General features: G+C 39.5%; 45 protein-coding genes and 3 riboswitches (2 of these 48 cut by a window edge). Of the genes, 17 read left to right on the forward strand and 28 right to left on the reverse strand.

Going from position 1 to position 57671, the window contains the following annotated elements; translation table 11 throughout:
- The 6 genes from thrA to moeA all read right to left on the reverse strand — a co-directional run.
- Positions 1–14, reverse strand: partial view of a bifunctional aspartate kinase/homoserine dehydrogenase I gene (thrA, locus tag H4J65_RS13360; protein ID WP_182198515.1) — the start only. It extends 2443 nt beyond the left edge of the window; only the first 14 of its 2457 coding nucleotides appear in the window; the start codon lies at positions 12–14; its stop codon lies off the left edge, out of view.
- 609 nt (positions 15–623) lie between these two features.
- The gene (locus tag H4J65_RS13365; RefSeq protein WP_182198516.1) at positions 624–1352 is read right to left on the reverse strand and encodes a M48 family metallopeptidase; all 729 of its coding nucleotides are present in this window, start codon (positions 1350–1352) and stop codon (positions 624–626) included.
- A gap of 183 nt (positions 1353–1535) precedes the next feature.
- Positions 1536–1940, reverse strand: coding sequence for a YebG family protein (locus tag H4J65_RS13370; protein WP_182198517.1), 405 nt, complete (start codon positions 1938–1940; stop codon positions 1536–1538).
- A 412-nt stretch (positions 1941–2352) separates the two neighbouring features.
- Positions 2353–3738, reverse strand: a complete 1386-nt coding sequence (gene dbpA / locus H4J65_RS13375; protein WP_182198518.1) for an ATP-dependent RNA helicase DbpA — start codon at positions 3736–3738, stop codon at positions 2353–2355.
- Between the two features lie 113 nt (positions 3739–3851).
- Positions 3852–4577 carry an alpha/beta fold hydrolase gene (locus H4J65_RS13380; protein WP_182198519.1) on the reverse strand — a complete coding sequence of 242 codons (726 nt, stop codon included), beginning with the start codon at positions 4575–4577 and terminating at the stop codon, positions 3852–3854.
- A gap of 42 nt (positions 4578–4619) precedes the next feature.
- Positions 4620–5858, reverse strand: coding sequence for a molybdopterin molybdotransferase MoeA (gene moeA / locus H4J65_RS13385; RefSeq protein WP_182198520.1), 1239 nt, complete (start codon positions 5856–5858; stop codon positions 4620–4622).
- Positions 5859–6111: 253 nt separating this feature from the next.
- Positions 6112–6273: riboswitch (molybdenum cofactor riboswitch) on the forward strand.
- Here moeA and moaA point away from each other — a divergent pair.
- The 7 genes from moaA to H4J65_RS13420 all read left to right on the forward strand — a co-directional run bounded on the left by moaA (position 6260) and on the right by H4J65_RS13420 (position 11920).
- The gene (gene moaA, locus H4J65_RS13390) at positions 6260–7231 is read left to right on the forward strand and encodes a GTP 3',8-cyclase MoaA (protein WP_182198521.1); all 972 of its coding nucleotides are present in this window, start codon (positions 6260–6262) and stop codon (positions 7229–7231) included. (Overlaps the previous riboswitch by 14 nt.)
- Positions 7231–7893: a molybdenum cofactor guanylyltransferase gene (locus H4J65_RS13395; RefSeq protein WP_182198522.1), complete on the forward strand. Its 663-nt coding sequence runs from the start codon at positions 7231–7233 to the stop codon at positions 7891–7893. Before moaA ends, H4J65_RS13395 begins: the two co-directional genes overlap by 1 nt.
- Entirely contained in the window at positions 7886–8416 is a 531-nt protein-coding gene (moaB, locus tag H4J65_RS13400) for a molybdenum cofactor biosynthesis protein B (protein WP_182198523.1), read from the forward strand. The genes H4J65_RS13395 and moaB overlap by 8 nt, the downstream gene beginning before the upstream one ends.
- Positions 8417–8451: 35 nt before the next feature.
- Positions 8452–9279: a molybdate ABC transporter substrate-binding protein gene (gene modA, locus H4J65_RS13405; RefSeq protein WP_182198524.1), complete on the forward strand. Its 828-nt coding sequence runs from the start codon at positions 8452–8454 to the stop codon at positions 9277–9279.
- Entirely contained in the window at positions 9272–9970 is a 699-nt protein-coding gene (gene modB, locus H4J65_RS13410) for a molybdate ABC transporter permease subunit (protein WP_182198525.1), read from the forward strand. Before modA ends, modB begins: the two co-directional genes overlap by 8 nt.
- Positions 9967–11181 carry a molybdenum ABC transporter ATP-binding protein gene (gene modC / locus H4J65_RS13415; protein ID WP_182198526.1) on the forward strand — a complete coding sequence of 405 codons (1215 nt, stop codon included), beginning with the start codon at positions 9967–9969 and terminating at the stop codon, positions 11179–11181. The genes modB and modC overlap by 4 nt, the downstream gene beginning before the upstream one ends.
- Positions 11174–11920, forward strand: a complete 747-nt coding sequence (locus tag H4J65_RS13420) for a HesA/MoeB/ThiF family protein (protein WP_182138230.1) — start codon at positions 11174–11176, stop codon at positions 11918–11920. Before modC ends, H4J65_RS13420 begins: the two co-directional genes overlap by 8 nt.
- Before the next feature lie 174 nt (positions 11921–12094).
- Here H4J65_RS13420 and cgtA read toward each other — a convergent pair whose 3' ends face one another.
- The 3 genes from cgtA to rplU form a co-directional block, all read right to left on the reverse strand.
- The gene (gene cgtA / locus H4J65_RS13425) at positions 12095–13255 is read right to left on the reverse strand and encodes an Obg family GTPase CgtA (protein ID WP_182184542.1); all 1161 of its coding nucleotides are present in this window, start codon (positions 13253–13255) and stop codon (positions 12095–12097) included.
- Positions 13256–13423: 168 nt separating this feature from the next.
- The gene (rpmA, locus tag H4J65_RS13430) at positions 13424–13681 is read right to left on the reverse strand and encodes a 50S ribosomal protein L27 (RefSeq protein ID WP_182130220.1); all 258 of its coding nucleotides are present in this window, start codon (positions 13679–13681) and stop codon (positions 13424–13426) included.
- 16 nt (positions 13682–13697) lie between these two features.
- Positions 13698–14009: a 50S ribosomal protein L21 gene (rplU, locus tag H4J65_RS13435; RefSeq protein WP_077285540.1), complete on the reverse strand. Its 312-nt coding sequence runs from the start codon at positions 14007–14009 to the stop codon at positions 13698–13700.
- A gap of 241 nt (positions 14010–14250) precedes the next feature.
- Between rplU and ispB the strand changes: the two genes are divergently transcribed.
- Entirely contained in the window at positions 14251–15222 is a 972-nt protein-coding gene (gene ispB / locus H4J65_RS13440; RefSeq protein ID WP_182198527.1) for an octaprenyl diphosphate synthase, read from the forward strand.
- Between the two features lie 139 nt (positions 15223–15361).
- Positions 15362–16450, forward strand: a complete 1089-nt coding sequence (locus H4J65_RS13445; protein ID WP_182198528.1) for an aldose epimerase family protein — start codon at positions 15362–15364, stop codon at positions 16448–16450.
- Positions 16451–16980: 530 nt separating this feature from the next.
- On the opposite strand, the gene argR is transcribed toward H4J65_RS13445, so the two are convergent.
- The 3 genes from argR to H4J65_RS13460 form a co-directional block, all read right to left on the reverse strand.
- The gene (gene argR / locus H4J65_RS13450; RefSeq protein ID WP_220460973.1) at positions 16981–17460 is read right to left on the reverse strand and encodes a transcriptional regulator ArgR; all 480 of its coding nucleotides are present in this window, start codon (positions 17458–17460) and stop codon (positions 16981–16983) included.
- 124 nt (positions 17461–17584) lie between these two features.
- Complete coding sequence (locus H4J65_RS13455) at positions 17585–18676, reverse strand: ACP S-malonyltransferase (RefSeq protein WP_259367616.1); 1092 nt, start codon at positions 18674–18676, stop codon at positions 17585–17587.
- Positions 18673–20877 (reverse strand): alpha-ketoacid dehydrogenase subunit alpha/beta, encoded by a 2205-nt coding sequence (locus H4J65_RS13460; protein ID WP_182198529.1) that lies wholly within the window; start codon positions 20875–20877, stop codon positions 18673–18675. Before H4J65_RS13460 ends, H4J65_RS13455 begins: the two co-directional genes overlap by 4 nt.
- Positions 20878–21110: 233 nt before the next feature.
- Here H4J65_RS13460 and H4J65_RS13465 point away from each other — a divergent pair, with 233 nt between their 5' ends.
- Together H4J65_RS13465 and H4J65_RS13470 are read left to right on the forward strand one after the other, a co-directional pair.
- Positions 21111–21941 (forward strand): LysR family transcriptional regulator, encoded by an 831-nt coding sequence (locus H4J65_RS13465; RefSeq protein ID WP_182198530.1) that lies wholly within the window; start codon positions 21111–21113, stop codon positions 21939–21941.
- A gap of 448 nt (positions 21942–22389) precedes the next feature.
- On the forward strand, positions 22390–23508 hold the full coding sequence (locus H4J65_RS13470) for a phosphotransferase enzyme family protein (RefSeq protein WP_182198531.1): 1119 nt from the start codon (positions 22390–22392) through the stop codon (positions 23506–23508).
- 136 nt (positions 23509–23644) lie between these two features.
- Here H4J65_RS13470 and H4J65_RS13475 read toward each other — a convergent pair whose 3' ends face one another.
- The gene (locus tag H4J65_RS13475) at positions 23645–25498 is read right to left on the reverse strand and encodes a TonB-dependent receptor domain-containing protein (protein ID WP_182198532.1); all 1854 of its coding nucleotides are present in this window, start codon (positions 25496–25498) and stop codon (positions 23645–23647) included.
- A 54-nt stretch (positions 25499–25552) separates the two neighbouring features.
- Positions 25553–25727, reverse strand: a riboswitch (cobalamin riboswitch).
- 22 nt (positions 25728–25749) lie between these two features.
- On the reverse strand, positions 25750–26169 hold the full coding sequence (locus H4J65_RS13480) for a hypothetical protein (RefSeq protein ID WP_182198533.1): 420 nt from the start codon (positions 26167–26169) through the stop codon (positions 25750–25752).
- A 162-nt stretch (positions 26170–26331) separates the two neighbouring features.
- Positions 26332–26527: riboswitch (cobalamin riboswitch) on the reverse strand.
- A 481-nt stretch (positions 26528–27008) separates the two neighbouring features.
- Here H4J65_RS13480 and H4J65_RS13485 point away from each other — a divergent pair.
- The 3 genes from H4J65_RS13485 (at position 27009) to H4J65_RS13495 (ending at position 33761) form a co-directional block, all read left to right on the forward strand.
- Positions 27009–27818 (forward strand): cobalamin-binding protein, encoded by an 810-nt coding sequence (locus H4J65_RS13485; RefSeq protein WP_182198534.1) that lies wholly within the window; start codon positions 27009–27011, stop codon positions 27816–27818.
- A gap of 1 nt (position 27819) precedes the next feature.
- Entirely contained in the window at positions 27820–33477 is a 5658-nt protein-coding gene (locus tag H4J65_RS13490) for an ABC transporter substrate-binding protein (protein ID WP_182198535.1), read from the forward strand.
- A gap of 140 nt (positions 33478–33617) precedes the next feature.
- The gene (locus tag H4J65_RS13495) at positions 33618–33761 is read left to right on the forward strand and encodes a helix-turn-helix domain-containing protein (RefSeq protein WP_182198536.1); all 144 of its coding nucleotides are present in this window, start codon (positions 33618–33620) and stop codon (positions 33759–33761) included.
- Here H4J65_RS13495 and H4J65_RS13500 read toward each other — a convergent pair.
- The 3 genes from H4J65_RS13500 to H4J65_RS13510 all read right to left on the reverse strand — a co-directional run bounded on the left by H4J65_RS13500 (position 33751) and on the right by H4J65_RS13510 (position 37511).
- A complete protein-coding gene (locus H4J65_RS13500; protein ID WP_182198537.1) occupies positions 33751–34479 on the reverse strand; it encodes a PEP-CTERM sorting domain-containing protein in 729 nt (242 codons plus the stop codon). The genes H4J65_RS13495 and H4J65_RS13500 overlap by 11 nt on opposite strands.
- A gap of 483 nt (positions 34480–34962) precedes the next feature.
- Positions 34963–36654: an RluA family pseudouridine synthase gene (locus H4J65_RS13505; RefSeq protein ID WP_182198538.1), complete on the reverse strand. Its 1692-nt coding sequence runs from the start codon at positions 36652–36654 to the stop codon at positions 34963–34965.
- Between the two features lie 572 nt (positions 36655–37226).
- The gene (locus H4J65_RS13510; RefSeq protein WP_182138214.1) at positions 37227–37511 is read right to left on the reverse strand and encodes a hypothetical protein; all 285 of its coding nucleotides are present in this window, start codon (positions 37509–37511) and stop codon (positions 37227–37229) included.
- A gap of 1013 nt (positions 37512–38524) precedes the next feature.
- On the opposite strand from H4J65_RS13510, the gene H4J65_RS13515 reads away from it, so the two are divergent.
- Entirely contained in the window at positions 38525–39268 is a 744-nt protein-coding gene (locus tag H4J65_RS13515; protein WP_182198539.1) for a GGDEF domain-containing protein, read from the forward strand.
- Positions 39269–39474: 206 nt separating this feature from the next.
- On the opposite strand, the gene H4J65_RS13520 is transcribed toward H4J65_RS13515, so the two are convergent.
- From H4J65_RS13520 to H4J65_RS13560, 9 genes are all read right to left on the reverse strand, one after another.
- Positions 39475–39726, reverse strand: a complete 252-nt coding sequence (locus H4J65_RS13520) for a TIGR03643 family protein (protein WP_146879395.1) — start codon at positions 39724–39726, stop codon at positions 39475–39477.
- A gap of 853 nt (positions 39727–40579) precedes the next feature.
- On the reverse strand, positions 40580–42130 hold the full coding sequence (locus tag H4J65_RS13525; RefSeq protein WP_182198540.1) for a cryptochrome/photolyase family protein: 1551 nt from the start codon (positions 42128–42130) through the stop codon (positions 40580–40582).
- Positions 42131–42206: 76 nt separating this feature from the next.
- A complete protein-coding gene (locus H4J65_RS13530) occupies positions 42207–42392 on the reverse strand; it encodes a DUF2256 domain-containing protein (protein ID WP_182184559.1) in 186 nt (61 codons plus the stop codon).
- Positions 42393–42398: 6 nt separating this feature from the next.
- Positions 42399–43982 (reverse strand): cryptochrome/deoxyribodipyrimidine photo-lyase family protein, encoded by a 1584-nt coding sequence (locus H4J65_RS13535; protein ID WP_259367617.1) that lies wholly within the window; start codon positions 43980–43982, stop codon positions 42399–42401.
- 6 nt (positions 43983–43988) lie between these two features.
- The gene (locus H4J65_RS13540; RefSeq protein WP_182198541.1) at positions 43989–45335 is read right to left on the reverse strand and encodes a DASH family cryptochrome; all 1347 of its coding nucleotides are present in this window, start codon (positions 45333–45335) and stop codon (positions 43989–43991) included.
- A 235-nt stretch (positions 45336–45570) separates the two neighbouring features.
- A complete protein-coding gene (gene pgi / locus H4J65_RS13545) occupies positions 45571–47241 on the reverse strand; it encodes a glucose-6-phosphate isomerase (RefSeq protein WP_182198542.1) in 1671 nt (556 codons plus the stop codon).
- 31 nt (positions 47242–47272) lie between these two features.
- Complete coding sequence (locus H4J65_RS13550; RefSeq protein ID WP_182198543.1) at positions 47273–48229, reverse strand: carbohydrate kinase; 957 nt, start codon at positions 48227–48229, stop codon at positions 47273–47275.
- A gap of 77 nt (positions 48230–48306) precedes the next feature.
- Positions 48307–50730: a TonB-dependent receptor domain-containing protein gene (locus H4J65_RS13555; protein WP_182198544.1), complete on the reverse strand. Its 2424-nt coding sequence runs from the start codon at positions 50728–50730 to the stop codon at positions 48307–48309.
- A 182-nt stretch (positions 50731–50912) separates the two neighbouring features.
- Positions 50913–52139: a sugar MFS transporter gene (locus tag H4J65_RS13560; protein ID WP_182138206.1), complete on the reverse strand. Its 1227-nt coding sequence runs from the start codon at positions 52137–52139 to the stop codon at positions 50913–50915.
- Positions 52140–52342: 203 nt separating this feature from the next.
- Between H4J65_RS13560 and gtfA the strand changes: the two genes are divergently transcribed.
- Together gtfA and H4J65_RS13570 are read left to right on the forward strand one after the other, a co-directional pair.
- Positions 52343–53812 carry a sucrose phosphorylase gene (gene gtfA, locus H4J65_RS13565; protein WP_182198545.1) on the forward strand — a complete coding sequence of 490 codons (1470 nt, stop codon included), beginning with the start codon at positions 52343–52345 and terminating at the stop codon, positions 53810–53812.
- Between the two features lie 125 nt (positions 53813–53937).
- Positions 53938–54969 (forward strand): LacI family DNA-binding transcriptional regulator, encoded by a 1032-nt coding sequence (locus tag H4J65_RS13570; RefSeq protein ID WP_182138204.1) that lies wholly within the window; start codon positions 53938–53940, stop codon positions 54967–54969.
- 207 nt (positions 54970–55176) lie between these two features.
- Here the strand turns inward: H4J65_RS13570 and H4J65_RS13575 are convergent, their stop codons facing one another.
- Together H4J65_RS13575 and cphA are read right to left on the reverse strand one after the other, a co-directional pair.
- On the reverse strand, positions 55177–56895 hold the full coding sequence (locus H4J65_RS13575; RefSeq protein ID WP_220465152.1) for a Mur ligase family protein: 1719 nt from the start codon (positions 56893–56895) through the stop codon (positions 55177–55179).
- Between the two features lie 40 nt (positions 56896–56935).
- Positions 56936–57671: the end of a cyanophycin synthetase gene (cphA, locus tag H4J65_RS13580; RefSeq protein WP_182138203.1), read on the reverse strand. Its footprint extends 2084 nt past the window's final position; only the last 736 of its 2820 coding nucleotides appear in the window; the start codon falls outside the window, past its right edge; it ends in the stop codon at positions 56936–56938.

Genomic DNA, 57671 nt, shown 5'->3' on the forward strand with positions numbered 1-57671 from the left:
TTTAATACACGCATTTTTACTCCTAAATCCTAAAACAAAAAAAGCCCGTAACCTTATAGGTCACGGGCTTTATAAAATTGACAAATTCTACACGTCAGCCGATGACCACCATTCCGGTGAGGGTGGTAGTAATAATAATAATAATTCGGCTAAGTAGAATATTCATAGGCTATAAAATGCCTGATATGGGTTTTTCTGTCAACTGATTTTTATGAATAAAAAAAACTAATATATGTATAAAAGTAAGGTGGATTGAATATTTTTATACATATATTCATCTAACAGCCCTATTTTTAATTAAGTACCTGTTATTAGTCTGACATTTTTGTACTTAATAAAGGTTATCTTAAGCGACTCATCTAGTCTGCAATACTGCTTTTGTTGGCGACACAAAAACTGACTTTACAATGGGGTAACACGCGATAATTTACACTGAAATAATTTTCCCCTGCTTAGCAATAACAGAAAAACACCCTAAGCAATAATTTGATTTTTGCCACCTTAACTAAAGCAGGTTCCCACAGTAAACAATTAACATCATGATATTGTCCCGCTTGCCTTTAAAATGAAAACTTGTCTCAGTCGAAAAAAAGTATAGTCACTACAGCGCTGTATTTAAACGACTACGACCACTGTAGATAGGCTTGGTGTTGTTGCACCCAACGCTTGGCACTTTGATATTCTGGATAATGCTCGGCCACTAATTGCCAAAATTTTGTCGAGTGATTCATGTGTTCTAAATGAGACAATTCATGAATAATAACGTAGTCAATCACCCAAGTAGGCAGCATTTTCAATAAATAATTAAAACTCAATTCGCCGCGGCTATTACAACTTCCCCAACGTGCTTTATATTTTCTCACTTTAAATGACGAGGCATGCAGCGACATTTGTTGTGAAAAAATCACAAGATTATGCTCAATGTAGTCTTCAACACTGGCTTTAAACCAAGATTCGATTTGCGATTTTATTTTTGTGCTAACAATAGCTGAGTTTAAAGCGTGGGATTTATAGCGAGGGTTAAGCACTACGGTTAAACTTTGTGCTAACTTATTGTGCATAACATTTTTCTGACCAAAATCAATCAGTACGCTATGAGGCAAACCATCAATATATAGGCTTGGATGCTTACCTAGCGTTTCATCAGAAAATTGCAGCGTAAAATGAGGGCTCAGCACTATACTTTCTTTTTGCTCGGCCACCTTTTGCTGCAACCACGGCAATTTAGCTTGTATAAGCTGCTCAACATAAGTTGTTTTAACAAACCTTGGCGCTCTAACAATAACTTTTGCGTTACTGACTTGTAACGCAATAGTCTTTCGGCGCGAACTACGTATCAGCTGATATTCCAAAACGCTACCCTAAGACATCAACTTATATCAAGTTAAGTGGGTGTCTTTATTAGTCAACTTGCGATAAACAATACTGTCATATTATAGTCATATGATGGCCATATGATAACTCAGTAAACTTTAGCTCAGAAGAGTAAAGTTATTCATAAGTTACTTTCACGCCTACCGGTATTGAAACCGTTGCTAAGCGGCGTCAGATTTAGCTTTACTACTCGCTTTAACGCCAGCTGCTTTAGGTTTTTTTACTGACTCAGTTGTAGCTTTAACGCTATCAGCTTCAACAGTGTCATTAGCTAACTCTAATGTGTCTTTCGTCTTTTTTGGACTGCTGCCAGCGGATTTTTTACTGACGACTTTAGCTTTTTTTGCCTGTAACGCAACAAGTACCTCTTCACGGTTTTGCGCTAAATAAACACTCAGTTCTTCACGGATACTTTCTGAAAGCTCGACCGGTGCTTGTTCAAAAATCTCAGATAAACCATCTGCAATATCAAGCATTTTGTCGTATTCATCTGCGGCTCTTTTATCCATGAATGTTTCTACCTCTACAGCTTTTCTTATGACGACATATCGACTTTCAACTGCCATTATTATCCCTTAATTAACTATTATTTAACTATTTACCAAACTCGACTCATTGCTATGATGCAGTAAGATCATGCATATACCAGCACCATAGTAGCAACAACTGTATATATTAACAGCATCATACCCTGATTACTTTAAATTACCAAAGGCTATTATTAACCCACACTATTTCATCTTGGCTATCGTACGATATATGACCTTACTATTATGACCTTACTATGCGTTAATATTTATCACAAGCTCAACAAGTGTAAAGCCCGATATTGAAAAATCAAGGTGAATTTGAAGTGATGACACTTAAGTGATGACAGTAAGAGCTATGCTTTAGAAATGATAGTTTGGTGACTAACCAGGTACTCAAATTTGCCACTGAGTACCTAGTTAGTCACCTGGATATGCTAGGGAAACAGTCTTATTTTAATTCTTTAACCCTAAAAGTACGGCCTTTTAACTTACCATGGGTTAATTTATTTAACGCTTTTTTAATCACCATTTTATCTACAGCGACATAGGCCCAATTTGCGCCTAGTTGGATTTTACCTACTTGCTCAAAGGTTATGCCGTTTTCACCGGTCAATGCACCGACGATATCGCCTGGTCGCACTTTTTGCTTTTTACCGCCGTCGATTTGTATTGTCGTCATTTTTGGCGTAAATATACTGCGCTCTAAAGCATCACTACTGGGCAATTCTTCGCCTTCAATGCTGCGCTCTAAGTAATCTTCTAACAAGCCAATTTTATAGCTGTCTTTTTTATTAAATAAAGAAAAAGCATAACCCGTGCTGCCTGCACGACCAGTGCGGCCAATACGGTGAATATGAACTTCACTGTCGTGGGCAATATGATAATTAAATACCGCATCAAGCGCTTCAATATCTAAGCCACGAGCGGCAACGTCAGTCGCCACCAGTATTGAGGCACTTTTATTCGAAAAACGTACTAAGGTTTGATCTCGGTCTCTTTGCTCTAAATCACCATGTAGGGCGACAACACCAAAACCATAAGCCGCCAATTTATTAGCCACACTCTGGGTTTCTACTTTGGTATTACAAAATATTACGCTCGACTCAGGCTGATGCGTTAACAGCAGTAAACGAATCGCCATTAGGCGATCTTCATCACTTTCTACCTGATAAAAGTGCTGTGAAATAGTGCTACTTTCATGGCTTGATTCTACTTTTATCACGGCTGGTGTTTGCAAATAGCTATTGGCTATTTTTTGAATTTGTTGTGCAAAGGTAGCGCTGAACAATAAGGTTTGTCTTTGCTGAGGCATTTTAGCCACAATGTTATCTAAAGCTGCTTGAAAACCCATATCAAGCATACGGTCGGCTTCATCTAACACTAAGGTGTCAACATGCTCTAATGACAAGGTGCCACGGCCTAAATGATCTTCGATTCGCCCTGGTGTGCCAACAATAATATGTGCGCCATGTTCCAATGAACCCACTTGCGGGCCAAACGGTGTACCACCACATAACGTTAGCACTTTAATGTTATGCACAGCTCTTGCTAGCTTTCTAATTTCTTTCGCTACTTGGTCGGCCAATTCGCGTGTCGGGCAAAGTACTAAGGTTTGAATTCTAAACTTTTTAACTTGTAGTTTATTCAAAAGGCCAAGACCAAATGCGGCTGTTTTACCAGAGCCGGTTTTACCTTGGGCAATAACATCTTGTCCCGCTAAAATAGCTGGTAGGCTTTTCGCTTGTATTTCTGTCATCTCATGGTAACCCATTGATGAAAGGTTTTCTAAAAGTGCCGGTTGCAAGCTAAGTGATGAAAATTTGCTGTCGCTCAACGTAAAGTCCTAAGGTAAAAAATAATTGTCGCTATTTTACACGCTTTCGCTCAGGCAAACACAGCTTTAGACAATTAAATTATTAACCACTGGGCAGCTGACAAAAAGTAGCATTAGTTAGCCAACAAATGCATTAGCATAGTGGCAAAAGCTTGCGGTGATTCTAATGGTAACATGTGGCCAGTATGGGGGATTTCTTTTAACACGATATGACTCGCGCCGTGCAGCGCTTGTTTTAATGAAGCAAGATCAACTAAGTTATCCGCATCGCCCACCAGCAAGGTAATAGGTAAGGATAATCGAGCTAAACCAGGCAATAAGTTGGGCCTATGCATAGAAATTCTGAGTTGATGCAATAAGACATCAACACCCAACGTGCGGTCCATAGCAACGATGATTTGCTTTATATCTTGATAACCTTGTCGATTAAGTTGCTTAATCTCTGGGTGTAATAAGTCATCAACACGCTTATCTGGAATACCACAATAACCGCGCTGGCTTATCAAATCAGTAGTACGTTTACGTTGCTTAATTTCGGCTATGGGTAAATTTTTCGGAAAATTAGACACTATCAGTAAGTGTTTAAGTTTATTCTCGAGCTTTAACGCTATGGCACTCGCAATATAACCGCCTAATGAAAAACCCACTAATATCGCCTTATGTGCAACGATTTTGTCTGACAAAGCATTCACCACTTCGTCCATACAACCGGTATTTGGGATCACCAAAGAGATTAATTGGTGATCTTCATGACATTGCTCTTGTAGCCGCTGCCATACAGGCAACCACAAATGCTCATCGCACATAGTACCGGGAATAAAGTAAATAGTTTGTGACACTTTTATCCCTTGTAGGTTTTTTTGAGTGCTACTTTGTCTAAATTATGACGCAAAGTAGCGCTCAAACAAGCGAACATTGACTACGTCTCCCGCCGGCACTCGACCTTGCTCAGCAGGTAAAACAATATAACAATTGGCCGACGATATACTGGTTAAAATACCGGAGCCTTGACTGCCTGTACTATTGACCATTAACTCACCTGTGTGGTCATAAGAGAGAACACCGCGCTGAAAGTCCATGCGCCCAGGTGACTTTTTTAACTCAGTGATAGTTTTTGCTTTTAAGGTGATTGCCGGTGTTGAATGGCAATTTTGTAATTTAATCAGCGCTGGCATGGCTAAAAGATCCGCGGTTACCATGGCAGAAACTGGGTTCCCCGGTAAACCAAAAAACACACTGTTCGGCAATTTACCAAAGGCAAAGGGCTTACCGGGTTTCATCGCTATTTTCCAAAAGGCAATTTCACCAATTTGTTCAAGCACGAGTTTAGTATAATCTGCCTCACCTACTGACACACCACCAGAGGAAATCACGGCGTCAGCTTGGGCATCCGCTTGAATAAACGCTGATCTTATCGCATCTTCATCATCAGCAATAACGCCAAAATTAATAACATTAACGTTTAAGTTCTTTAGCATAGCCGCTAGCGCGTAACTGTTACTTTCAAAAATATCACCACTGCCTAAAGGCTCGCCTAATGCTTTTAGCTCATCACCTGTGGCAATTAACGCGACATTAAGCTGGCGAAATACGCTTAATTTGTTGATACCAAGAGAAGCTAATACACCAATATCAATAGCAGACAAACGCCGACCTTGGGTAAAAACCAGTTGGTCTTGCTTAATATCTTCACCGGCATAGCGTACATTGTCAGCCAATTTACGCTGCCCTAAAAATTTAACGCTCTGGCCTACTACTTGGCAATTTTCTTGCATTTCTACGCTATCACAACCAGCCGGCATTTTAGCGCCCGTCATAATACGAATACATTCACCTTCACCACAAACCCCTGCAAAAGGCTGCCCAGCCATAGAGCGACCAGCTAAACTTAAGCTCGCTTGCTTGGCCAAACTCGCATGGGCGAAAGCATAACCGTCCATAGCGGAATTATTATGCGGTGGCACATTAATTGGGCTAGTTATATCTGTTGATAAAACTCTACCTAAGCTTGCAGCTAAGCTAATGTTTTCAAGGTCGGTAATCGGGGTAATAGCCGCTAGCATTGTTTCTAATGCTTGTTCAAAGGGCATTAATCCGGGTGCAGAATAACAATCAACCATAATAAACTCTTCCAACTTATATTGTGTTTTATTTCTCTAGCTTTAACTAAACGCATTAAAACAGCGCGATTAAGCAACATTTGACTTTATACCAAGTTGATAAATCAAATGGTATGAGTTATCTACTTCTTAAATAATAATTATATTATTGAATGTCATTTACTATAACAAAGGTCTTTCTCTGTTATAGTGATTGCAATCATACTATGCTTACAAGTAGACAATATAAAATATTTAGATAGATGATATAGATATTATTTTTTTTCGCCGAGCTATCTTAGCTAAATTTGTTGCTGTGCAACTAACATGCTGTTTTAGCCGTAAACCAAATTTGAGTTTTAATTTGAGTTTGCCAGGGTTAACAAGGAAACTTGTTTACCTCCCGACATTGGAAAGGTGACATGTTAACAGACAACTTCGGTCGCAAGTTTTACTACTTGCGCCTATCAATCACTGACGTATGCAATTTTAGCTGCGACTATTGTTTGCCCAATGGCTATCAATGTGACAATGATAGAAAATTTCTTACACTGCCTGAAATAACCCGCTTAGCTTCGGCGTTTTCTGCTATGGGTACGGAAAAAATTCGTATTACCGGTGGTGAGCCCTCTTTACGTAAAGACTTACCTGAAATTATTGCCCGATGTAAGCAAACACCAGGCATTAAAAAGGTTGCTATCACCAGCAATGGTTACAAACTTCCTGAACATTTACCGGCTTGGATAGATGCCGGCATTGATGCCATAAATATCAGTATTGATACTTTAGACCCAAGACAATTCCATGCTATTACTGGCCACGACAAGCTTAAACATATCCTCAAAGGTATTGATATGGCGGTGGCGGCAGGCAATATAGATGTTAAAGTTAATACCGTATTAATGCGTGAATATAATGGCTACGACATCGCCAGTTATTTAGCCTGGTTAAAAGACACCCCCATTACCTTACGCTTTATTGAATTAATGCAAACGGGTGATAATAAAGAATTTTTTGATGCTCAACACGTTCAAGGCTCACGCATAAAACAAAATCTGATTTTAGATGGCTGGTTACCCGTTATTAATGACAAGGCGGCAGGACCCGCACAAGAGTTTTCTCACCCTGACTATGCCGGTAAAATTGGCTTGATCATGCCTTACTCTAAAGATTTTTGTAATACCTGTAATCGCTTACGAATAAGTGCCATAGGTAAGTTACATTTATGTTTATTTACTGAACAAGGCTTATCGTTGAAAGACTACTTGAAAACTGATGATGTTGAGCCTTTAAAAGCGGCTATCACCAGTATGTTGACTGATAAAAAAGAAACGCACTTTTTACATGAGAAGCTGACTGGCGCAACGAAAAACTTAGCTATGTTGGGCGGTTAATGGCGGTGGCAAATACCTTATTTCAACCCTGCTTAGGTGTGGTTTTAGCTGGCGGTAAATCTTCCCGTATGGGACAAGATAAAGCCAGCTTGCAACGGGAAAAACAAGACATGCTCAGTTACAGCATGTCTTTACTCAAAGCTGCCGGCAGTTCACAAGTACTGGTGAGTGGTGGTGAACAAGGTATTGACGATCTCGTTGCCAACCTCGGCCCCCTTGGTGGTATTCAAAGTATTATCAAACAATTTAAACCCCAAGCACTATTAATTTTACCGGTAGATTTACCTTTAATGACCTCGGTAGAACTTGCAAGATTAAAGCAAGTGGGCGAATTGAGTCACCAAGCTTGCTACTTTACTGATAATTACTTGCCCTTGTATTTACCGGTGAATGCCTTTGTTGAACAGTTTTTTCAACAACTTTTAACCAAGCCGCATTCACAACTAAAGTCAAAAACAAGCTTTAGTCATGAACAAATCAGTGCGGATAAAGCAGCCAGTAAGCGAAATTTGACCGGGCCTTCTGTGCGCAGTTTATTAGCACAAATTCCGCATAAGGTGGTTACACCAAAAAACAGCAAATGTTTATTTAACACCAATACGCCTGAGCAATGGCAACAGGCACAACATTTATTATCTTTGCAAAGGAAATCTCATGTCTAGCAAATCTTCTATTCATTGTGGCGATGGCTTCGTACCATTAAATATCGCCGTATTAACTGTTTCAGATACCCGAGAAGAACACAACGACACCTCGGGCCAGGCACTCGTTGAACGATTACAAGCAGCAGGCCATAGCTTAGCCGCTAAAGCAATTTCAAAAGACGATGTTTACCAACTACGCGCTGTAGTTTCTCAATGGATCGCCGACGACGCTATACAGGTAATATTGACCACTGGCGGCACAGGTTTTACTGCAAGAGACAATACACCAGAAGCGTTATTACCTTTATTTGACAAAGACATTGAAGGTTTTGGTGAAGTATTTAGAACAATTTCTTTAGCTGAAATTGGCACTTCAACCATTCAATCTCGCGCCTTTGGTGGTATGGCAAATAGCACAGTCATTCTATCTGTACCCGGTTCGACCAATGCTTGTAAAACGGCTTGGGACAAATTAATTGTTGAGCAACTGGATGCGAGTCATCGCCCCTGTAACTTTGTACCGCACCTAAAGTTTACATAGCATCAGCTATATCGATAGCACTCATGCAGAAGCTAATGCCAAAACTAATACAAAAGTTAAGACAAAAGTTACTCCCGCTATGCATTATTTGGCTGGCCTTACAAGCCAGCTATGCTTGTGCACTCGACAAACCAAAACAAACTAAGCCCTTACGTATCGCGGTAGCAGCAAACTTTGCGCCTGCCCTTAAAATATTGCTGGCTAACCTACCCAACAAAGACGCTATTGACGTTCAAATGATCAGCGCAGCGACCGGTACCTTATATCTGCAAATAAAACACGGTGCACCCTTTGATTTGTTTTTATCTGCCGATTCAACACGAGCTGAATTACTTGAACAAGAAAAGCTAATAATAGCCGACAGTCGCAAAACTTATGCCTACGGGCAAATTGCTTTGTGGTCAGCTACTCGAGCATTATCTGGCTTAAGTGAGCTTAATCATTATTCCGGTAAGTTAGCTATTGCCAATCCAGATACCGCCCCCTATGGCAAGGCGGCTCAACAGGCGTTAACAAAATTATCGCTCTGGCCGCAGGTTAAAAACAATTTAATCACCGGCATGAATATCAACCAAACCTTTCAACAAGTTCGCAGTCAAGCTGTGCCGTTTGGTATTGTGGCGTACAGCCAATTAGCCATGAATAAGTATCAAGGGATCATTATTCCGCCTGAATATTATCAGCCCATTGCCCAGCAATTAGTGATTATTAAATCTAGCCAACAAGTCAAATTAGCACAGCAAATCAGTGATTTTATTTTACAGGAAGATAACCAAGAGAAATTAGTAAAACTCGGTTATTTACCGATAAAATCAATACCATTGATAGAAAAAAATAACCGGGTCAATGCACAATATGACTGATATTTCAGCCGACTTACTCGCGCTTATCACCACCTTGAAAATGGCGGCGGTGACTACGGTTATCTTACTCATAATAGGTACGCCAATGGCGTGGTATTTAGCCAAGTGGCAAAGTCGATTCAAAGTTTTTTTTGAGGCCGTGGTCGCTTTACCCTTAGTATTGCCGCCCACCGTATTAGGCTTTTACTTACTGTTAGCCTTTTCACCAACCTCCTTACCAGGACAGGTGTGGCAAAGTGCAACGGGCAGCCAGCTCGCCTTTAGTTTTAGCGCTATTGTTATAGGCTCAGTACTCTATTCACTACCCTTTGTTGTACAACCCTTACAAAAAGCTTTTGAACAGCTAGGTGATCACCACCTTGAGGCAGCCGCTATGCTGGGTGCTGGTCCGATAGATCGTTTCTTCAGTGTGGTACTACCGTTAACTAAGGCCAGCTTTATTACGGCAACCACATTAGGTTTTGCCCATACCGTGGGTGAATTTGGCGTGGTGCTGATGATTGGCGGTAATATTCCTGGTGAAACCCGGGTACTCTCTATCGCTTTATTCGATCATGTTGAAGCCTTTAATTACGCTAACGCCCACCTGCTCTCGGCCGGGTTATTAATTGCCTCATTAATACTCTTGTCTTTGGTTTATTTATTGGGTAATAACTTCAATAAAAAGCAGCAAGGGACTGTGAAACTATGAGCCGCATAGACAACTCACATAACTCAAGCAATATAAGTGTAAGCGACGAACAGCTAGCCGTTGCACAGCCAAAACGTGCTGCCCCCTCAACATTAGCCTTGGCGTTTAAATTGGCGTTTAGCCATCTTGAAATAAACATTAAACAAAATATTAGCATTTCAGCGATTACCGGTATTTATGGTGATTCTGGCTCAGGAAAATCAAGCCTACTGCGCGTTATTGCTGGCCTTGAACCGCGAGCAAAAGGCCAAATATCATTAAATGGCACAGTGCTACAAGATAGCGACAACAAAGCTTTTATTAAAGCGGAGAAAAGACAGATTGGGCTAGTTTTTCAAGACAGTCGTTTATTTCCACACTTAAGTGTTTACCAAAACTTAGCTTATGGCGCAAAACGCCAAACCAACCGACAACTGACCATTGAAAAGGTACTGGAATTAACGAAATTAAACCAACTTCAGCATCAAAATGTCACGCTACTGTCTGGTGGTGAAAAACAAAGAGTATCGATTGCTAGGGCGCTATTAGCCGAGCCTAAATTATTGTTATTGGACGAGCCTTTTAGTGCCTTAGATAAAAGCACTAAAGCACAAATGTTGACGATATTAAAAGCCATTCAACAACAGCTTCAGTTGCCTATGCTTTATGTCAGTCACAGTTTAAGCGAGTTACAATATATCGCCGATCAATTGGTGGTAGTTTCAGCAGGAAAAATAACCCAAGTAGCCCCTATTCACCAAGCAATTCACCAGCTAAACAGCCGTGGTGAAACTAGCCCTAAAACCAGTTTGTCATTAACTATTACTGAACATTTACCTGATTACGGCCTAACTCGACTGACGCTACCGGCAACAAAAAGCACAAGCAAAAACCATAATATCTACTTACCCATACTAGAACACAGCAATAATCAGCGCTTAATTTCTCAGCAATTACCTTGCATTATTTATGCGCGCGATATTAGCATCAGTAAAACCAAACCCGAGCACAGCTCGATTGTAAATCACCTACCGGCAAGCATTAGCGTAATACAATACAACAAAACCAATGCGTTAGTGACATTGAAAGCTAACGAGCAAGAGTTTTACGCCCAAATAAGTTTATGGTCAGCAAAACGTATGGCGCTAACCACAGAGTCAAAGGTGTATATTCAATTTAAAGCCAATGCCGTACATAGTTATTATTTTACGGAGCCAACAGCCAATGCTTAGCAACCAAGAAAAATTACGTTTTAGTCGTCAAACCATGTTAAAAAACATTGGCGAACAAGGTCAACAAGCCCTTAAAAAGGCCAGTGTATTAATTATCGGTGTCGGTGGTTTAGGTAACCCTGCTAGTCTTTATTTAAATGCCGCCGGTGTCGGTAATATTTACTTAGCCGATGGCGACAATATTGAACTTAGCAACCTGCACCGGCAAATATTGTTTACCGAAACAGATATTGGCCAAAATAAAGCCGATACCAGTGCAGAGAAGTTGCAACAGCTTAATAGCGCTACCAACATTGAAGTGCTCGATGAAATGCTTGATGCAGAACTGGCTGATTACTATCTGCCACTGGTTGATTTAGTGCTTGACTGCACTGACAACATCAACAGCCGTTATTTAATTAATCAAAAGTGTATCGAACATAAAAAGCCTTTAATTATTGGCGCCGCAACCGGCTTTGACGGACAACATATGTTTGTTAACCCGAACATAGCTGACAGTGCATGTTATCAATGTTTATTTCCTGCCCATAAAAAGCCGCCAGAAAATAATTGCCAAACCATCGGCATATTAGGCCCAGTACTGGCTATTATTGGTGGTATGCAAGCATTGCAAGCCATTAAGTTTTTAACTGGCCATGCAGTCGCCACAAATCAATTAAATATTTTTGATGGTTTACATAATTCATGGCAGCAATTCACCCTAAAAAAGCAGGCTAACTGCCCTATTTGCTCAGGATAAATTTTAACGGGGTATAATGGGGTATATGGAATTTATTGGGTAAGACTGGTGGCTTATCAGCTAAAACAAGCCACCTTTTAAGATTTTTCTTTGACGTTTAAGCCTATGGTTAAGGCGTAAACTGAACTCAGCTTAGATCAGCTAAGTTTAGATCAACTCAGTTTAGATCAAGAATTACTTACGATATTCAACTTCTACGTCGTAATCGTCTTCATCCCAATCTTCATCATCAAGATCATCTTCGAGTTCTGCAATAGTATCTTCATGATAGCTATCCCATTTAAACTCAACAGTTTTACCATCAACAGGTGCAGCTTCTTCTTCTGGTGGTAAGGCTTCAATAAAGCCCATGACACCTTGACACAAATCGTCAGTACCGGTGCGATTAACCGCTGAAATACTGCGAACTTCACCTGTCCAGCCTAAGCCTTCAATAACCCGCTCAGTAATTTCTTTTGCTTCTTCTTCAAGTAACAAGTCTAACTTGTTGAAGACTAACCAGCGTGGTTTGCCAGCAAGCTCTGAAGAATGTGTTTCTAATTCGCCAATAATAGTTTTTGCATTCTCTAATGGGTCTGAACAGTCAACTGGCATGACATCAACCACATGCAATAAAATACGACAGCGTTCTAAGTGTTTTAGAAACTGTGTACCTAAACCTGCGCCGTCAGCGGCACCTTCAATTAAGCCTGGAATATCGGCAATAACGAAGCTACGTTGAGGGTCTAAGCGCACAACGCCTAAATTTGGCACTAGGGTGGTAAACGGGTAGTCAGCTACTTTTGGCTTCGCGGCCGAAACACTGCGAATTAAAGTAGACTTACCTGCGTTTGGTAAACCGAGTAAACCAACATCAGCAAGCAACAACAACTCAAGTCTTAAGTTGCGAATTTCGCCTGGGGTACCATCAGTTTTCTGGCGTGGTGCACGATTGGTACTACTTTTAAAACGTGTATTACCCAAACCATGCCAACCGCCCTTGGCGACCAATAGCTTTTGCTCATGATGAGTTAAATCACCTAATTGCTCACCAGTATCAATATCTGCAGCACGTGTACCTATAGGAACTTTTAAGTACAAGTCTTCTGAGCCTCTACCGGTGCAGTCACGGCTTCTGCCATTTTCACCACGTTTCGCGCGATGAAATTTTTCAAAACGGTAATCGATTAGTGTATTCCAGCTTTCATCAGCAATTAAATAAACATCGCCGCCATCACCGCCGTCGCCGCCGTTTGGTCCACCGAACTCAATAAACTTTTCTTTACGAAAACTGGCTAAACCATTGCCACCGTCTCCGGCCTCTACGCGAATTTCTACTTCATCTACGAATTTCATGGTGTTTTAAAACACTCCAAAATTTTATTTTCTGCTACATATTATAAATGATTTATTTCAAATAGTTTTGAAAAATGTCATTTTTTATACAATTTGTAACGAATAACTATAAATTACCTGCAAAAAAAAACCCTGCGTAAAAGCAGGGCTTTATAAGTTTGCGTATTACTACTCAGCAACAATACTTACAAACTTGCGGTTTTTAGGACCTTTTACTTCAAATTGTACTTTACCATCAGATAAAGCAAATAGAGTGTGGTCTTTACCGATACCCATGTTGCTACCAGCGTGGAAACGAGTACCACGTTGACGAACAATAATGTTACCCGCTAAAACGGCTTCGCCGCCAAAACGCTTAACACCTAGGCGTTTTGCTTCTGAATCACGACCGTTACGTGTACTACCCGCAGCTTTCTTATGTGCCATTGTAAATCGCTCCTAGTTAGCCGTTAATGCCAGTAATTTTCACTTCAGTGAACCATTGACGATGGCCCGCTTCTTTGCGTGAATGCTTACGACGTTTGAATTTAACAATTTTAACTTTGTCAGCGCGACCTTGGTTTACAACCTCAGCAACAACTTTACCACCAGCAATGTAAGGCGCGCCTACATTGATGCTCTCGCCATCGGCGATCATTAAAACGTTTTCGAATTCTACTGCAGCACCAATTTCAAGTTCAATCTTCTCTAAACGAACTGTTTGGCCTTCAGTTACACGATGCTGTTTACCACCGCTTTGGAATACCGCGTACATAGCTACTCCGTACTGCGTCATCATCTAGGGACGACGCTTAAATTTAAAATTATAGGGCGCGAATTCTACGCGAAGAAATCAGTCAGAGCAAGCATAAAAGTAATGATTTATTATTATTTTTACTAAACTAAAAACTTATCACTCGGAAAACTTCTATCGTCATGAAATTCGTGTAAAATTACCCCGTGAAATTACTAGTATTCTAACACTAAAGTACATCTAAGGTAACTTGTTACGTTCTATGAATATCAAAAATATCCAAGCTTTGGCTCAACAAGACATGACAGCTGTCAACGATCTTATCTTTTCAAAACTTCATTCTGATGTGGCGCTGATTAATCAATTAGGCGTTTATATTATTAATGGTGGTGGTAAACGTATGCGTCCCCTACTCACGGTATTAGCGGCAAGAGCTATTGGCTATCAAGGCAATGAGCATTTACAACTTGCAGCAATAGTTGAGTTTATCCATACCTCAACCTTACTACATGACGACGTTGTAGATGAGTCAAATATGCGCCGAGGCCGTGAAACCGCCAATGCTATGTTTGGTAACAGTGCTAGTGTCTTGGTAGGTGATTTTTTGTATTCTCGCTCATTTCAAATGATGAGTGAGTTACGTAACTTAAACATCATGGATATTTTATCCGATGCAACCAATATCATTGCTGAAGGTGAAGTGCTGCAATTAATGAATTGTAATGACCCCGACACCACAGAAGATAGCTACATGAAGGTTATTTACTGCAAAACAGCTAAATTATTTGAAGCCGCCACGCGACTTGCTGCGGTCATTGCCAAACAAGATCAAGCAACAGAAACCGCCATGCTAAATTATGGTAAACATTTAGGCACTGCCTTTCAGCTTGTTGATGACATTATGGATTATACCGCTGATGCACAAGCCATGGGCAAAAATGTTGGCGATGATCTCGCTGAAGGTAAGCCTACCCTGCCACTTTTATACGCTATGGCACATGGCAATGAACAACAAAAAAGTATGATCCGCAGCGCGATTGAGCATGGCGATGGTATGGAGCATTTAGACGATATACTCGCCGCCATGAAAGAAACGGGCGCTTTAGTCTATACCCAAGATAAAGCCGAGCAAGAAGCAGATAAAGCCATTAATGCGATTGCCATACTGCCTGAGTCAGCATACAAACAAGCCTTAATTTCATTAGCCCATATAGCCGCTAATCGCAGCCATTAAATCTCTGGCCAAATAAACAACAGTTATTTTATAACTAACTGTTGTTTATATTTATTTCTTGAGATGATTTTGTCGCGCTAGTAAAACCATAAAAATATTTGCTATAGTCTTCTTATTATTTTTGATCGTGATATAAAGCATGCCAAGCCAACCCAAAATTAACCGCCTAAGCATTACTCAACGCGCCTTTGGCACTTTAAGTAATGGCGAAAGCGCAGCACTTTTCACCTTATCAAATACTCACGGTGTTCGAGTAAAAATAAGCAATTACGGCGGCATTATTGTTGCCTTGGAAACCTTAGATAAAAATGCTGTTTCAAGCGATATTGTCTTGGGTTACGATGACATTAAAGCTTATGAAAATGACCCTTATTATTTAGGTGCTATTATTGGCCGTTATGCCGGTAGGATAGATCAAGGACTCTTGTCTATTGACGATAAAACTTATCAGCTTGATATCAATAATAATGACAATCAGCTTCATGGTGGTCACAAGGCGCTCAACAAAAAACTCTGGCAGGCAACCACTGAAAGTTCGGCTGAAAAAGTCAGTTTAATACTGCAACATACCAGCCCTGATGGTGATAACGGTTTTCCAGGTAATGTAGAGTTCACAGTAAAATATAGCCTTAATTGTCGCAACGAACTAGCCGTTGAATACTTTGCCAATACCGATAAAACTACCGTAATTAACCTAACTCAGCATAGCTATTTCAACCTCGCTGGGCATAATTCTGGTGATATTTATCAGCACCAGATTCAAATAAATGCTGATTATTTTTTACCGATGAATGAAGATATTTACCCAACAGGTGAAATTAGAGCCGTGCTAAATAGCGCGCACGACTTCAGTCAGTTATCCGCTTTAGGTAAAAACATTAATTCAAACGACGAACAAGTGATTATCGCTAAAGGATACGACAATTATTGGTTAAGCAATGATAATGTTATCAGTGGTGAAATATTTTCAGCAAGAGCATTTGAACCTAACTCTGGCCGGCAATTAACTATGTATAGCGCTCAACCTTGCTTGATTTTATACACAGCTAATTATATTGATGGCAGCCAAACAGGTAAAGAACACTGCGTTTATCAACAACATTCAGCCTTTTGTTTTGAACCGCAAAACTTAGCTACCCGTATTAACGGCGCTAATATAAACAACACCATAGTGCGGCCAGAACAGCCTTTTTATAGCCAAACTCGCTTTGTGTTTGAAACGGTATAACGTGAATTACCTATGCATCAGTGCTTGTTATGGGTTCGCGTTTATGTCGTCGAATAGGCGGTTAGCATTATGGATTATCATGCTGAATATATTGCTAAATCAAGATGTTGGACTAAAGTCCAACCTACAAAGAACCTGCACAAAACTGGCAACTACACTTATCGCTATTTTCTGCTGACTGATAGCTCAGAACTGACAGCTTAAAACTATTTGTAGCTCGTATTTATGCTGTCGAATAGGCGGTTAGCATGATGGATTATCATGCTGAATATATCGCTAAATCAAGATGTTGGACTAAAGTCCAACCTACAAAGAACCTGCAACGAACCTACAAAAAACTGGCAACTAGGTTTATCGCTATTTTCTGCTGACTGACAGCTTAGAACTGACAGCTTAAAACTATTTTTAGCTCGTATTTATGTCGTCGAATAGGCGGTTAGCATGATGGATTATCATGCTGAATATATTGCTAAATCAAGATGTTGGACTAAAGTCCAACCTACAAAGAACGGCTAATTGACAGCTTAAAACTATTGGGTTGAAACACCTAACAACAAGCTGATATCTTTAGTTATTTCATCAATACGATTAATATCTGTTGGTGCAATAAATATGGTGTCGTCACCTGCTAACGTCCCTAAAATACCGGTTGATTCACCTAAACTATCTAGCATTCTTGAAATTAATGGTGCGCCACCAATCCCTGTTTTTAAAATAATCTGCATATTATTATGTTTGACACTGATCACCACAGATTGAATAGCTTGCTTTGATTTGGGTACGGCTAACTCATCTGGCAGAATATAAACCACTTGATCATTCGCATTTCGCATTTTCACTGCGCCAAGTTTAGATAACAAGCGTGAAATTTTCGCCTGCGACATATTCTTAAAGCCTTGCTCGGCTAATGCCTCAGCAAGTTGACTTTGTGAGCCATAGCACTGTTCTTTTAGTAATGCTTTAAACGCGAGTACTAACTCTGCTTCATTTTTTTTACGGCTTGTGATCATTAATTAACTCGAAACGGAAATTGCTTTTGTCTATTGTATAAAATAAATATTTTTTCGGCTATTTTATTTTACACCAAAATTGTAAACGCTACTTAGCTTGAAATAATACCTGTCGAGATAAGGCTTATTTTACAACCTTTTTACGTTGTTCAGCTAAACCCATAGCAAGTATAAAGGGATCTTGTTTTTGCTGAGCGATAAAGTCAGCCTTACTTTCTAAGTTAAGCCAATGATGACTGATCAAGCTTTGCGCTACAGCACCGCCTAAGGTCGCACCTGGGCCTAAAATAATCAGCTTATCTGGCGCAAACTCTTTAATGGCCACTTCTATCGCTTTTGAAAAGTTATAAGGCTCAACCACTTGGGTAGCAAGCGTGTAGTGATATAACTGCTCAGCATCACAACTATAAGGTTGCCACACTTGTCCTAAACCATCGATTAACGGTATTTCGGGGGCATTAAACAGTTCAGCTGACATTAACGACATTGCACGTTTTGAAACCTCATCAAGCAGCGGCGTATGAAAAGCCGCATGGTTAAACAAATACATCGGGTAGCGGTCTTGTATCACAGGTAGTAAATGCTCTAAGGCTTTTAACCCCGCTTTATTGCCGCCAAAAACAAGGTAGCCACCGAGCTTAATTGACAGATAAACTTCACAATCACTTTGTTGATTTGCTTGTGCCAACCATTGCATTACTTTTTGCTCTTGCGCTGGATCAACTTGCCAATCATCGTTAATGATCGGGTAAATCATTTGCCCGCCAATAAGCCCTGTTGTCATCATCGAGCCCATAGTATTAATTAACTCGATAGCTTTATCTGGCTTTAAAGCGCCTGCAACCGCTAACGCGATGTACCAACCCATAGAGTTTCCTGTCACCGCAACAATATCAAACTGGTCTTTATTAATCGCTTGAAAGTCTGCTAGCGCACAAGCATAAATAAGTGCAGAGGCATTTTCGCCAGCCGTATGTGTACGCATGCTGTAATTTTCCATACCGTCAAGTTCAGCAACTTTTATTTGCCCTTGGCGCTCACGAAAATCATCAATCAATGAAGTTATTTCAGTTTTATCACTGTGTAAACGCTGTAAATAACCCAGCTCTTCTTTATTGTAGGTACCACGACCAGGACAAATAACTACTACTCTTTGCTTAGTGTTAGGCATTTTTTTTACGCTTGTTTCAGCGCTATTGTTAACTGACGAACTCATTGGCAAATCTCCTTGGCAGCATCGACAATATTTTCCACCGATGGCAACACTTCATAAGCCGCTGCGCCAAGAGGAATAAAGCTGTCACTGGCGGTAACGCGTTTAATTTTAGTGTCGTTGCTTGCTTGTTCATGAATTAAGGTCACTAAGGCTTCGCTAATTGAGCCCGTTTGACGACATTCATCGACAATCAGCACATGCTCACAAGCATTTACTTGCGCCAAAATACCTTGTTCATCAAGCGGAGCTAACCAACGTAAATCAACCACGCGCGCTTCAATGCCCTGCTTGGCTAGTTTTGCTTGTGCTTGACGCGATAAATAATTGCCATTGCCATAAGTTAAAATACACACTTGCTTGCCTGAGCCGGCAACCTTAACGCCTAAATCAATGCGCTTGTCTGCCAATGCTGGCGTTTGGTATTCAAAGGTCCATAAGCCATCACCTTCTTGATGTAGGTCTTTCGCCATGTATAAGGCTATTGGCTCTAAAAATATCACCATGCGTTGCTGCTCTTGCGCTAAGCGCACACTGGCGCGCATCATTTCAACCGCATCTGCGCCATTTGACGGACAGGCAATGATCAAGCCAGGAATATCGCGAAATACAGCAAAAGAGTTATCATTATGAAAATGACCACCAAAACCTTTTTGGTAAGCTAAACCCGCAATGCGGATCACCATAGGGTTAGTAAACTGGCCATTGGAGAAAAAGGGCAAGGTAGCCGCTTCACCACGAATTTGATCTTCCGCGTTATGCACATAAGCCAAAAATTGAATTTCAGGGATAGGTAAAAAACCGTTATGCGCTAAACCAATCGCGGTACCTAAAATTGTTTGCTCATCTAATAAGGTATTGATCACTCGGTTCTTGCTAAAACGTTCGCATAGTTTAGCCGTAACGTTATAAACACCGCCTTTTTTGCCAATATCTTCACCGCACATCACAATATTGGGGTACTCAGCCATCAAGTCCATCAAGGTCCAATTAATCAATTTTGCCAAATGCTGTTTTTTCGGCAGATTATGTTGCTCATGCTTAAAAATTTCTTTGCGGGTTTCCTCGCTCACCGCGATTGAACTGGGTGCTTTATGCACCTGAGGGACAATGCTCGCCATGATCGCCTCAGCGCTGGTCAGCTTGTCTTTGCTCGCGGCATTTTCAGCAATCACCGCAATGCGACTTTCAACATCTAGGTAAATTTCAATCAGCTCTTCTGGATTTAATAGATTGTTTTCTAAAATAATACGCGCCGTGTGTAATAGCGGGTCTTGAAATTCAGTCGCGGTAATATCCGCCATATCACGGTAAACAAACTCAGCATCAGACCCCGCATGGCCCAGTATACGCACGGTGCGAATATGTAAAAACACCGGCTTACGCAATTCTCGAGCAATACGTTCCGCTTTTTTGGCGGTTTGATAAGTATCTAAAATATTCAGGCCGTCACAATAGAGATAAGTTAAACCGGCTCTGTTTTCATAATTAGCCGCAATCCAACCTTCTGGGGTGGCGGTTGAAATACCAATGCCGTTATCTTCACAGACAAAAACAATCGGCATAGGAATCGACTGATAGGCTGCCCAAGCTGTGCTATTAATTGCCCCTTGTGTAGTGGAATGGTTCGATGAAGCATCACCAAAATTACAAATAATCACGCCATCATTGGGAATTTCGCCTTGATGGGCTAAACGCTCTGCTAACGGAATACTAAAAGCAGCGCCCATGGCTTTGGGTAAATGTGACGCTATAGTGCTAGTTTGTGGAGGAATAGCGAGTGCTTTACTCCCGAGCACCTTATGACGACCACCAGAAATAGGATCATCTTTTGAGGCCGCAAATGACAACAGCATGTCGTATAAAATGGTTTGTCCGGGTACTTGCTTACTACGCTGTATAACAAACGCGGCACTGCGATAATGTAGAAAGGCCATGTCTGTCGGGCGAAATGCCTTGGCATAAGCGGCATTGCCCTCATGGCCAGAGCTACCAATAGTATAAAAACTTTGACCTTTTTTCTGCATCACGCGTGACTGCAAATCAAGGTGGCGACTCATGACTTGCGTTTCAAATAGGTCAATCACTTCAGCTGAACTTAGTCCCACATCATTAGGGCTTAAAGCACAACTTGATTCAGGTAAAGTTCGTGCTCGAACAAAATTGATAAAGTTTTCATTCACCAATTGATTGCGATCAGACATCATATCTCCACGGGGATAGTTATTATTGTTGTAGTTTAAAATTAGTCTTGTAAGACGATTTAAGCTATCAAACAAACGCTAAAAAAAAGCATGTAAAACAAAGTACAAAAATAATAAGCAAAAACCAGCCAAAGTTAAAATATTCTTTTTCTTTATCTGCTATAGTTTTTTCCTATACCTTTTCTGATAACGTCACCAATAACGATAACCACACTAAAGTAACCAAGATTATTATGGATTTAAAATCACTGAATTATTTTATTGCCGTCTATGAGTTAAAAAGCTTTAGTGCGGCGGCAAAAACCTGCTTTATTGCCCAACCGTCAATATCGGCAGCAATAGCACAATTAGAGCAACAACTTAGTGTGCAACTTTTTATTCGTCATGCCCGTGGTGTAACGCCGTCAGAGCAAGGGGAAAAACTTTTTCCGTTAGCCAAGCAACTGCTAGGACAAGCGGGGGCAATCAAAAATGTGTTTTCAGAAAAAACCGATAAACAGCCGTTTAACTTAGGCGTAACCCGAGGTTTAGGTGTTGAGCGCATGAGCCTGCTATTAAAAGATTTTACCTCAGCCAATCCTTTGGTTGAGCTGACCTTAGTCCCTCATACCGATAAAGTTGATGCACGTATTATTTTAAAAGACGAACTGCATGAGAGTGAACAATATATCAATATGTGGCAAGAAGACTACTTGCTAGTATTGCCTTACGATCACGTATTAGCACTCAAGGATACCGTAACGTTAAAGCAGCTCGATGGCTTACCTTTTATTCAACGCACACCTTGCAGTGCTTGGAATAACTTACAAGACACTTTAGCACTGGCAGGTATTAGTCTTGATGTGCGAGCAAAAATCACCACCATAGATTATGCCCTTGGTTTGGTACATGCGGGTTTAGGTTGTGCATTTTTACCGGCACATAGTGAAATTATTAAGCGCAGTGACGTGGTGTTTAGACCGATAGTTGGCTTACAACTGACCAGAGAAATTGTCCTCGCCTATACAAAATCATCTGAAGCTATCGATAATTTAAAGCGTTTAGCGCGCAAACATGCACACTAGCCTTGGTTACCTGCTTGTTTTCTTTCTGTAAAAATAAAAAATCTCACAGGGAGAAAAGAATGAGAACTGTAGGAGGTAAAGCACAGCTAATATAAAATGCTTTCGCCTTTAACATAACACCCTCGCAGCCCTGCCATATATTAAATATTTTCTCCTTCTTTTCTCATTGTTTCCTCCCTGTAAAAACAAGAAACATCTCACAGGGAGAAAAGAATGAGGACTGCAGAAGGTAAAGCATGGCAAATATAAAGGCAATATCAATGCAAAAAGTTATCTGTCGCTAGCTTGGCCTCTTTTTTCTCAAACATTAATAGCAAAAGAACACTTTTCATCTTGGCGACTATCTCTTAATATGTTGGTAACTTAACATTTCGACTGTTTATATGTCGAACGCTTAATATGTCGAACGCTTTATAGTGATAAGATTTCGCGTATTTATAGCGCCTTATTGTCAATAAAAAAACATCCTATGATTTTAGCCTTACCTCATAAATTACTCGCACAGGTATTAGCACAATTTGGTTATGCTATAGAAAATTGCAAAATTACTTTGCTCGGCAATGGCCTGATCAATAACACTTACTTAGTGCAAACGCTTGATAAAAAATTCGTTTTACAACATTTAAATCAACAAGTTTTTAATGCGCCGCGGCAAGTAACTGATAATGCCGACCTGATTAGCGCACACTTAAAAATTAAGTCTGACAATAAAAGCTACCCTTTAATACCGATTTATCAGCTGCGCAGCATAGATAATAAAAATCATGTTAAAGTACAAGGGCAATATTGGCGTAGCCTGCATTATATTCCCCAGTGTTATACCTTAGAGTCAATAACTAGCGTCGAGCAAGCCAGTGTAGTGGCCAGCGCCTTTGCACAATTTACTGCCGCACTCAGTGATTTTAACAGTGAAGAATTAGCTGAAATCATTGCAAATTTTCATGATTTATCCATACGAATAAAACAATTTCAACAAGCAGTAGCAAGCGCTGAAGATACAAGATTAGCAGCCGCTCAGACAAGTATTACCTTTATTCAATCTCAGCAAACTTTTATCGACAGTATTGCTGAAATCACTAAAAAATTGCCCTTACGTGTTACCCATAACGACACTAAAATTAACAATCTACTTTTTAGCAAAGCAACCAACCAGCCCGTGGCCGTGATTGATCTAGATACCTGTATGCCAGGTTATCTGATGCATGATTTTGGCGATATGGTACGCAGCTGTTGTCCGTCAATTGCCGAAGATAGCGCTGAACTCGATAATATGAGCATTAATTTTGAGATATTAACCGCGTTAACCAACGCCTACATTGAAGGTTTTAATGGCTCGCTCAGCGAAATTGAACGCAGAAGTTTAATCTTTGGCATTAAATTGATGCCATTTATGCTCAGTATTCGATTTTTAACTGACTTTTTAAATGGCGATCAGTACTTTAAAACCACTTACGCCAGCCACAATTTAGTCAGAGCAAAAAATCAATTACAGCTTTATCGCTTGTTTTGCCAACAAGAAGCATTATTAACTAACATAGTGTTATCAGCGCCCACATCCAACACATAGTATAAAAAAAGGCACCCTAGTGTTATAGAGGGTGCCTTTTTTTATTTACAGGGCTATTTCATCACTCCTTTAAAAGCGCTTTCAATACTTTTTCAAAAGCGCTAAGCAATAATAACTCCCGACAGGTCAATACAACTTAGTTGTGATAAGTAATACCAAGATAAAGTGCGCGTTCTTGGCTGTTGAAGCCACTCGCCGTTTGATACGCTTTATCTAATAAATTAGTAATACGAGAAGAAACGCTAAAATTGTGAGATACATCGTAGTTCAGCCCTAAATTAATTAATTGATAACTCGCTAAATCAACCTTACCAATGCCGAATACGGCATCTTCTCTTGCACCAACAAATTGATATTCTGCGTAAACGTCTACTGCATTCACTGTGGTGACAAATTTATAGTTGAATTTTTCTTTCGCGCGACGAATCAACTGCTCATAACTTAAGCGCCCAGTATTATCTGTTGTCGATTGATCTTCGGCATCCGTATAAGAAAGATTAACGTCATGCATACCACCAAAGCCAGCATAGTTGGCTGAGAGTTCAAGACCATTAATTTCAACTTTTTTGAAGTTTGCTGCCACACCATCTTTTTGACCAATTAAGTCATCAATTTTTGAACGGTATAAGCTAACACTGGTGTTAACTTCAGCAATTTTTGTTTCGAAAAACAACTCTACCGTTTCAGAAAGCTCTGAATCAAGTGTTGGCGTACCAAAGCCTGGATAGAATAAATCATTATAAGTCGGCACTTTAAAGCCAGTACCATAATTAAGTACCACGCGAGTATCTTCATCAACTTTATGACCGACGCCGAAATTATAAGTATTTTCTGAGTTAACATCTTCAACACTGTCGTGTCTTAATGTCGCTTCAAATGTCCATGCATTTTCAGTATATAAGGTATGGGCAAAAACACCTGTGGTGTCTCTTTCTTCTTTGTCAAAAACTATGCTACTTTTAGAAACATCGTCTTGATAATAATCGACACCAATATTAACTTGCAGATCATCAGAAAGCTGGCTGTTATTAACAATCGAGTATTGATTGCGACGGGTTTCAAAAATCCCTTGTGAAAGGCCATTACTTAAGCTGTCGATACTGTCACGACTTTGGCCAACAGAAAAAACGGTCTTGTTATTTACACCTTTAATACTGGTCGCATAATTGCCGCGAACTAACCACGCATGATTGTTAAAATCAGAGCCATTATAATAACCATCATATTCATTGTCGCCACTATCACTTGATAACAACCACTCTACTGAAAAATCTTCCGTGATTTTTTGCTGACCTCTAATCGCTACCGAGGTAAAGTCGTAACCGTCATCATCAGTTTCAGCGCCTTCTTGAACATCATAACCATCACTTTCTTCTTTACTGACGGTGATAGTCGTTTGGCCGTCACCATGGCTAATACCTGCGCCAGCTTTATACTTTTGATAGTTGTCAGTACCAAAACTAGCACCGGCAAACAACTCTCCCGCTGATAACTGACGAGTAAATATTTGAATAACACCGCCAATAGCGTCTGAGCCCCACAATGCTGCACGTGGGCCTTGCACGATTTCAATACGCTCGATCATCTCTGGCGAAATGGTATTTAAATTTGTACCGCCCGATGTGGCAGAACTCACTCGCACACCATCAATCAGTATTAAGGTATGATCTGAGTTGGTGCCACGCATAAAAATTGAGGCGTTTTGCCCTCTACCGCCATTAGTGGCAATATCAATACTGGGTACTGTAGATAATAAATCTAAAAATGAAATTGGGTTAGCTAGCTCGATATCTGCACGTGTAATAACCACTTGACTAGTCAGCGCATCGTCAATATTTAGGTGTGTACGGGTTGCCGTTACGGTTAATACTTCAATATCTTTTGCCTTACTTTCGGTGCTTGCTGAAGCGACAAAAGCTGTCGACATAGCACTGATAACGGCAAGTGATAATAGTGATTTTTTGAAAAAATTGTTTTGTTTAATGTTCATATGACCTCATTAACGATGCCCTCCGCACCATTTTATTACCGCGCTTAAGCGCAGTTTAATTATGCAAGTTAAAGTGCTCGGACTAACATGGCCACGCTTTCTATCAATATATCTTTATAAAAATAAAACGCTTAACACTATGATTACCGTTGCGGGGGCAGTGAAAAAATTTCATTTTCTTCCCTCGAACTTACTATGTAAAACAGTCACTAAAGTGTTCAGTTACTGTCGCTTGTTTAAATTTTTTCGTCTTAGTGAGTTGACAGCTTATTACTCGGCGTATCGACACCTTGATTAATCATGTCGTAAATTTTATCCCTAACTAAATGCTGCTGACAGACATCAGCTAATCGCTCAAGTTGTATTTCTCGATGTTGATTAATATCAACCATGGCTTGGTGCACTTGGTTATTCATTTGTTTGGTGACTTTACTGGCCGCAATAGCAACACCTGTAAAATGGGCAGAGTTGAAGTGTAACTTCTGATGAAGATGATTAGGCACATAACAAACCTTAACCGTCAGCTGAACTTTAGCCATGTGCTTAGTTAAATGCTTAGTTAAGTGTTTGAGTTTACCCAAAGTGCTGATATTTAATGGTTTAACTTTACCATAGATAAGCGTTTGAATTTTTTCTGAGTGTGGGTGACTAACAGCTTTCATATCAAACATTGCAACGCCTAACGAGTATCAAACCCAACATCAGTTGGCCGATATATGTGATTAACGTCGATAAGGTTTAGCGATATAGCGAGCAAATTCATCTTCACCACTGAGGTGGTATAAATGAAAATAGATAAAATATCCAATGCCCGAGTAACCCGCTCGACGTGGTAACTAATGATCATAATTCACCTGGTATCCTGACTTACAGCATCTAGATATATCCCTTCCCAAATCACTTTTAGCCAAAAGATTTAGTGGTTAATATATCGCTCTGTTTACAGTTGCGGGTACAGTTGTGGACTTTCACCACATTCCCAGCTTTATTTTATTACGCTTTCAAAACATAAAAAAGTAAAATTGAATATGACATTATTTAATTAATGGCGCGATTATCGACAGCTAGAGCGAAATAGCAAGGTTTATTTTTTATTCACTGGGCTGTTAAGAATATAAATATCCTCACTTTTTCAAAATAATATCACCGGATTCCTAAGCATAAAAGTTAACTGATTAGCTTTATTTTGTCTCCATGGCCGTTAAACTCAACAACTAACAACTTATCGTTAAAGCGTCAATTCAAGCCAATTTTCACCCGATAATGCCGAAAAATATAGCAAACAAGTTTAGCGCATTAAGTACTTAGTTATGATGCGTTAACATCGAGTCGGCCAATAATAGCCCCTAGGATAATTAAAAAATTAATCATTGTGTCTCTGTTTTTGATAAAGTAAAAAGTACTCAGCCTAATAACAGCTAGCTCATGGCGATACATAGTTCATAGCAAGGCGAATACTAGTAACAAGACTGATAGTAAGACAACAGCGAGTCAACAAGGAAAATACATAATGCCAGTTGCTGAACCTAAATGGCCAGAACGAATTATCTGCTTAACAGAAGAAACCACCGAAGCACTTTATCTGATGGAAGAAGATCATCGCATTATTGGCATTTCAGCTTATACCATGCGCCCTGAACGCGCGCGAAAAGAAAAAACAAAAGTAAGTGCTTACATCACCGCAAGAACAGAAAAAATACTCGCACTAAAACCAGATTTAGTGCTGGCCTTTTCTGATATGCAAGCCGATATTGTTGCCGATTTAATCAAAGAAGGTATACAAGTGCATTGCTTTAATCATCGCAGTGTCAGTGAAATTTTGCAGATGATACGCACCTTATCAGGCTTAATCGGTCAACCAGAAAAAGGCGATAAGTTAGTCAGCGACTTACAACATAATTTACGCAAAATTAAACAACAAGCAGCCAAATTGCCTGTGCGCCCAAAAGTTTATTTTGAAGAATGGTTTGACCCTATTATCACCGGCATTGGCTGGGTAAGTGAGCTAATAGAAATTGCCGGTGGTATAGACTGTTATCAAGAGTTTTCCGGCCAGTCCTTAGCCAAGAACCGCATTGTGGCAAACCCCAGTGATGTTATTGCCAAACAGCCTGATATCTACATTGCCTCTTGGTGTGGTCGTAAATTTGATAAAGAAAAAGTTACCTCTAGAGCGGGTTGGCAAGCAATACCTGCGATAAAAAATGGTGACATCTATGAGATAAACTCTACCGATATTTTACAACCAGGACCCGCAGCATTAACTGACGGTGTTGAACAACTAGCCAACATTATCAAACAATGGGCCGAACGCGCGTAATATGTTAAATTTTTTCAGCATTAAAAACAGCTTAATCACCATAGTCTGTACTTTATCTTTCATTTTTAGTGGCCAAGGTTTAGGGCAAGAACTTGATAAAGTTTCTATTCAGCTCAACTGGCTGCATCAATTTCAATATGCCGGCTATTACGCAGCCAAAGAACAAGGCTTTTATCGAGCATTGGGCTTAGAGGTAGAGTTAAGAGAATTCAAAGGTTCAAGCCCCATTGAAGATTATGTCATCGACGGCAGGGCCGATTATGGCATCAATGACTCAAGTTTAATTGTCGCCAAAAATAATGGCAAACCTGTTGTTATTGTCGCACAAATATTTCAACATTCACCGGCGACTATCGCCACATTAAGATCTTCTCGCATTGCCCGTCCATTTGATCTGATTGGTAAGCGCATCATGATAGATACAAGATTGAAAAATTTTGCCCCTATTACTGCCATGCTTATGCAAGCAGAACAAGATATGTCAGCCTTTACTTGGCAAGAACAAAGTGACAGATTTTCAGCGTTAATTACCGGTAAAACCGATGCTATTTTAATTTATGACACTAATGAGCCCTTTGAATTTGACCAAGCAAATATTGATATATTAACCATTAGCCCAAGAGACTACGGTATTGATTTTTATGGCGACAATCTTTTCACCAGTGAGTCAGAGGTAAAAAACAACCCTCAACGTGTACAAGCAATGCGTCAAGCAACCATAAAAGGTTGGCAATATGCGCTCAATCATAAAGCAGAAATCATTAAATTAATTGCAGAAAAATATAATAGCCAAAACAAGTCTTATCGCCACTTAGCTTTTGAAGCTGACGAAATTAGTAAAATAATTTTAGCTAAATTTATTCCTCTTGGCTCAATCGCCCGCACTCGCATGGAAAAAATAGCTGAAATTTATTATCAACTGGGCATGATAGATAAGCCTTTCATCCCCACCAATCTATTACTAGAAGACGCCTTAAGCAGCTTTGCTCCTAAACAACTTGCCATTAATAGCAGTACGTCATTAATTATTGTCATGGTAATAATTTCACTGTTATTAATTTTTTCAACACTGCTGCTACCAAGATTAGTTAGTCAACAACACCTAGCCTCCTTTATGGCATCAAAAAAATTCCCCTTTATCGTCCATACCGTATCGATATTAAATATCGCCATTATTTTTAGTGTTATTTACTTATCCTTGCAAGACAATGAAAAAATCAGCCAAGCCAATATCAAAAAAAATCTTGAATTTGTCGTTGAAGCAACAAAAAATAGACTAAATGATTGGCTAAGTGAGCAAGAAAACTTATTAAAACAAATAGCTAAAGATGAGACATTAGTTAATCTCACTAAAAGCTTACTGTTGCAATCCCAGTTAAACGACACACTCATCAAAACAAAATCACAGCAAAATATTAGCCAATACTTGCGCCAAACGAGTCTTGAAAACCAAGGTTTTTCAGTTATTAATCAAGACTTCATCAACATTAGCGCTGATGACAATGACCGCCTAGGTAAAACTAACCTAATAGCCCAACAACACCCCGAGATTATCACTGCTGTTTTTGCTGGAAAAAGTCGTTTTGTGCCTTCAATAAACTCTGGTGTTAAGCACTCACTTAGCCACTCGGCCAACACGATAGATCAATACAATATGTATATGATCACGCCAATCTTCGATGAAAAAAATCAGGTTATTGCGGCATTATCCATTAGCATTCAAGTCAGTGGCCAAATCTCTACTATTATACAGCAAGGTCGCATTGGCGCCTCAGGCGAAAGCTACTTAGTCAGTCGATTAGGCCAAATGCTCTCAAAAAGTCGCTTTGATGCTGAATTATCATCACTAAACTATTTTCAAGAACACAGCAAAAATAAGCAAATGATCACACTTAAAGACCCACAGATTAATGTCATGAAAAACCCTGATGCCGTGATTAACAGCCAGCAATTACCCTTTACTTTTATGGCAAACCAATTGATCAATAATGCCCGTTCAGACAACATTAGCTTGATCACAGATCATAAAATTGCCAGTAATGTCTTGGGGTATAACGACTATCGCGGTGTCACCGTTTATGGTGCTTGGTTATGGAACAATCAGTACGGCTTTGGTATTGCAACCGAAATTAATGCAGATGAAGCCATGGGGGGCGTAAGTTCACTGCGTAATGAATTGATGTTAATTGCTGTTATTACCTTACTATTAACCTTAACGTCTAACGTATTTACACTCACGGTTGGCCAACGTTCAACAAAATATATGCGCCACTCGAAAGCAGAATTAGAGCAACTTGTTGCACAACGTACCGCTGAATTACATCAACGCGAACGTGCAATGTGGCAGTTATATGAACATGCGCCAGTGGCTTATGCGACCTTAAACGCTCAAGGTGAGTTTATTAAACACAATTTTGTCTTCGCACAAATGTTTAAACGCCCAAGAGGCACGTTTTCCTCCTTAAATTGGCAAAGCTTTGTTGCGCCAGCTCATTACGTGCACCAAATATTTCAGACTAAATCTCGGCTTTTAGAGTGTGAAGTGCCAGTAAAAATAAATGACAAGAAAACTATCGACACTATGATGTCTGCCCTGCCGGTTTATGATGACGATAATAAATTAACCGAAGTGCGGTTAACCTTAATCGATGTGACGCAAAAAAATGCCGCCAAAGCACAATTTGCCGCCTTAATGGAGTCAGCACCTGATGCTATATTGATGTTAGATAAACATCGAGAGCACAGCATTGTTAACTCGCAAGTATTAAGCATGTTTGGCTACGAAAAAGCTGAGCTTATTGGCGAAAAAATTGAGCGATTATTACCAGAAGAAACAAGCTTACATATTTTTCACCACTTATTGCACGAACCTACCCTAGAGAAAAAGCTCATCGAGCTTAACGGTAGACGTAAAAACGGTAGTGAATTCTCTGCAGAAGTCACCGTTAGCGCCGTCGATATTCATAATGATCGCTTTATTGTTGCCATTATTCGAGACATCACCAAACGCAAAAACCGTGACGCGGCATTGGCTGAGCATCTGCTTTTCCAACAAGCACTGGCTGATACCATTCCATACCCGATTTTTGTTAAAGACCCTGACTTGAAATTTACTAACGTTAACAAAGCCTATGAACAAACCTTTAATGTTAAAAGAGCAGATATTATTGGTAAAACCGTACTAGACCTCGCCTATTTGCCCTTAGCAGACCGAAAAGCCTACCAAACAGAAGACAAGGCAGTTATTGACTCAATGGGCATGGTGCGAAAAGAAATACCACTGGTTTACGCCGATGGCTTAGAACATACCACCATGTATTGGGTAAAAAGCTTTGCCAAAGCTGATGGTTGCGCTGGCGGGTTATTAGGTACCTTTGTTGATATCAGTGAACAAAAAATGGCCGAGCAAACATTGGCTCATGCCAAAGCATTAGCAGAAGAAGCGGTTAAAGCTAAATCAAATTTCTTAGCCAATATGTCACATGAAATACGCACACCAATGAATGCTATTATTGGTATGTCGGCGTTAGCATTGAAAACCGATTTAACACCCGAACAAAAAAATCATATTGCCAAGGTCAATCTCGCAGCCGAATCCTTGCTAGGTATCGTTAATGATATTTTAGATTTTTCAAAAATTGAAGCCAATAAACTCGACATTGAATCTATCCCGTTTTGCTTAGATGATATTCTCGATAACCTCAGTATGATGTTAGTCGATAAGCTGAACGAAACACAAACTGAGTTGATTTTTGATGTTGAAAATACCGTCCCCATTAACCTTATTGGTGACCCACTGCGCCTGAGCCAAATATTAACTAACCTTGGCAGTAATGCTGCTAAGTTCACTGAACAAGGGCAAATAAAAATTCACGTTTCATGTCTCAGTAAGCGTGACGATAACGTTACCTTAAAATTTTCTATTTGTGACACTGGCATAGGGATGAATGCGCAGCAACAAAAAAAATTATTTCAATCCTTCAGTCAGGCAGACGCCTCAACAACACGAAAATATGGCGGAACCGGTTTAGGATTAGCGATTTGCAAGCGCCTTGTTGAATTATTGGGTGGTGAAATATGGTTAGAAAGCGAAGAAGATAAGGGCAGTCAATTTCATTTTACCCTTAGCTACCAAAGCCAGTCATCGGAAGATATAAACGCTAAAAAAACTAATTTAACCTCAGTTGAAGGTTTAACCATCGCTTTAATCACCGACAATAAAATCTATAAAACTATTTTACAGCGGATGTTAACGTCTTCGGGCTTTATCGTCGAAAATTTCAACTCTGTCGCCGAAGCGCTGCCAGAGCTAAAAAACAAGAACAAGGTTTTTGATGTCATAATATTCGACCTGATCAATTGCAGTGACAATCAACACTGTAACGACTTGGGCTTAATACTCGCTGCTAGCATAGGTTTGCCAATATTACATATTCTCCCTAACAAGCAAAAAATGTCGGAGCTTGCACTTAAAGGTAATGAGCAATACTCCACACTTTGTAAACCCATAACCTCGTCTAATTTACTCGACAGTTTATTGCTAGCTTTGGCTCAGGAAAACCTGCGTAGTGAGCCATATAATGCTTCCCTGCGTGAAGTCCCCTTGGCCATAAATACACTTCAGGGTGCAAGAATATTACTGGTAGAAGATAATGAAATAAATCAAGAATTAGCGACTGAGTTATTAACTCATCATGGTATTGAAGTGGTGGTCTCCAATAACGGCCAAGAAGCCATAGACCGCCTTAACCATGAGCACTTTGACTGTGTGTTAATGGACTGCCAAATGCCCATTAAAGACGGCTACACCACCACACGAGAATTACGTCAAGACCCACGATTTATCGATTTACCTATCATAGCGATGACCGCTAATGTCATGGCGGGCGATCGTCAAAAAGCCTTAGACTCAGGCATGAATGAACATATTGGCAAACCCATCAATACCGATGAACTATTTGTCAAATTGACAAAGTGGGTGAGACCCAAGAGTACAAATAATACAAATAATGCCAATACGTTAGATAAAATAGCGAGGACAACAGACGATAGAGCTCAGCCATTAGCTGATAAAAATCAGCAAATGGCTATTCCTGAACTCGACGGCATCGACATAAAAGCAGGTTTAGCGATAGCGCAAAATAATCACGACTTGTATCTACGCTTATTGCTTAAATTTAAAACTAACTATGCAAATGCTATGGCACCCATTTCCGTGGCATTAAACAACCATGACTTTGCTCAAATAGAATTACTGGCACATACCTTAAAAGGTGTCGCTGGCAATATTGGCGCAACAGCACTTTACGCGCTTTGCCAGCAGCTAGAAAACAACGCTATCCAGCGTGATATAAAACCACTACTGTTAACACAGTGCCAAGATGAACTTAGTCGTATTGAACTTGCGCTAGCACCGCTAGAGCATCAAGAGCCTGCTGATATAAAGTTCAATGTGTCAGCCTGCAAAGCACTTATGGCGCAATTGATTATTGATGTAGAACATTGTGATGTTGCCGCTATTGATAGCATTCATACCTTGCTAGCAATGAGCCAACAGCAAAGCTATCACCAAGCACTAAAAGACATTAGGGCAAAAATTGAAGTTTATGAATTTGACGATGCGGCCGAACTACTGAAGGACATTAATATTTATTCATAAACTAATCAACCAACATAAAAGACACAGCAGACATAACTCATTGAATTTTAAGTACTGTCAGTAAGTTGTCGGGTAAAAGTCGTAGTAAAAATTTATCTAGTAATGAATAATTCAATCAGAACAGTTACAAGGAGAAGTAAATGATGGTTCGACAGTTAAGACTTAAACGAGCATGGTCTCAAGAGCAACTAGCCCAGTTCAGTGGCTTAAATATAAGCACTATCCGACGCATTGAACGAGGCCAAAAAGCAGGTTTGGAATCACTGATTATTTTTATCTATTAAGTTTACGTTGTCGAAACGCAAATAAAAGCGCTAAGCCAGCTAAAAATAGACCTGTAGGCTCAGGAACGGCTTGTGGACTTTCAGCAAAGCCAAAACTATCTGCGATAAAAAAATATTCTTCGAAATCGCCATCAGCTAAAACAAAATTGAAATTGACTTGAAAAGAATCGCTTTCACTAAAGTTTCCAGGCCCTTTAATAAGACTGTCCAGTTCAATAAATTCTGCAGAAACCATGTCGTCAAAACTATCTATAATAAAAAAACCAGCGGTAGCATAGGCTTCTTCGTCACTGCTAGCAGTAAAAATTTCTGCAAACCAAGTGATATCAAAAAGTACATTGACAAAAATATCTGAGCCGGTATTATTCTCAAAAAATAAATATCCATCTGTTTCCCAGGAACTCTGAACAAACCCTCCCATACCGTTTACTTGGCCATTAGCCGCAGCGCTGACTAAACCAACCTCATCAGAACCAAGGATAACTGGGCCAAAATCATCGCTACCACTTGCGTCTCCAGATGCACTGCCGTCGACAAAAACTTGACTATCAAAAAGTACTGTTTCAAATTCATTGACAGAAAATGTCGATGAGACTTCAACATCAACGCCAGTATCAAAACTGGTTATAATCTCACCCTGACTTTGAGCACAAAGTAAACTGAGACTCGATAAGACTAAGCCAAGTCCAAATTTTTTCACTAATATTTTTTTTAACATTTTAAGCTCCCTCTTTATTTTATAATTCCATCGTGATCTGACCTACATTAAAATACGGTACGTTAATTAATGTAGGTCAGGCTTTGCCAATACACAAGCCAAAGCTAGTGCGGTAAAATTTATAGCAAATGAATTAGTTATTTTTTTGCTCGCACTAAATTTTAATCGCTATTTCATATACTGCTTTAGCAGCAGTGCTGAAATTTGTCTTATAAAAATTTGGCAAGAGTTCTGAAAAGATTAGGCGCAGGTATTGTGCTTTATTTTAAGTATACAAAATATGATCTGATATCTTCGATTTAATAGTCTCATTGGCAAGCGATTAAGCTGAATTCTAGCTTAAGCCAATTCAGCTTAATCGGTTAACAGCCATACGATTTAAACTAATAGAGCCAAATCCCATCACTTAGCTGTTATTAATTTATAGGCTAATTAGCTTTTATTCGTTAGTGATCAAACCCAAAGTTTATGCAGAATTTTTCACTAAAAATCAGCCGCGACTTCAAACACTAGCTTGGTCTCATTAATCGGATGACAAAATGACAAATACTCGGCATGTAAATGTAAGCGATTTGCTTTTAAACCATAATGGTCATCGCCAACGATTGGCATATTCAAGCCCATTTTATGAGCACAATGCACTCTAAGTTGATGCGTTCGCCCAGTTTTAGGGAACAAGTGCAGTCGTGTGGTGTTATTTTTTCGTTCAAGTACTCGCCATGTGGTTAGCGCGTGTTTGCCGTGTTGATAACAAACCATTTGCCGTGGTTTATCATCAAAATCTAAGGTCAGTGGTAAGTCAATACTGCCACTTTCTGCCACAATATTTCCATCAACCAAAGCGACATAGCGTTTTTCTATGGTGCGTTCAATAAACTGTTTTTGCAGCGCTTTATGGGCTACTTTATTGAGCGCAATAATTAACAAACCTGAGGTCGACATATCTAAACGATGGACAATAATTGGCCCAGAGGCCTGTGGGAATTGACTTTTAATACGTGAATAAACCGAGTCTTCAATGTTTCTACCTGGCACTGACAAAAATTCGGCCGGCTTATTAACCACTAACATATCTGCGTCTTGATAAACAATGGCTAGATCTTTACCCAGTGCAGGGTTGATCAGCAGCGGATTATCATCAACTTGTAAACCTTGCAGCATATGGGTCAGAATGGGCTGACATTTACTGTAACAAGACGGATAATAATTTTTGTGTTGTCTAATAGCCGATTTTGGCGCAGCGCCCCACCAAAACTCAGCCATAGCGAGTGGTTTTAAGTTATGTTGATAAGCATATTGTAACAGTTTAGGCGCAGCGCAATCACCCGCGCCAGCCGGTGGAGTATGATCAGGTAGCTCAGCAAAAATGGCATTTAAGTCTTTAGCCTCGCCCTTAGCATTGAGAAATTGGTACTGAGCAAAAAGTTTTTTCTGTAAATTTTTCGAGCGTGATTTTCTCAGTTTTTTTAACTTGGCAATTTCACTGGTAATACTCGCTAGTGCTTGCTGCAATAAGTCGAGTTGGTCTTGCCAAGATTGCTTTAGCGCTTGCAGTTGCTTTTTTTCTTGAATGCTTTGCCCAGCTAAATTTGCTTTTAACTGTTCAAAGTCGTGCTCCGCGAGTCGATCAATAGCTTCGCTGCGTTGTTGTTTTCTTTGCAGACGACTCGCTACCATTAAACTTTGCTGCGCTATTAACTCTTGCTGATAACTTGCTGTTGCCGCGCTCAGTTGGTTATTAATAACACTCAGCGGCTCGCTATGCGCTAACTGCTCAATTTCGGCATTAATATTATTGATAATACGATTTTCTGCCAAAAAGGCAGCGTCTTGCAGTTGCATATTTGACACTGCAGGCACAAAGTTAATATCCGCCGTGTTATCCTCAAGTTGCCCAGAATAAGCACTTAAAAAGCCTAACTCTTGCTGGTTGTTTTGCACAACCAACACACCAAACATTTTTCCAGTATTGGTTTTATGTGATTCAACTGACGCATTTAATACTGTTTTCTCCAGCCATTGTGGCAGCATTTCAAGCTGTTGCTGTAACTGCTCAACGGCTTTAACTGCTAACGGTTGTGGTTGGTAATAAAAGGGGAAAGTAAACTTTTCTGGCAGCGTTATAGAGTCAACAGCTTGGGAGAATAACGTAAAGCAAGGGGCAAGATTTGTCATGGCAATATAATGATTAAATGTTCAATAAGGCAATTAGTCAAGATAATAACATAATCATCATTATCTCACTAAATAACCTGATCTGGCGTAATCTTGATAAATTGATGTTAAAGACCATGCAGCGCATGCTCAAGCTCGATATGCTAAAGCCTAGCCAGCATTTATAGCGATAAATGCTGGCTAAATCACTACCGACGCCGCCATAAAAAATTGACCTGTGGCAAAGAATTTTTTAAGTAAAAGCCTAAACACTAAAAACGACTACTTTAACAGCTATCGCAGCCATTAACTTGCAACCAATAGGTTTAACCTGAAATGCTAAAACTCTTGCCATTACACACAACAAACTGTTTTGATGATAGTGAGATAGTTGTTGTGTTTGTGCTGGGTTTTATTGTTTTGTCTATAAGCTGCCTGCAGCGCTGATATAGGCTAACTTGTGCTGTTATAACTTAGCTTTAACTTAGCAATAATTTAGCTATAAATGAGCTCTAACCGATTACTGAGCACTAAGTACGAGTAGTACTTTTAGCAATATCACCCTAGCGAACAGTTGGCATAATTCACGGCTGTTATTTAATTTTTGCCACACCCGCCACTTCTATAACCGTTTTTGCCTCTGCCCGTTCAATAACTTTTACTATAGTCGTTTGAATAGTTTCGTCTTTTCTGATGTCACCTTTGCTAGAAAAACGTTCTTCCTGAGCATCAGCACCGGCTTCTAACATAAAACTAACCACTACTTGTGTCGCACAATCTTCAGCTTCGCCAAAATATGCCAAGGTAATTTGAGGGTAGCCCTGAAAACCTGCCTTAACTTTTTTTGCTATACGTTTTGTTGATTTATCTAAATTCATAATATCTATCCAGAGGAAGTATATGCCCAATTAATGGACTGATTATGTTGACTAAAATATGCTACGAAATGAAAATAAGCTAGCAATTAACTAGTTCGCTTGAGTTGTTTGCTAGTTTGCATTACTTTTCAGCCATTGACTAATGATGTTTGTAATATAGTTAATTGATGTTTATCGCCGACTAGTTTTGGCCACAAATTTAAATTCACGCCAATAGTTTTATATCTGCCTTATTCCAGTGCATTGTTAAGTTACTATTTCAAACGGATTTAGCCGCGAAAAAACGACAGCAAGGCAAGTTAAATAACACTACGCAGCTCTACTGAATAGTTAAATAAGTGATTGCTAAAATGGCTGAGATGTTAATAATAAGTTAACTACTAGCCTGACTCTGTATTAGCATTCATTAAGGCTTAGAAAAACTTAACACTATGTAGATAATACTTGGCTACTTTAGAAACATAGTTTTATAATGCCATTAAATTGCACCCTCGCAATAAAAGTGTTACAAATTGTAATGTATTTAAAAAAGTATAATTATAATATTATTCTTTTTTTAAATTTTCGAAGTTATTACATGGTTGATTTTTTCGCAATAAAAAAAACTATGCAATATGGATATTGATTAAAGTTAATATTATATGAATACAGCAGTTCCGAATAATAACAAGCAGACTGATAATAGACAGAAGTTCTCCCATTTTTTGATGTCGCAATGCTTAAACGTTAGGCGTGGGGCTTTAATCGCCGGATTGCTTTTATATCTAGCATTTTCCATTATGGATGTAGTTAAATTTCCCAGTGAAATATACCTATTAACACTAACATCTAGACTATTTTTAGTAATACTGCCCTTATTGTATTTAAATTTCATTTATTGGTTCAAGCCCCCGATAACGATACGTTCAAACATATTATTAATGTTGTTTATCTACTTGGTAGTGGGCTTAAATCACAGCTTGATCTATTATCTTTCTGACATAAATGGTTTTTCATTTCCTCAGCTTGGTTTAGTGCTCATTATAATGTTTGGCTGCTTACTTATGGTGCTGCCGATCAAACCTGCAGCCATAGCCACTGTGATTATTCTCTGCGTATTTTCAGCAGTAAATATTCACTTAAGCCACTCATTAACCGACTTAATATTCATGTTGATAATTTTTATTGTTGTTGCAGGTATTTGTCTTATCATTAATCTAATCGGCCAAAAAACGCTCTATCAAAATTATTTATTAATCAATCGCCTATACAACGAGTCGATCACAGACGGATTAACAAAACTCAACAACAGAAGATCATTTCAAGAACAAATAGTAAGATTAAATGCAATTGCCGTGCGTGACAATGCGGCCCTAGGTTTAATTTTTATTGATGCAGATTATTTTAAAATAGTTAACGACTCTTGCGGACATAGCATGGGTGATGAGGTTTTAAAAAAGCTAGCTCGCGTCATAAAGAACAAATGTCGTCGTACTGAAGACATTGGCTTTCGCATAGGCGGCGATGAATTTGCAGTGATTCTCTATGGGGTAAATAGAGCAAAACTTGAAGAAACCTGTTTAGAAATAGTCACAGATGTGGCAAGTCTTAATTTAAATCATAATGACAAGGCGATTAAAGTGTCTGTCTCTATCGGCGCCATTCTAAAATCGGGCAATACTAAAATTTCTAGTGATAAACTGGTTAAAATAGCTGATGAATATTTATATGAAGCAAAAGAAAATGGCAGAAACCAACACTGTTTAAAAACTATTTAACCACTGTTCCATAGTCGTTACTGATCCTTAGTATTGAGTGTTTGGTGCTTAATTAATTTTTTAATGCTGTAATATTTTAGGGCTTAATGAATAACTTTTTAGGTCGCTAGATAACCTATCATTGTAACCTAAGTATTTACTTAGCTACCCAAAGTAAAACCGTCTTTAAGCTATACTAGCATCATTAAGCCTTAGATTTTTCTGCATCAACGCTGCTTGTATTGTGTTGGGCAGTAACCTCTTGTTACATCGTCACTTCGAAGTTGCAGGTGTTTTGTCGCACGACCACCCACCCTTTTACGCCATAACCTAAAGCTTTTTGGCTTTAAGTGACTACGCATAAATTTGATCACTTCGGGCTCTCGTAAGTTGAACTGATGCTCTATCGCTTCAAAGGGAGTTCGGTCTTCCCAGGCCATTTCTATAATTCTTGATTCTTCGTCCATCAAAAATGCCATAAAAGCTATCCTAACATTGGTCAATAAGTTTTCTAGCTATACGGATAAAAGATAAGAAAAGACCAATTCCCCGTTAGTTATTTTGCCTGTTCTACGTTGGCATAAAGCCTAAGCGATACTGGTTGCGACTGTTTTTGCATTCACTCATATAAATTCACTCAGATGAACTTAAGATAATTTATCACTTTAGTGTTACCCATTGCTTTCAATATTAAAATAAATCAATGTGATAGGTGAAAAATAATAAAAGTACCGAGTGAAAATAAAGGTTAATCGCTCGCTTAACGGTTGACGGACTGAAGTCCGACCTACAAAAAAATCGCCCAACGCTATATGATTACCCGCAGCTTCTATGGGGCTTAAATGCAGGTTGGACTTTAGTCCATCAGGTTAAATGAAATTTAACTTTTTTTGGTATTGAAATTATTTAACAGAATAATATTCGCTGCAAAATTTGGTTAACCCATGACATTAATTGTCCGTTTAACGGTTGACGGACTAAAGTCCGACCTACAAAAAATGGTGTTCCATTGCGTTAATTGCCCGCTTAACGGTTGACGGACTAAAGTCCGACCTACAAAAAAATTGTGCTCCATTGCGTTAATTGCCCGCTTAACGGTTGACGGACTAAAGTCCGACCTACAAAAAATTGTGTTCCATCACGTTAATCGCTTGCTTAACGGTTGACGGACTGAAGTCCGACCTACAAGAAAATTGTGTTCCATCACGTTAATTGCCCGTTTAACGGTTGACGGATTAAAGTCCGACCTACAAAGATCGCCAAACTATGTTGTGGAATAAAGCGTTTAATTTACGCTACAACTGCCTTGAAAAACACCGCTACTGAGTATATCTATAACTTGTCTAAATCATTTAATAACGCGGCCGCTTTTTCTCTAATAGCTATTTTTTGCGCTGGATCAACTTTATCCCAGTTACGAATAGGGAAGCTCATGCGATGGTTTGAGGCAAACTTGTCATAGTTTTGATCGATAAAGTTCCAATATAAACTATTTAATGGGCAAGCATTTGAGCTGACTTTTTCTTTCACTTTATAATGACAGTTTTTACAATAGTCACTCATTTTATTGACATAATTGCCGCTTGCCGCATAAGGTTTTGTTGCTATCCAACCACCGTCAGCAAAAAGCGCCATGCTGCGAGTATTGGGTAATTCTACCCATTCAATCGCATCTATGTAGATGCCTAAATACCAGTCATCAACTTGGCTAGGTGCTATACCGGCTAACAAAGCAAAATTCCCTGTGATCATTAAGCGTTGAATATGGTGAGCATAAGCATGCTCCAGTGATTGTGATATCGCGCTTTTTAAACACTGCATTTTAGTGTCTGCATTCCAGAAAAAATCAGGCAAGTTACGCTTAGCGCCTAAAAAATTTTGCTCTGCGTAGTTCGGCATATTCACCCAATACATACCTCTGACATATTCGCGCCAACCTAGAATTTGCCTAACAAAACCTTCAATTTGCGCCAGTGTGATCTTACCTTCAGAATCTTGATAAGCGATAATCGCGGTGTTAATTACCTCCATGGGGCTGAGCATTTTACAGTTAAGTGAAAAGCTTAGCCGCGAGTGATATAAACTCCAAGCGTAGGGCGAAGCTACCGTCATTGCATCCTGAAAATTGCCAAAATTAGCTAGCTGATGTTGACAAAAATAATCCAGTAACACTAAGGATTGTTGCCGATTAATGGGATAAGCCACATTGGCCGATTCATGCCCAATAGTATTAATATTATGCTGTTTTATACGCTGTAAATATTCCTCTGCTGAGTTGTCAAATACCAAAGGTTTGGGAATAAGTTTGAGATCAGCTTGCTTAAATGATTGACGATTATTAGCGTCAAAATTCCATGCACCACCTGCTGGCTTTAAGCCCGCCATCAAAATAGAAAAACGCTTACGCATCAGGCGATAAAAGTTCTCCATTCTTACGTGCGTTGCCGCTTTAAAATGACTAGGTAACTCGTCAAAGGGCAGTAAAAAATGTTCACTGTCAACTTCAACCACAGGTAAAGCTAACTGCGCTGACATGCCAGCTAATTGCGCTCGTAAGCGGTATTCGTCAGGCCGTTGAAAGGTAAAGCTTTGACAAGCATAACGTGCAACTAATGCTTTTATCAGCTGTGGAAGATCTTGATATGCTGCACTGTCATCTAAGGTCAGGTAACAAACCCGATGGCCTTTACTTTCAAGGTCTTGAGCAAAATTAGCCATAGCAGCAAAAAATGCAGTTATTTTTTGCACATGGTGCTTAGTATAGTTTGCCTCTTGGTGAAGCTCAGCGATGACATAAACAACATCAGCGTCGATATGTTCAAACCAAGTGTGCATAGGGTTGAGTTGATCACCCAATATAAGCCTGAGATGTTTTGCCGTCATGAATTTACCTTACCTTTATTTGAACTCTGGCTAGAGCCAAGCTTTAGCGCTTTGCTTTACTTTTCTTAATTTAAGTTTAGCTCTTTTTTTTGACTCTCGATTGAGCGCTATCAAGTGCACTATTAATCGTGTTTTTATTACGCCGACATCGCTCTGAGCAATACAACACATGCGCCCAATTGGCTTGCCATTTTTTGCGCCATAGAAAATCTTTTTTACAGGTGAGACAATTTTTATGGGCTAAGAATAATTTTTTATGCATCGTTGATCATATTAACTTTTCTAATGGTTTAGGCTTGCTTGCTTTCGTCGATTTTTTAGTCGCTCGAACATGCTTTGCGACAATGCGCTGACTTTCTTTTTTACTGTCAAATCGTTTTCTAAAACCCCAGAGTAAATCGCGGGCAATCTTCCCTGTTTCATTGATATCGACCATAGGTAAAGGATAAGTCTCGCCTAATTGACATTGATAAAGCTGCTGCTCCATTGGCGATAATTGCCAAGGGGTATGAATAATTTCATTCGGCAACTCTGATAATTGTGGCAACCATGTTCTAATAAATAGGCCATCTTTATCTTTTTCCAATGACTGTTTTACTGGATTATAAACCCGGATGATATTAGTGCCGGTTACCCCTGACTGCATTTGAAATTGTGGATAGTGAATGCCTGGTTCAAAATCGAGAAATAGTTTCGCTAAATACCTCACGCCTAGCCGCCAATCTAGCAGTAAATGATGGCATAGAAAGCTGACTAACATGGCGCGCATACGAAAGTTGATATAACCGGTTTTTATTAAACAAAGCATGCAAGCATCAACTAGCGGATAGCCTGTTTGCGCCGTTTTCCATTTATTTAATCGCGTTTCAATACTCAAACCACAGTGAAGGTCAGGATAGCTAAAATCACTGTAAGCTCGATTTACCGGACGCCACTGCATTTGATGTTCGCTTTCAAATTTTTGTATAAAATGGCAATGCCAATGCAGGCGAGATGCCAGTGCATCTATTGGTCTTTTCCAACCACTTTGAGGTCTTTGTATTAGAATACTTTGATAGAACTGCCTTAAGCTTATATTGCCCCAAGCTAAATAAGGCGATAACCGTGAACAACTTTTACGACTTGCCTGCGGTTTAGATATGTCAAAATGATAATTTTTACCTCGGCCATTCAAAAATGATTGCAGCATTTTTTGCGCCCAAAGCTCACCACCTTTTAACATGAACTCGTCAGGTGTTGACCAGGATACAGGTAAAATAAACTCAGGTAACTGCTCTAAACATTGTTTATTGACCAGTGTGTTACAAGATAGCGCTGGCTGACATAACTCAGCTTTCATGATCTTACGCCAATCTTTGTCCCAGTTATTTCTATTTTTTTTACCGCGACTTACCGCGCCTGAAGCACTTTCATGCCAAACAATGTTGTGTGCTTTACACCATTTGTTAACCGCTTTATCGCGCTCAAAAGTAGACAACAAGCCGACTTCTTCATGGCTAAATAAACCGGTAATGTTAAAGCGCTGCTGAATTTCATTAAGGCCGGCAAGCGCATCACCACAATAAACATAAACCTGGGCATTAAAAGCGCTGAGCTGGGCGTTAATATCTTCAATTGATTGCCAAATAAAACGCCAATGTCGTTCGTCGTAATGAGGGTCTGCGATTAATAAAGGCTCAAAAACGTAATACAGCAGTGTTAAACCCGACTGAATGGATTCGCTCAACGGCTGATGATCGCTCAGTCGCAGGTCACGCTTTAACCAAACAATATTGACCGCACTATCTGCCAGGCTATTAGTTGCTAGGATATTAGTTGACTCGAGATTAGCTGCCACAGTATTAGCTGTCATGCTAGCTTACTGTAGCACCGGCCAATCTGAAGCATCTACGGAGTCTAATGCTTGATTGGCTTGAGTACTTTGCTGACTTTCGTCTATCCATTTAGCTTGGTAATCACCATTAGGGTCATAAAGTGTGGTTTGTTTCTCAATATTGAAATGCCTGCCGCCTCTAGGGTCAACACCTACGCCGGCGATGTATTGCCAATTACCCCAATTAACCGCAGCGTCGTAATCAATTAACTGCTCTTCAAACCAGGCAGCACCATAGCGCCAATCAACACTGAGTTCATTCACTAGGCAACTGGCGACAATTTGACGTCCTCGGTTACTTAAATAGCCGGTTTGTCTTAACTCATGCATAAAGGCATTAACCAAAGGATAAGGGGTATTGCCTAAGCACCATTTATTAAAGCGTTCAGGATAGAATGTTGTTAGGGGTTTATGTTTAGCAATGCCTTTAAATTGGTAGGTTTTAGCGCCAATTTTACCATGTACCCATTGATAGTACTCTCGCCACAGTAATTCTAAATACAGGCATTCGGTGGAACTGTTTTTACCCTGCTGCTGTTCAAAATCAGTCAGGTAATTCATCACTTGGCGCACAGAAATACAGCCAGCATTTAACCACAGCGATAGCTTGCTGCTATTTTCCCAACCGTCTAAATTATTTCTGACTTGCTTATACTCTGCGGGGGAATTTGATGAAAAATATTGCCTAAGATGCTTTAAGCCCTGTTGTTCACCCCCTGCAAACTCAAAGCCCTGCTTGGCCTTTATAGCACTTACACTAGGTAGCCATTCAGGCTTAAAACGAGTTGGCGCCGGTAGGGTGTCAAACATGCTAGGCAGAGATTGCACGCTTGGCACTGGCTTGGAAATACTGACTTCAGCCATTTTTTTGCGAAATTTAGAATAACTCACCGGCAATTGCTCTAGCTCAAAAGGCAAAGCGTTTTCGGTAAATAAAGTAAATTGGTCTACCAGATTAATGGTCAGCTCAGGCAGGCGCTCATTAAGCTGAGTAATAAGCCTATTTTCATAAGTGCCGGGTAATTTCGTGGTGATTACATCAGTAATTTGATAGTTTTCACAGAGCCGAGTTAAGGTCGATAAGGTATCGCCATAAACAATATACAGCTCTTGTCTAAGCTTTAATAAGCTCTCGTTAAAATCATCTAAACAGCCTTGTAAAAATTGCCACCTGATATCACCTAACGGTTTTGACTGAAAATTATTTACTTCAAAACACTGTTTATCAACAACATATACACAAAGCAGACGATCACTTTTACTGGCTAAGTTAAGCGCGGCGTTGTCATTGATACGAAGATCTTTATTCACCCAGTATAAGGTACGTTTCATGAATATAATTCAATTAGTTAAAAAAAATTATACGCATAAAGCTAGCGCTTAGATCAAAATAATTCGATTATCGCCGGCTTTAACTTGCCGCCATTGAATTAAGCGCTGCAATGGCGGTAAGTTAACTATCAAACAAGCGGATCAAAAGCCAACTCAAGCCTTCAAAAACCGCATTGTTATTAAGCCTGTATTCCTGTTGTTAACAGGAATACTCACCCGACTTCAAGATACAGCTTTATGACTTATCAGGTGTTTCAGCGGTGGCTGATTTTACCTTATGATAATGTTTGATCAGATTCCAAGTAGAGCTGTCGTGATCGGGATTGTTTTTGTCACGGTGTAGATCATGTTCAATTTTATTAGCTAAACCTTTGCCTAATTCGACTCCCCACTGATCAAACGAACATATTTGTAAGAGAATCCCTTGGACAAATATTTTATGTTCATAAAGTGCGATTAAGCTGCCTAATGAACGGGGTGAAATACGGTTCATTAATATAGTGTTAGAGGGGCGATTTCCTTTATGTACCTTATGTGGCGCAACTTTATTAATATACTCATCTGTCCTGCCTTTGGCTTTTAAGTCATCTCTAACTTGTTGTTCATCTACTCCTTGCATTAATGCTTGAGTTTGAGCAAAAAAGTTCGCCATCAGTGTTTCATGATGTCCCTCAATAGGGGTATTACTTTCAATTGAACCAATAAAATCAGCCGGCACGACATTATTGCTTTGATGCAAATATTGATAAAAGGCATGTTGGCCATTAATGCCTAATTCGCCCCAAATTGACGGCACAGTTGAATAGCTAATGGTTTCGCCATGCCAGTTAACTGATTTTCCGTTACTTTCCATTTCTGCTTGTTGCAAATACGCAGATAACATATGTAAGGATTGATCATAAGGTAAAATAGCCTGTGATTGTGAACCTAGAAAAGTACAATTCCAGACGCTGAGTAAGGCTAAAATCACTGGCGCATTATGCTCAAGTTCAGTCTGACAAAAGTGCTGATCCATTTCATGAGCACCTTCTAATAATTCAATAAACTTATCGAAACCTAAGTCTAAAGCTATTGGCAAGCCTATGGCTGACCATAATGAAAATCGACCGCCAACCCAATCCCACATCTCGAATATATTATCGGCTTCAACACCAAATTTCATCGCGTTTTCTTTATTGGTGGTCACAGCGACAAAATGCTGAGCAACAGCACTTTTATCAAATGAAGCAGAGGTTAACCAGTTCAGCGCCGTTTTAGCATTGATCATGGTTTCTGTGGTGGTAAAGGTTTTGCTAGAAACAATAAACAGGACTTTCTCTGGATTTAATGGCTTCAATACATCAGCAATTTGGGTGCCATCTACGTTAGAGACATAGTGAACATTGATACTGTCATCACTATATTTTTTTAACGCTTCAGTAACCGTTTGAGGGCCTAAGTTAGAGCCACCCACACCAATATTAACCACGTCAGTAATGCGCTTGCCAGAATAGCCTTTCCATCTTCCTTGACGCACTTGTTCGGTAAAGGCTTGCATTTTATCTAATGATTTTGCAACGCATTCATTGATGTTTTCGCCATCAAGAAATATGGGCGTTTGTTGCTGATCACGCAGGGCGGTATGCAAAACAGCTCTATCTTCTGTGCCATTAATACGCTCGCCTTTGAACATTTTGTCTCGCCAAGCCTCTACATCGCATGCTTTTGCGAGTGAAATTAACAGTGAGCGAGTTTCTTCTGTGATCAAGTTTTTAGAATAATCTAATAGCATAGAAGGTAATAACAGAGAAAATTTATCAAATCGTTGTTTGTCTTCATTGAAAAAGTCGTTCATATGAGACTTTTTCATTTGTTGTGCATGAAGCGTTAGCTTTTTCCAACTGGCAAGGGAAGTTCTAGATTCCATATTTATTCTCGGATATTTGATAAAAAAACAATTAAAGCGCTAGCGCTTTAATTGACGGCAAGGCAGCAAATGCGCCCATTTTTTGACAAGTTAAGGCACCACATTTACTGGCGAATAGTACCGCTGATGACACAAGCGTTTGGTTTTCTAATAAATCAAATAAACATGCTTGATTAATATCGGCATCTTGAGAGAGAGCAAATAAGAAGCTAGCAATAAAACTGTCACCGGCAGCGGTGGTATCTAGCGCAGTTATTTTAGGCACAGCAATCATCAGTGAGTAGCTGGCACAAGTTACTTGCACCTCGTTAGGGCCATCAGTAATAACGATCAGCTTAACGCCTAGCGTTAATAGATAGCTAACATAGCCTGGTATATCAACATTTTTAATGGCCGCTAAATAGCTGGCTTCATCTTTACTTAATTTTACAATGTCACTTTCATTGAGACAGGCTTCTACCCGAGCAGGTAATAAACTTAAATCAGCCCAAAGTTGCTGACGTAAATTAACATCAAAGCTAATTAATACCTTGTTCGACTTAGCGCGCTTTAAGGCATAAAGCGTATTATCATGGTTTTGTTCATTGGTGAGGGTATTTGAGCAATAATGAAAAACAGCAATATCTTGCCAGTTTATTTTATCAACCTGGCTTTTTTCATAATACATATCTGCCGTATCGTTACGATAGAAATTAAAAGCACGTTCGCCACTCGCATCTAAGGTCACCAACACTATGGCTGTATTGGCATTTTCTACGGTATTTACGTAACTTGTATTCACCCCTTGATCTTGTAATTGCTGCATTAACATAGTACCAAAATCATCGCTACTGATACCGCCAGCAAAATAACTATTTCCGCCTAATTTAGCATAGGCTACAGCGACATTTGCCGGTGCACCGCCCGCTAACGGAGTGTAACTTGGGTTATAAGCTGAGCTTGGTAAAAAATCAACCAACACTTCGCCATAACTGAGTAAAGAAAGCATAAAATCACCTTTGAATAAAAAAGCCCATATAAAATGGGCTTGTTATTATTTGTACTATTAGTTTAAAAAGTTATAGATTAAAAATCGTATTTAAGCGTCAGAGTCGCTGAACGACCTTGAATAGATCTTGCTCGTATAATAGTTTTAGCCGTTGCCGCTGTTGCGTCTTCTGCTTCAGTAATACCAACAGTTTCAAATAAGTTGTTAATGTTTAAAGAAACACTTAATGAATCTGAAAGGTTGTATTGAGCAAAGGCGTTAGTTTGAACATAACCGTCTAATATAAGTGCGTTAGGGTCGTTTTGGTCAAAGTTATCTTGAGCAAATGAATCAGTAGTACCAATTAAGTTAATACCCGCAGAACCTTGGTTAAAGTTGTAACGACCTGTTATTGAGTAAACAACATCGGCTTGTCTTCTTGGTGTGTTGCCAACTACATCTGGATTAATGACATCTTTAGTTATTTCAGAATCAGTCCACGTTAAGTTAGCACGTAGATCAAAATCACCAATGTAGTATGTAGATTCTATTTCAATACCTTTTGACTCATATTCACGGTCAAAAAATTGTTGGCTAGTGGCTTCAAAGTTTTGCTCTTGAGTTTGTGCAAAGAAAGCCGTTGCAAAGACAGATATTTCATCTTGACGGAATTTAACACCAAGTTCTAACTGATCAACTTCATCATAGATATCTTCATCTTTGGCAACACCAGCAGCATCTATTTTACCAAAAGCTAAGCGGTCAGCATTAGCTGTAGCGCCTCTACTGATACGAGCAAATGCGGCTACATCATCATTGATTTTGATGTTACCACCTAGTGAATAAGACACGTAGTTCCAATCGTAATTTACGTTGTTAGCTGAAGCGTTATCAACATTTGAAACGCTGGTTTCGATTTGATGTATAGTACCGTCACCGTTCATGTCAACTGCAGATTGAGCTGCACCTGAGAAAGAACCTGTTGCAGAACCACTATCAAAACGAACACTACCGTCAATATTTATGTTATCAAAGCTTGTGCTAAACGCAGCATAAGGCGCTGTAACTTCATATTGTAAATCGTAATTACGTGTACAACAGTTGCCCCATGCAGGTACACCATAAGCAATTACACCATTTTGAGAAAATTCTGTACCGTCAGCGGCCGTTACATCAACAAGTGCGGCATCTTGGCCTTTTACTTCATATAAGTAAGAGTTCCATAACCATGATTGTTGAATAGTTTGAGACGAGTTATATAAACCAACAGTAAAGGTAGAGTCGTTAATCGTTTTTGTTAATTTGAAATCGTTAACCATAAAATCAAGATTAGTCATTTCAACATCAAACGAGTGAATACGCATAAGGTTATCAGCCGTATAAGCATTACCTGCTTGTGGACCATTTGCATAAGTTAATGTTGCACCAGCACCCGCTATACTGTCAGCTAAGCCTTGGCTTCCTTGAATACTTTCAGGGAATGGGCCAGTAAAGCTACCTTTAGTGCGAGAAATTCTCATTCTGTTTTCAACAGACCAGTCATTGCCTAAATCAAATGCGGCTTCAAAACCAAAAGAATCCACTTTAGGGCTCATGCCATTACGCATGTCAGCAAGACGGCCATTACCAGCGCCATCCGTTGTAATCATTGAAGTATGGTAAGGGGTATGAGGAGTGCCAGTAGAGGCGTCAAAGCCTTCAACTGAAGAACCGTCAGCGTGAACAGGCATAGGTAAATATGCTGTAGTTGTATCATCTAAGTGTTTAAAATAAAGTCTAACGTAACCATCGCTAAATTCTTTAGTGATGTTCGCTTTAATTTGACCACCTTTGTTACCCGTATAACCAGTATCACGTACGCCTTCACCTTGACGGTAGAAGCCACCAAGATGGAAATAGGTTGAGTCGTTAATCTCGCCGCCAAATTGAAAATCTGTACGAGTAGAGTCGTGATCTAAACCGAATGTTGTCGCTACGCTACCACCTTCAGCTTCACCCGTTTTACTAACGATATTAATGATGCCGCCAGGAGCATTTGTAGCCAATGTTGATGCAGAGCCACCACGAATAGCATCAATAGTTGCCATTGTAGAATCTATGCGTAAGAAAATATCTGTGTTACCAAAAGCGATATCACCAAATTGTAGAATGGGTAAACCGTCTTCTTGAATTTGCATGAATTTAGCACCGCCCGCGGCTACAGGAAGACCACGTACTGCAAGGTTAGCGTTACCGTCACCGCCTGATGCTTCTGCACGAACACCTGGGATGTTTCTGAATGCTTCAGCACTGCTTCGTGGTGACGCTATTTCAATTTGATCTGCAGAGATGCTACTTACCGAGACACTTGATTCCATAACCGTTGTGCCTTTACCAACAGAGCCAGTAACGACGATTCGCTCAAAATCAATACCTTTCTTTTTTACTTCTTCTGTCACGTTTGTTTCTGCTGCGCTTAAGCTAGAGCATATAGCCATAGCTAATGCGCTTACGATAAATTTCTTATGAATAGCTTTTTTCATTGTCTCACCCCGTGTTCTGTTAATTTATTGTATTAATATTTTTATAGTTAATCGAAGTTGTTTACTATTAAAACAATCAACTTAATCGATTAAGTTGATTATTGTTAAAAATATAAATATTAGCAAGTCTTTTTTTTGTACAATAGGTTTTATTGAATTAATTACATGATAAATATAATTAATTAATTTTGTATATGTTGAGTAGGATCCACTTTTAGATTGTAGATTGCCGCGACAAACAGTAAGCCGGCGAAGCATGTTGCCAAATAAAATCCATAAGAAACATGGCCAAACAGATCACTCACAATCCCCATAAGTAAAGGAGATATAGCAGCTGATACCGCCGTGAAGAATAAGATCACCCCCGCAACCGCACCATGCTTTGACTTTTTAAAGCAACTAATACCTTTAGAGTTTAAGGTTGGGTAAATCACTGACATAAATAAACCTGACAAGGGTAATAATACAACGGCGACGTCAACCCCCATTAAAGCAGTACCTAAATAGCAAAGAAATACCGCTAATGAAAACCAAAACATCACTTTTTGCCAGCTAAAGTGCTTAAGCATCCAAACCCCTAAAAATCGCCCACTTGCCCGTAAGACAAAGAAAATAGTTAAGGCATAAGTCGCTAACCAAACAAGCGAGCCAGTGTAGTCAGCAAGCAGTGTTGGCATCCAAACGTATATAGCCACTTCAGTAGCGACATAAAGCGCAATGGCTAATGAAAACCCTAAAGCATAAGGGTCTTTCATTAATTTAAACGAGCTTTTTAAATTAATTTTTTCTGCCGCATGTTGTTTAGTCACTGGGTATTTTGTTTTCATTGCAACCAAACACAGCAAAATACAAATAACACCCGCAGCTATGTATAAATACTTCCAAGAAACACCTGAAATTAATAAGTAGCTGACAATCGCAGGGCCTACAATAGCGCCTATGCCAAAAAAGCCTTCTACTTTATTCATTGTCGCCGTATGTTCTTTACCTGACGAAGATATGTCGCCAATCAGTGCCAATGCGCCAGTTTTAAACAAACCAATAGCAATACCAATTAGCGCTAGCAAAAATAAGAAGTAGTAAAAAGACTCGCCAACAGAAAACATAAAACAGGCGACAGAGAAAATCATTAAACCAATAACAATGGTTAATTTTCTGCCCCACTTATCAGCAAGATAACCCAAAAACAAACCACTAAATGCGATAAAAATCATGGGGATATAATGAAATGCACTCGCTTGTGTTAAGTTTAAATTGTAGGTTTCAATTAACTGAGGAATGATGACACCAACGGCATCTGAGGTCATTGCAAAAACAAAAAACATCATATAGGTTAAAAGCTTAATACGGGTTATCGATGCGTCCTCGATTGAAGATTTATCTACTGCTGAGCTACTCGATGGATTCATTATTTTCCCCTCTTATTATATTTATATATATTGGCTTTAGTTGCTTAATAACTAAAGTGATTTATTGATTATTTAACCTTAAAACATCTGCTGATACTTAATATTTTAAAGAAAAAGCAAAATTATTCTTGATTAAAACTGTGTTGTATATAAACATATACCTTAATCGATTAAGATTCAACTTGTACTTTAATGGTAGATTTATGAAAAATAATGTTCAGCTAATAACCTATGTTGATAGGCTAACCGGTTCTGGTGTAAAAGCACTCGATAATATTCTGCATAATCAGTTGTCAGGTTTATTTTCAGGTGTGCACTTATTACCCTTTTATTATCCAATAGATGGCAGTGATGCGGGTTTTGACCCTATTGACCACACTGAAGTTGATAGCCGACTTGGCGATTGGGAAAATGTAAAAACATTAGGAGAAAGCCATGAATTAATGGCAGATCTTATCGTAAATCATATGTCTGCTCAATCTAAAGAATTTTTAGATGTACTAGATAAAGGCAGTGATTCACCGTTTTGGGAGCTTTTCTTAACGAAAGATAAAGTTTTCCCCGCCGGCTTAAATGAAGAGCAACAAGCGAAAATATATCGTCCTAGACCTGGTAGCAGTTTTACCAATTATGTATTACCCAATAATCAATCAGCTGATTTTTGGACCACATTTACCGATAACCAAATTGATATCGATGTCACTTCAGATGTTGGACAAGCCTATTTAACGCGGATTTTAAAAACCTTTGCTGAAAATAATATTAATATTATTCGCCTTGATGCCGCTGGTTATGCGATTAAAAAGGCAGGTACTAGCTGCTTTATGCTTGAAGAAACCTTTGAGTTTATTGATCAGCTAACCAAAAAATCTAACGCACAAGGTATTGATACCTTAGTAGAAATTCATTCTTATTATCAAACCCAAATTGAAATAGCTAAACGTGTTGATCAAGTTTACGATTTTGCCTTGCCGCCGTTAATTTTACACAGTATTTTTAGCCAAGACTTTAGCGCATTAATTAAGTGGCTGAACATTTCGCCTAGAAATTGCATCACGGTTTTAGACACCCACGACGGTATTGGCATTATTGATGTTGGCCCGATGAACGGTAAAAAAGGGCTGCTTGATAACGCTGAGATAGATAACTTAGTTAAAAAAATTCATCTTAATAGCGCAGGCGAAAGCCAAAAAGCCACAGGTGCAGCGGCAAGTAATGTTGATTTATATCAAGTTAATTGTACTTACTACGATGCGTTAGCGGCCAATGATTATGACTATTTATTAGCCAGAGCCATACAGTTTTTCGCACCGGGCACGCCGCAAGTTTATTATGCCGGTTTATTCGCTGAAAAAAATGATATGACCTTGTTATCTGCCACCAATGTAGGTAGAGATATAAATCGCCCTTATCTTAATAGTGAACACATTGAAAAATCACTCGAAAAACCTATCACTCAAGCTATCATTGAATTGATAAAATTACGTAATAACAGTGACGCTTTTAATGGTGAATTTACTATTGAAGGTCAGCAATCTGTATTAGAAATGGCTTGGACTAATGATAAGAGCCAAGCGACTTTATTAGTCGACTTAACCACGAGAAAAGCGTCTATTGAGCTTAATGACAAGGGTAAGAAACGTTTTATTCTCTTAGAAAGCCTTTTGAATTAGCCTTCAAAATAGCGAGTGAAAATAAGTTATATATTGATAAATACCAGTATACTATGTCAACAATAATGACAACAAACTGAATAGATCTGCGCGATGTTTATGCACTATAATAAAATAGGGTCAACATGACAGAAAAAAAAATATGGACATTAAAAAGCATTGCCAAAGAACTTGGTGTGTCAAATGCCACTGTCTCTAATGCTTTTAGTCGTCCAGATCAACTGTCTAAAAAGCGCAGAGATGACATCCTTGCATCATGTAAAAAGTTGGGTTATTCAGGGCCTAATAAAGCGGCGCAATCGTTAAGAAAAGGTCACTCTAATATTGTCGCTTTGGTATTACCCGATAGTGTCGAGTATATGATTTCTGATCCCGTCGCCAGCAATTTTGTTAAGGGTGTTTCATCCGTTTTAGAAAAAAATCAGGTTAATTTATTATTATTCTCTGGGGCTTCTGACGACATTAATGCGGTTGCTGACTTTGTTGATGGCTTTATTTGTTATGGCAGCCCGCGCAACGCTAAGTTGGTTGAGCAGTTAAGAGCCACCACTAAAAAAGTGGTTACCGCAGATTTTGATATTGATCGTAATGCCTCGGTAGGCGTTGATAACGAACAAGCAGCATATGAAATAGCAAAACTGGCGATAAAGTCAGCAGATGATAATGTAGCGATTCTGGGTTTAAGATTACTCGATTCAAACTTAACCTGTCGAGTGTATGAATTACCTGACTTTGATCTTCTGCCTTCAATTGCTCATCGTCGTTTAAATGGTTACAAGAAGGCTATCAATGAACTCGGTGTTACGTTAAGAGATGATAGGATATGGAATATTCCAAAAAGCAGTCATGACATCGCCTTAATAGCCGTTAGAGAAGCGCTAACCTCTATTCCTCGGCCAAATGTTCTGCTTTGTATGAGTGATTTAATCGCTTTAGCGGCTTTAAAAGAAATTAATGCCATGGGCCTTAAAATACCAGAAGATATCAGCGTGGTGGGTTTTGATGGTATTGACGAAACAAGCCGGTCGAATCCACCGTTAACCACTGTACACCAAAACAGTGCAGAAAAAGGCAGCAAAGCCGCTGAACTTTTCATTAACCGAGCTACAGATTCTGTTTTAATCCCCTATCATATCGAGCACAGACAAAGCTGTTAAACAGTTGAAGCTTAATAAACACTGCATGTATAGCATAGCTATAGGTTTATTATGGCTTATTGGTGGACATCAAAGTCATGAGTAAAAGCGCTTAACGCCTTACTGGACAGTCAAGCGCTTACTCACACTACTGAAATAAAGTTGCTGAAATAACACATAAGCTAGGCTTTCAGTTATCTAGATAACTGAAAGCCAAAGCTCAATTATTTAAGATTTATCCAGTAACAATTCGGTGATCTCTTCTCGCTCAGATAACACCATCAGTAACGCTAAATCATCGGCTTGCAGCTGCTCTATAATATATTTCGCCCCAGCAAAGGGACTCTTAAAAGTAAAAATATTATGCTCTTTAACACCATGAGCCAGCGCGGTATCGATAATTAATTGCGGTACTTCTCCTAACGCCCTACCGCGCAAATACGGCTCTACCTCAACAGCAATAATAAAGTCAGGCTGCATTTTTAATGCGGTTTTCGTCATGTTGATGATTTCACTATCAGTTCTGTCACCCGCATGACTCAGCATTAAAAATTTACGCTGAGCTTTGATATTCGCCGTCGTAACTGCCATGGCCTGCATACTATGAACATTATGGGCAAAGTCCATGATCACTTGCGCGTTATTAACGCTAAACTGGTTGCCTCTACCAGGATTGTCTTCACTGTTGCTAGCAAATTTTGACAAAGCTTTGGTAATCGCTTTATTGTCAATATCTAAGCTCTTGGCTAAGCCAATTGCGCCCAGCGCATTTTGAATATTGTGCAGCGCCGCGCCGTTTAGCGTCATAGGAATATCGTTAACACCGATAATGCTTGTTTCTTCATTAGCCTCTGCATAAACCAATTGCTGGTCTTTAACAAAACAAACCGCGCCACCTTGTTGTTTATGTTGTTGTAGTGTCGGGTTGTTTTCATCTAAAGAAAACCAACACTTATTCACCAACAATTCAGGCGCTAACGCCACTAAATACTCGTCATCGGCATTCAGTACTAAGGTGCCTTTACTTTCGCCGTTATGCTGTAAGCCTTTGGCAACCACAGCTTTAGCTTGGGCAAGTGCGGCAACGGTATTAATGCCATATTGCCCTAAATGATCTTCGGCAATATTGGTGATTAAGGCGGCATCAACCTTATCTATGGGTAAACCCCGACGTAAAATACCACCACGCGCTACCTCTAAAATAGCGGTTTGGGTATTAGGATGGCGCAATAACATTCTTGCCCCGCCCGGACCTGAATAATCACCATGATCAATAATATTATCACCAACCCGAATAAAATCTGTCGAGGTAACACCACAACATTTTCCCGCTTGCTCAATAATTTGCGACATAATGCGCACACTGGTCGATTTACCATTGGTGCCGGTTACATAGGCAAGCGGTATCGAGTGGTATTGTGACCAATTTATGCTGGCGAGTTCAGGCAGCGCCGATATCGGCCAACATTGCGCTGTGCTGCCATAACCCAATGAAAATTCATCATCATCAACCAAATAAACAATACCTTTAGCTTTTGCTTGTTTAATTAATGCCAGTAGTTTTGGATTAACTTCTTCTGCTATCGCGGCTTTTAAACGCACGATGGCGGCACTCATTGGCTCTGCATTTTCAGTATGGGCTAACTCTTCGCAGGTTAACTGCCAGGCCATTTCATTTAAATCACAGGCTGCATACAGCGCATCGATGGGAGCACTGATGGCAATCGTGATGCCATCTTCGAAGATACGCGAGTATATTTTTTCATTTGACCAATTAACCGCCTTCAGTAGCCGATTAACGTAAATAGACCAAACATTAACTACAACAAGCTTATCAATACCCGAGACAAAAGCATCAATGATCGCGCCTGGCTGATCAGATAATAAATTTTTACCTGTCAGCCGACGATTATCATCTAAGCTCAGTGTTATATTTTTTATATTCATATATTACTACGCTTTTTGATGTTGATTTTTTTTAGTAAGCTTAATCACTTTCTTCATCGTGTTCAGATACCACACGCACACCGCGTTCATCAGAAACAATTCTCATGCCGGTTTCCAAGACAAAAGTATCAGGCTCGCTAGTTTCTAACATAGACACTACGGTTTGACGTGGCGTTTGCTCTGTTTCATGATCAGGTTTATTAACGCCATTGAAATGAATAATTTGTTTCCAACAGCGTGTTATCGCATCACCAAAAACCATTAATAAGTCATCATTACTGGCCAATTCTAGACCTTTATTTATCGCTTCTACTTCATCTGGAATACAATAAATATTAGCTTCATCAATACCTTGAGCTTTTAATGCGGCGGCTAAAAGTTGAGGCACTTCATCTTCACCACGACCACGGCGATTATCATCAGCTTTACAAATATAAAGATCAAAATGTCCAGCCGCCGCTTTAGCAATATTCACGATATCTTCATCACGACGATCACCGGGTCCTGCCAAGACAGTAATACGCTTACCCTTAACTTCTAATTTACTGGCCAACTCGCTCATACAATGCACACCATCAGCATTGTGAGCATAATCAAGTATCACTCTAAAATTATGCTCATCAAACACGTTCATTCGACCCGGGGCTTGATAAAAGGTCGTTGTGAAGGTTCTTAAGCCTTGTTGAATGGCCTCTAATGGTTTGTCTAAGCAATAAGCTAGGGCAGCAGCAAACATAGCATTTTGTACATTGTGCAGTGCTTTGCCTTCTAAGGTG

The sequence above is a fragment of the Colwellia sp. MB02u-9 genome, from assembly GCF_014077085.1.
GTDB lineage: Bacteria > Pseudomonadota > Gammaproteobacteria > Enterobacterales > Alteromonadaceae > Cognaticolwellia.

Coding starts and splice junctions, on each gene's coding strand:
- H4J65_RS13370 (WP_182198517.1), bottom strand. CDS start 1,940: ATGGCAGTTGAAAGTCGATATGTCGTCATAAGAAAAGCTGTAGAGGTA.
- moeA (WP_182198520.1), bottom strand. CDS start 5,858: ATGGTTGATTGTTATTCTGCACCCGGATTAATGCCCTTTGAACAAGCA.
- moaA (WP_182198521.1), top strand. CDS start 6,260: ATGTTAACAGACAACTTCGGTCGCAAGTTTTACTACTTGCGCCTATCA.
- H4J65_RS13395 (WP_182198522.1), top strand. CDS start 7,231: ATGGCGGTGGCAAATACCTTATTTCAACCCTGCTTAGGTGTGGTTTTA.
- moaB (WP_182198523.1), top strand. CDS start 7,886: ATGTCTAGCAAATCTTCTATTCATTGTGGCGATGGCTTCGTACCATTA.
- modA (WP_182198524.1), top strand. CDS start 8,452: ATGCCAAAACTAATACAAAAGTTAAGACAAAAGTTACTCCCGCTATGC.
- modB (WP_182198525.1), top strand. CDS start 9,272: ATGACTGATATTTCAGCCGACTTACTCGCGCTTATCACCACCTTGAAA.
- modC (WP_182198526.1), top strand. CDS start 9,967: ATGAGCCGCATAGACAACTCACATAACTCAAGCAATATAAGTGTAAGC.
- H4J65_RS13420 (WP_182138230.1), top strand. CDS start 11,174: ATGCTTAGCAACCAAGAAAAATTACGTTTTAGTCGTCAAACCATGTTA.
- cgtA (WP_182184542.1), bottom strand. CDS start 13,255: ATGAAATTCGTAGATGAAGTAGAAATTCGCGTAGAGGCCGGAGACGGT.
- rpmA (WP_182130220.1), bottom strand. CDS start 13,681: ATGGCACATAAGAAAGCTGCGGGTAGTACACGTAACGGTCGTGATTCA.
- rplU (WP_077285540.1), bottom strand. CDS start 14,009: ATGTACGCGGTATTCCAAAGCGGTGGTAAACAGCATCGTGTAACTGAA.
- ispB (WP_182198527.1), top strand. CDS start 14,251: ATGAATATCAAAAATATCCAAGCTTTGGCTCAACAAGACATGACAGCT.
- H4J65_RS13445 (WP_182198528.1), top strand. CDS start 15,362: ATGCCAAGCCAACCCAAAATTAACCGCCTAAGCATTACTCAACGCGCC.
- argR (WP_220460973.1), bottom strand. CDS start 17,460: ATGATCACAAGCCGTAAAAAAAATGAAGCAGAGTTAGTACTCGCGTTT.
- H4J65_RS13455 (WP_259367616.1), bottom strand. CDS start 18,676: ATGAGTTCGTCAGTTAACAATAGCGCTGAAACAAGCGTAAAAAAAATG.
- H4J65_RS13460 (WP_182198529.1), bottom strand. CDS start 20,877: ATGTCTGATCGCAATCAATTGGTGAATGAAAACTTTATCAATTTTGTT.
- H4J65_RS13465 (WP_182198530.1), top strand. CDS start 21,111: ATGGATTTAAAATCACTGAATTATTTTATTGCCGTCTATGAGTTAAAA.
- H4J65_RS13475 (WP_182198532.1), bottom strand. CDS start 25,498: ATGAACATTAAACAAAACAATTTTTTCAAAAAATCACTATTATCACTT.
- H4J65_RS13480 (WP_182198533.1), bottom strand. CDS start 26,169: ATGTTTGATATGAAAGCTGTTAGTCACCCACACTCAGAAAAAATTCAA.
- H4J65_RS13485 (WP_182198534.1), top strand. CDS start 27,009: ATGCCAGTTGCTGAACCTAAATGGCCAGAACGAATTATCTGCTTAACA.
- H4J65_RS13490 (WP_182198535.1), top strand. CDS start 27,820: ATGTTAAATTTTTTCAGCATTAAAAACAGCTTAATCACCATAGTCTGT.
- H4J65_RS13495 (WP_182198536.1), top strand. CDS start 33,618: ATGATGGTTCGACAGTTAAGACTTAAACGAGCATGGTCTCAAGAGCAA.
- H4J65_RS13500 (WP_182198537.1), bottom strand. CDS start 34,479: ATGTTAAAAAAAATATTAGTGAAAAAATTTGGACTTGGCTTAGTCTTA.
- H4J65_RS13505 (WP_182198538.1), bottom strand. CDS start 36,654: ATGACAAATCTTGCCCCTTGCTTTACGTTATTCTCCCAAGCTGTTGAC.
- H4J65_RS13510 (WP_182138214.1), bottom strand. CDS start 37,511: ATGAATTTAGATAAATCAACAAAACGTATAGCAAAAAAAGTTAAGGCA.
- H4J65_RS13520 (WP_146879395.1), bottom strand. CDS start 39,726: ATGGCATTTTTGATGGACGAAGAATCAAGAATTATAGAAATGGCCTGG.
- H4J65_RS13525 (WP_182198540.1), bottom strand. CDS start 42,130: ATGACGGCAAAACATCTCAGGCTTATATTGGGTGATCAACTCAACCCT.
- H4J65_RS13530 (WP_182184559.1), bottom strand. CDS start 42,392: ATGCATAAAAAATTATTCTTAGCCCATAAAAATTGTCTCACCTGTAAA.
- H4J65_RS13535 (WP_259367617.1), bottom strand. CDS start 43,982: ATGACAGCTAATACTGTGGCAGCTAATCTCGAGTCAACTAATATCCTA.
- H4J65_RS13540 (WP_182198541.1), bottom strand. CDS start 45,335: ATGAAACGTACCTTATACTGGGTGAATAAAGATCTTCGTATCAATGAC.
- pgi (WP_182198542.1), bottom strand. CDS start 47,241: ATGGAATCTAGAACTTCCCTTGCCAGTTGGAAAAAGCTAACGCTTCAT.
- H4J65_RS13550 (WP_182198543.1), bottom strand. CDS start 48,229: ATGCTTTCTTTACTCAGTTATGGCGAAGTGTTGGTTGATTTTTTACCA.
- H4J65_RS13555 (WP_182198544.1), bottom strand. CDS start 50,730: ATGAAAAAAGCTATTCATAAGAAATTTATCGTAAGCGCATTAGCTATG.
- H4J65_RS13560 (WP_182138206.1), bottom strand. CDS start 52,139: ATGAATCCATCGAGTAGCTCAGCAGTAGATAAATCTTCAATCGAGGAC.
- gtfA (WP_182198545.1), top strand. CDS start 52,343: ATGAAAAATAATGTTCAGCTAATAACCTATGTTGATAGGCTAACCGGT.
- H4J65_RS13570 (WP_182138204.1), top strand. CDS start 53,938: ATGACAGAAAAAAAAATATGGACATTAAAAAGCATTGCCAAAGAACTT.
- H4J65_RS13575 (WP_220465152.1), bottom strand. CDS start 56,895: ATGAATATAAAAAATATAACACTGAGCTTAGATGATAATCGTCGGCTG.